This window comes from Gemmiger sp. (genome assembly GCF_036306485.1).
Classification (GTDB): domain Bacteria; phylum Bacillota; class Clostridia; order Oscillospirales; family Ruminococcaceae; genus Gemmiger.
This window is the reverse complement of the sequence record NZ_JAXJZK010000013.1, coordinates 1-41,460: the sequence shown is the minus strand read 5'-3', so window position 1 is coordinate 41,460 and position 41,460 is coordinate 1. Positions and strand designations below refer to the sequence as shown.

Genomic DNA, 41,460 nt, shown 5'->3' with positions numbered 1-41,460 from the left:
CCCTGCATGCCCTCGTAGTCCATGTAGACCTCTTTATCGACGGCCTTGGCGCCGCCCTGGATGGCGTCCAGCCAGTACCAGGCATCCGAACCGGGGTCATAGATTTCCTTGCCGCGGCCCGTCGTGCCCTGCTTGACGCCGTTTTCATACCAGAACTGTTTGCCGTCCTCGGTTCTCCAGCCGGTGTAGGTGTCCTGCGTGGCCTCTTCGGCGAGCACAAAATCGCTGAAGCTGGTCAGCGAGAAGCGGATCATCTCGACGCCGTCCACCGTGACAAAGGTGGGCCAGATGACTTCCACCGTGCCGTCGCCGTGATAGTGCAGCACCCGCAGCGCCTTCCGGAAGGAGTCCTCCGGCACGGGCATCGTGATGACGACCGGCACATCGAGCTCTCCGCTCTGTGCGACGCCGTCCAGCTTCATGCTGACCTGCAGCACGCTGCGCAGCATCGGATTCAGTACGCGGTCCGGCTTCTCGGGACGGTCGATGCGCAGCGTCACGTTCTTCTGGTCGGGCGCGGCATTCAGACCGGCGCCCATGATGCTGACCCCGTCAAGGTCCACATTGCTGATCTCGGTGGAGACCTTGATTCCCTTTTCCTGATTGTAGAGATCCTCGGTCTTCTGGATGAGGCCGAAGGTCTCCTCGCTGGCCTGCATGCCCACGCGGAGCGTCTGCACCGGCTGCTCAGTCAGCGCCTTCTTGGCGTCATCCACCGTGGCGGTGCCCTGCTCGATGGCCGTCAGCTGCTCCTTCACGCTGTTGTTGATGTTGGTCATCAGCGCGGTCACGTCCACCGGGTCGCTCATGGCGGATTCGTCGCCGTTGGCCACCTTCAGGATGTCCGGGCTGCAGGTGGTGACGGTAAAGGCATACAGTCCCGCACGGTCCATATACTGGCTCATGTCGCTGTTCCGGGTGACGACCGAGTCGGAAATCTCGAAGTAGTGATAGGTGGTGGCGCTGCGGCTCTGCCATTCGTCGGACTCAGAGCTGCGCCAGTACAGTTCCACCGTGTAGCCGATGATGTCCGCCGGCAGCGTATAGACCGCCTTGGCCGGATTTTCGGCATCCCAGTGCAGGTCGGTGGCCAGACCGGTCTGGACATCCGGACGCTGGTAGACAAACGGCTCACTGGTCGCCACGGCGCTGTTGCTGTAGGTGCGGCCGTCGCCGATGGCCCAGACCTCAAAGACGTAGGTTCCGCTCTCATTGATTTTGCCGGAGGTATTCATCCGGGAATAGCCGTACTCGTTGGGTCCCAGGCCGCTCCATTCCCCGCTGGCAAACTTCTGGCCGTCACGGTAGATCGTGTAGCCGTAGACGCCTTCGCATTCGGGAACGCTGCGGAAATTGAGGGTGCCGTTCAGAAGGTGATCCGGATTGCCGTCGTTGTTCCAGGACAGCTCGGTCGGCGTTGCGAGCGGGATCAGCTCGGAGGACGCCTCATAGAGCGGCGCCTCGGCGACTTCGGCGGTGTCCACCTCTACCGTCGTCGTGCCGTCAGGGAGCGTCTCGACCGATTCGGCTGCCGTCGGGACCGCCCAGAGCAGACAGGCCAGGGCACCTGTCAGCAAGGCGGTCAACACCTGTTGTTTTTTCATCATGCTTCCTCCTTTTCCGGGTAAAGATTTCCTTCTCATTGTAACACAGGCGTTCCGCGCTTGATAGCGACAGTTTTTACAAAAACACAACGGAATTCTTGGATGGTTTCCCGGATACCGGCCAAAAAAATGCCCGGAAAGGCTGCGGCCTTTCCGGGCGTTTTGCATGGTTCAGGGGTCAAAGCGTCATCCGCGGCAGCCGGTCTCCTCCCAGTTGCCGAAATCTTCTGCTTTGGCGATGGTGGTAGGGTCCACGGTGCCGTCCTCATTGCGCTTGGCCGGCTCGGTGACATCCCGCACCGGGTTGGCGTTGGGGGTCTCGTCATCGGGGGTGGCGATGGGAATGTTCACGGTGCCCACCGGCTCCTCGGGGGCCGGCTGTGCGGCGGGCTGTTCGGGGGCGCTGTCGGACGGCGTCTCCTCGTCGGATGCGGGCTCGTCGGCGGGTTCCTCCCCGGCAACGTCACCTTCCACCAGGTCCTCCTCTTCCTTCGCGCTCAGATATTTCCCCAGCACATAGGCGCCGACGCCGACCGCGGCGCCGATCACAATGGGCAAAAGATGCAGTTTGGCCATAAGACAAAGCTCCTTTCAGACCGTCCGCAGCGGGACGTGATAATTTAGTGTCAGTATACCACCCGGCCCGGTGCAAAACAAGTGGAAATTATGAATTTTCCGCCGGGCGGCCGCCTTACATCTTGTGGTCGGCAAAGATCGGGTCATCCTGCCACAGCACCGCATGGCCCGCCGCCCGCGAGGCGTTGAGGTCCAGGATGCGCTGGTTGCCCGACCCGCGGAACCGCAGGCTGATGTCGTACTCGTCCTTGAGGAAGGCGCCGTCCACCAGCACGTCGATCAGGCTGAGCATCTCGTCGGTGACCTCACACCGGGCATGGCTGGGCTGCAGCAGCTCGGTTTCGTAGACGTTGCCGGTATAGCACCAGATGGTCTTGTTGGGATAGAGCACCCGCACATCGTGCAGGAAGGGCACCAGCGCCCGCTGGTTCTCCGGCTCGAAGGGTTCCCCGCCCAGCAGCGAAAGCCCGTTGACGTACTCCGGGGCCAGGCTGCCCAGGATCTGGTTGCGCACCGCCTTGTCAAAGGGCTGGCCGTAGTCAAAATCCCAGGCCACGGCGTTGAAGCAGTCGGGGCAGTGCCGCCGGCAGCCCGAGACAAACAGGCTCGTGCGGACGCCTTCCCCGTTGGCGATATCACAGTATTTGATCGTTGCGTAATTCACAGTCGTATTCTTCCTTCCGGTTCGTTGGGGGTACCAGATGTTGTGTCCGGGCGGCAATCCGGCCCAGCATCTGCCCGTCTGGGATCAGTATACCAGCCCCGGGACCGAAAAGCAAGACGCCCCCGGCCCCATATTTCTCGTTATGACGTACTTTTGAAAATTATGCCCATTTTTGCTAAAAAAACGGGCCGAAATTCAGCACTTTGATTTTTGCGCGCATCATCGCCGGTTGTGGAACATTTAGGCATATTTTTGAGGCGCACCACAATATATTGAGGTGCAGGGCCTTGACTTTCCCCGGCGGATGCGATAAGATAATCATACTTTCTCCTGCGGCCCCGGCGCCGTGGGGAAGATGCACCGGCAAGCCCCCCGCGGGCTTTTTTCACTGTTATGGGTCAATGAAGGAGAATCACCATGAAGATCATCAAGCGCAACGGCAGCGAAGCCGTCTTTGATATTTCCAAAATTATAGCCGCCGTGTCCAAAGCCAACAATGTTGTGGCTGCCAACCTGCGCTTGTCCAAAGAACAGATCCTGAGCGTTGCGGATCAGGTTGCGCAGCAGTGCCAGAGCCGCGGCCACGCGATGAACGTCGAGGAGATCCAGGATCTGGTGGAGGATGCGATCATGGCCACCGGCGCCTACGAGGTTGCCCGCAAGTACATCACCTACCGGTATGTGCAGGGTCTCAAGCGCACCCACAATACCACCGACGACCGCATTCTCTCGCTGATTGAGTGCAACAACGAGGAAGTCAAGCAGGAGAACGCCAACAAGAACCCCACCGTCAACAGCGTGCAGCGCGACTATATGGCCGGCGAGGTCAGCAAGGACCTGACGATGCGGATGCTGCTGCCGGCGGACATCGTCAAGGCGCATGAGGAGGGCATCATTCACTTCCATGACGCCGACTATTATGCCCAGCATATGCACAACTGCGACCTGGTGAACCTGGACGACATGCTGCAGAACGGCACCGTCATCTCGGGCACCCTGATCGAGAAGCCGCATTCCTTCTCGACGGCCTGCAACATCGCAACCCAGATCATTGCGCAGGTGGCGTCCAACCAGTACGGCGGCCAGAGTATCAGCCTGACGCATCTGGCGCCCTTTGTGGACATCAGCCGCAAGAAGATCCGCCGCGACACCGAGGCCGAGATGCGCGAGCTGGGCATTGATCCCGGCGAGGAGAAGCTGTCCGCCATCGTGGAAGGCCGTCTGCGCGAGGAGATCAAGCGCGGCGTGCAGACCATCCAGTACCAGGTGGTCACGCTGATGACCACCAACGGCCAGGCGCCCTTCATCACGGTGTTCATGTACCTCAACGAGGCCGGCGACAACCAGCGCCTCAAGTCCGACCTGGCCATCATCATCGAGGAGATGCTGCGTCAGCGTTACCAGGGCGTCAAGAACGAGGCCGGCGTCTGGATCACCCCGGCGTTCCCGAAGCTGATCTATGTGCTGGAGGAGGACAACATCCGCGAAGGCACGCCCTACTTCTACCTGACCAAGCTGGCCGCCAAGTGCACCGCCAAGCGGATGGTGCCGGACTACATCAGCGAGAAGAAGATGCGGGAATACAAGCTGTCCAAGGGCGAGACCGAGGGTCACGGCGACGTGTACACCTGCATGGGCTGCCGCAGCTTCCTGACGCCCGACCGTTCGGGCAACGGCTGGGACAACGTGGCCCGCGCCAAGAACTACGAGCCGGGCAAGCCCAAGTATTACGGCCGGTTCAACCAGGGCGTCGTGACGATCAACCTGCCCGACGTGGCGCTGTCCTCGGGCGGCGACATGGATAAGTTCTGGAAGATCTTTGACGAGCGCCTTGAGCTGTGCCACCGCGCCCTGCAGTGCCGCCACAACCGTCTGAAGGGCACGCTGTCCGACGCAGCGCCCATCCTGTGGCAGTACGGCGCCCTGGCCCGCCTGGAGAAGGGCGAGCCCATCGACAAGCTGCTGTACGGCGGCTACTCGACGATCAGCCTGGGCTATGCGGGCCTGTACGAGTGCTGCAAGTATATGACCGGCAAGAGCCACACCGATCCCTCCGCCAAGCCCTTTGCGCTGAGCGTGATGCAGCATATGAACGACAAGTGCCAGGAGTGGAAGGCGGCCGAGAACATCGACTATTCGCTGTACGGCACGCCGCTGGAATCCACCACCTACAAGTTCGCCAAGTGCCTGCAGAAACGGTTCGGCATCGTGCCCGGCATCACCGACCGCAACTACATCACCAACAGCTACCATGTCCATGTGAGCGAGAAGATTGATGCCTTCACCAAGCTGAAGTTCGAGAGCGAATTCCAGCGTCTGTCCCCGGGCGGCGCCATCAGCTATGTGGAAGTGCCCAACATGCAGGACAATCTGGAAGCCGTCATCAAGGTGATGCAGTTCATCTATGACAACATCATGTATGCCGAGCTCAACACCAAGAGCGACTACTGCCAGGTGTGCGGCTACGACGGCGAGATCAAGATCGTCGAGGACGACGGCAAGCTGGTCTGGGAGTGCCCCCACTGCCACAACCGCGACCAGAGCAAGCTGAACGTTGCCCGCCGCACCTGCGGCTATATCGGCACCCAGTTCTGGAACCAGGGCCGCACGGCCGAGATCCGGGACCGCGTGCTCCATCTGTAAGTTTCTTCCTTCGGCGCGGCGTGCGCTCCGTGAAAGACCGGGCTTTTTCACGGGATGCACGCCGCGTCCTTTGTTTTGCGCACTTTTCCGGCCATACTAAAGGGTGACGGCCGGCGCTCTGTCGCCGGCGAACAACCGGAAAGGAAGCTGCAACTATGACAAATCCATCCGTCCCCGCCGCCCGCCGGCCCTTCGGCCTGCGGGACAAGGTGGGATATATGTTCGGTGATTTCGGCAACGACTTCACCTTTCTGCTCTCGTCGGGGTTCATGATGAAGTTCTACACCGACGTGATGGCGATTCCGGCCGCCGTGGTCGGACTGCTGATGATGGCCGCCCGGTTTCTGGACGCCTTCACCGATGTGACCATGGGGCAGATCGTCGACCGGTCCAGCCCCACCCCCGCCGGCAAGTTCCGGCCCTGGCTGCTGCGGATGTGCGGGCCGGTGGCCGTCGCCTCCTTTCTGATCTATCAGTCAGGGTTTGCCGGCCGGTCCTACGCATTCCGTCTGGTCTGGATGACCGTGACCTATGTGCTGTGGGGGTCGGTGTTCTACACCGCCGTCAACATTCCCTACGGGTCGATGGCCTCGGCCATCTCGCCGGAGCCCAAGGACCGGTCGGCGCTGTCGGTCTGGCGCACCATCGGTTCCACGCTGGCCTCGATGGTCATCGGCGTGGGGACCCCGATGTTCGCCTATGTGACGGTAGCGGGCCGCACCGTGCTGTCCGGGCCGCGGATGACCGTCATTGCAGGGGTCTTTTCGCTGCTGGCCGTCGTGTGTTATCTGATCTGCTACCGGCTGGTCGAGGAGCGGGTGCCGGTGCCCCGCAACAACACCCGGCTGGACATCGGGCGGATGCTGCGCAGTCTGCTCTCCAACCGGGCGCTGCTGGGCATCCTCGCTGCCGCCGTGCTGCTGCTTCTGGCCCAGCTGGGCATGCAGGGCATGGCCGCCTATGTGTTCCCGAACTTCTACGGCAGCGCCTCGGCACAGTCCCTCTCCTCCTTCACGGGGTCGCTGGCCGTGCTGCTGATCTGCGCCCCCTTTGCGGTGCGGCTGAGCGACCGGTTCGGCAAGAAGGAGCTGGCCGCGGTCTCGATGCTGGCGGGCGGGCTGGTCTATCTGCTCTGTCTGGCGGCCCACCCCGACAACGCCTATCTGTATGTGGCGTTCTACACGGCGGCCTTTGTGGGGGCGGGCTTCTTCAACGTCGTGATCTGGGCGATGATCACCGACGTGATCGACGACGCCGAGCTGCGCAACGGGGTGCGGGAGGACGGCACGATCTATGCGGTATACTCCTTTGCGCGCAAGATCGGGCAGGCGCTGTCCTCCGGCATGGTGGGCGGTCTGCTGACGATGATCGGGTACAGCGACGCCACCGCCTTTGACCCCGCCGTGACCGAGGGAATCTTCCGGCTGTCCTGTCTGGTGCCGATGATCGGGTTCCTGGCCGTGGCGGCCGTGCTGTGGCTGCTCTATCCGCTGGACCGCGACACGGTGCGCGCCAACGCGGTCGAGCTGGCACGGCGGCGGCAGCACTGACAAAACAAAAAGCGCTCTGCGGGCGGCCTGTGCCGTCGCAGGAGCGCTTTTTTAGATTTGCGGGGAATTAAACCCACATCAGCAGGATGCCGCAGCAGGCGCCGAAGGCCCACAGCAGACCGGTCATGAAGAGGTTCTGTTTCCAGCTGGGATTGACCCGCCAGAGCACCGCCAGCCCGATGCCGGCCCCGGCGCACAGCCCCGCAAAGAGGCTGCCGAAGGAGATGACCCCCTGCACATAGAGCTGGGCCAGCAGCACGCTGGCGCCGCAGTTGGGGACAAGGCCGATCAGGGCCGCCACCAGGGGCTGGAACAGGCCCAGGCTGCCCAGGAAGTTGGCCGCGGCGGTGTCGCCCACCAGGCCGAAGATCAGCCCGATGGCAAAGCTGAACAGCAGGATGAAGAGGAAGATTTCCAGCGTATGGCGCAGGGCCGCCAGGAAGATGCCGCTGTGTTCCTCGTGTTCCTCGTGGCAGTCCACCTCATCGGCGTGGCCCGCATAGCCGCCGTACAGGCTGGCGGGCAGAATCCGGCGCAGCGGCACATCCAGCACAAAGCCGGCCGCCATGCCGAACACCACCTTGAGGACCAGCAGGGCGATCAGACTGCCCCAGAGTTCCGGTTCGGCGGCCAGCAGCGGGATGGCCTCGTCGGAGGTTGCCACAAAGACGGCCAGCAGTGTGCCGGGCGTGATGACCCGGCTGGCATAGAAGTTGGCCGCCACGGCGGAGAATCCGCACTGCGGTACGCAGCCCAGCAGGGCGCCGGGCACAAAGCCCCAGCGGCCGCCGCCGGCCAGGGCATTCTCGATGCGCTGGCCATGGTGGCGCTCCAGCCACTCGATCAGCAGGTATGCCAGATACAGAAAGGGCAGCATTTTGGCCCCGTCGATCAGAGCGTCCAGCAAAGAATCCAAGATCAGTTCCATAAATCTCCTTATTTGGGTGTTTCAAAGGTCTTGAGCAGCCGGACGGCTTCCCGGACCTTCTCGGCCGGGATGCGGGTGCGGAACCGTTCCATGCTGCGCGGGGAAAACGGGACGTGGTCGGTGAAGGTTTCAAAGCCCAGGAAATATTGCAGATAGGGGCTTTCCCGCACCAGGGCAATGGTCTGCCGGTCGGTGGCATGGTAGGCGGCCCGGATGATCAGGCTGCCGTAGGCCATCCGCGCCGGGATGGCGGCCTTGCCCCCCGCCGCGAACAGCGTGCTGTACTCCTGTTCAAAGGCATCCCAGTCAATCGCCTCCGCCAGGCGGACCCAGCGGTTCTGCTCCGCCAGCTCGCCGTGGTAGGGCGGCAGATAGTCATAGATGCTCATCTGAAGATGATTGGCGCGGTACATAACGCAACGTCCTTTGCTTGTATTGTAGGGATACGGCCCGACGGCGCGCTCAGTAGCGCTGCAGCATCGGGAAGATCATCGCCATGACGGCCCAGGCAATCTGATACAGGACCATCACGGGCAGCGGCAGGCCGGCCAGACCGCCCGCCAGCACCATGATGACGGCCAGGACACAGCTGATCAGCACCGAGGCGGACAGCACCATCGAGGCCTTGTGTTCGCCCTCGGCGGCGCCGGCGGCGGCTTCGAGGCCGCCGACAAAGCTCGCGAAGCTGCCCAGGTGGAGCATATTGCCCTCGCTCTCGGGCAGCCAGGCCACAGCGGGGTTGAGGGCCTCGCGCTCCTTGCCGGACAGCACCTTGACGGTACCGGCCGACAGGTTGTACGCGGTCTGGAGCAGCGTTTCATCGCAGTTGAAGTCGTCGCAGTCCACGATCAGCGAGATGTTGGCTTTCTGCAGGGTATCGAGCACGGCGGCGGTGTCGGGGTCGCTCTGGTAGGCCACCTGGAACATGCCGCGCAGCTCGCCCGAGACTGCCAGATAGATCATCCGGCGCTGGTTGACGGTGTGGCGGCGCTCGTATTCCATGCTGGGCACCTTGACCTCATACCGTTCCATGAGGCGGCGGGAGCCGAACAGGACACGCTTGTCCTCAATCCAGCCGAGGTAGCCCATGCCGTAGATGGTTTCAAAGTTGGTGACCTTCTTGAGAAGTTTGCGGTTGTTGCCGGTCATCTCGAGGAAGGCATTCTTGAGGGGGCTGTTGGAGAGATCCAGCAGCGAGGCGGAATCCACAATGGCGCTCTCGATCTCGCCCTTGGGGATGGCGCGGATGCCGCCCAGCGTGATGCAGCCCTTGGGGAAGAGGTCCTGCGCCGTGACCTGAAGCACATTGATCTGGCCCAGGATGCGGATATCCTTCCAGCCGGGCACCACGGCGCCGATCTGGGCCGCGCTGCGCTGCATGAGCCACATGGGCAGCGCCGAGATCAGGGTGCCGGCCAGCGGCGTGCCGAAGCAGAGCACCGACGCCAGCACCGTGAAGGCCATGCCGGGGCTCTTCTGGTAGAACAGGGTGAACACGAAGGCGGCCAGGGCGCAGAGCGCCAGCATCCGCGCAAACTGCTGCTGATTCTTGTCAGAGGTGCGGCGGGAATCACTGCCCGCAAGGAATCCCTTGAGCAGGCGGGTGGGACGGCTGACCAGCACGTTGGGGCGCGGTTCGGCCAGGCCCGCCGTGACGGTGTGCAGCACCGAGATGTCCTTGATGCGGTGGGCCACGGCGTGGTCCACGCCGGCGCTGACCAGGCGGAAGTTCTCCCGCACGGTGCGGGCATCCAGCGCCTTGCCGGCCGCGTTGCCGCAGAGCAGCAGGGCCGCCGGGCCGGCCAGCAGGCAGAGCCGGTTGGCGCTGTACCACTCCGGCTTGAACAGAAAGACCAGGCACTGCAGCACGGCCCCCAGGGCCGCCAGCGTCGGCATGCTGTCCGCCGCCGAGCCGCGGCGGTGTCCCAGGAAGCCCAGGACGCCGTTGAGCAGCGTCTGCCAGGAGGCGGCGCAGGCGGCAATGAGCAGGATCAGCGTTGTGATGAGCAACGGCGCGGGGTCCGCCGCGGGGTCCAGGGCCGCAGGCATCGGCGGGGTGCCGCTGACCGCGGAGGTGCCCAGCCAGACCAGCACCAGGGCCGCCGCGCCGCAGACAATCGCCGTGATGGTCTGGAACAGGACCCGCTGTTCGAGTTCCTGCCGCACGGCGGGGGCGTCGTCGGCGCTCTCGTACTCGCGGCGGCGGGGCGCCTCGGACTTCTCATCAAAGGGGGCCTCGGCGTCGGCGTTCTTCTCGTCGGCGGGACGGCCGGTCAGACGGGTGCGGCGGCGGGCCTTCTCGGCCTTCTCCTGCTTCTCCACCGCGTCGTTCTCGGCCTGGATGTCGCTGAGATACTGCGCCGCGTTCTGGAACCGCTCCGGCTTGGCGGAGGGTTCAGCCTTGCGGGGGGCCGTGCCGCCGGCTGCGGCGGGGCGCGGTCCGTTGATGGACTGGGCAATCTCCCACACAAACTCGGCGGTGTTGGGCTTTTCCTCCACCGGGGTGTCCAGGAGGGCATCAAAGTTTTCTTCCTCCTCGGGCTCGTCCTCGGCCGGGGATGCGGCGGGGGCGGGCTGCGGGGCGGCGGACGCCTGGGCCGCGCCGGAGGCGATCTCGGTCAGGCGGACCTGGCCGGTCATCGTCTGGACGACCTCGGGGGCCAGGTTTTCAAACGTATCTTCCGGCACCGGGGCGGCGGACCGGCGCTCCGGCTGTTCGGCCGGCTCGCGGACCGGTTCCGGCTCGGGCATCGGTTCGGGGGGCAGCTGCGCGTTGGAGGTCATGACCGGCTCGCCCACCGGCTCGGTGGGGCGGGGCTGGGGTTCGGCCTCCGTGACAGTGCGGCCGCGGCGATGTTTGCGGGGCAGGAATTCCACGGTATCCCGCTTTTTGCGGTAGATGGTGGAGGTCTGCTGCCGGGATTCGGTGCGGGCGGGCTCGGCGGGCGCCGTGTCCTGCCGGGGCATGGACAGCGTGCCGTCCGACAGCCGGATGCCCGCCTGGGTGGCGCTGGGCAGCGAGAACTCGAGGCTCTCCTGCGCCGTGCCGCTGTCGGGATAGGTCTCGGCCTCGGTGGGCAGCGCCTCGGTCGGCGCCTCGGCCTGCGGTTCCTCGGGTTCCGGCTGCGGGGCCTCCCGGCGGGCCGTTCCGCCGAACAGCCGGGCCAGCAGGCCGGGCTTCCTGGGAGCGGCGTGCTCCGGTTCGGGTTCGGGCTCCCGGCCGGCGTCCTGCGTGTCGGCATCGCCGAGCAGGCTGATCGGCACAAAGGCGCCGGTGTCCGCCGCACTGCCCAGACCGAACCGCTTCTTTTTCTTGCTGGGGTCCACCAGGCGGCCCTTCTCGTCCGGCAGGACGGCGGCACTTTCGCCGAAAAAGTCCTGGAACTGCTGCTTGCCGCGGTTGAGGGCCCGCTGGTCGTTGCTCTCATCGGTCGGGACCATCTTTTTCAGAAAATCCTTGATGATGCCGGTGCGGGTCGTATCGCCGAGCTCACCGGTCCGGGCGGGCTGCTCGGGTTCGGGCTGTTCGGGCGCGGGCTGCTGCGGTTCCGGCTGGCTGGGCTGCGGCGCCGTGCGGGCAGGCCGGGCCTCGGGCTGCGGCTGGGGTGCGGGCTGGGGCCGGGGCGTTTCTTCAGATTGTACAGTTTCTTTGGATTCTACATTCTGTATATCCTGTACGGCCGGTCTGCGGCGGGGGGAGGGCGCAGCCGGGCGCGGAGCCCGGCCGGCCTTGGCGGCCCGCAGGCTGGGCAGGTCCCCGAGCAGATCGTCGAGGATGGTTGTGGAGAACCGGTCCGTGGTGGCCGTGATGTCGGCCGCATTGAGTTTGATCTTGGGCAGATCTTCCTTCTGGATGGGGCCCAGCGAGACCCCGCTGTGGGCGGACGCCGAACTGCGGCTGTCCAGACCCATACTTTGCAGGATCGCATCGACCTGGCGGTCGGTGACGCTGTCGCGCACGCCCTGTTCCGCCTGCTCGTGGCTGAGTTCCTCAAGAATCCGGTCCACCGAATCGTTTGTACGTTTGCTTGGCATTTTGTTCTCCCCTTTTGGGTGCGGGATGGTTCAGCCCTTGCGGCGCTGCATGATGTTGTACAGCAGGATGCCGGCCGCCACACTCACATTATAACTGTCCACGCCGGTCTCGCCGCCGGCCATATCCAGGGTCACGGCGCCGTCGCAGAGTTTGCGCACCAGCGCGCCGGGCCCGGCGCCTTCGCTGCCCAGCACGAGCGCCACCGCGCCGGACAGGTCAGTCCGTTCCAGCGGGGTGCCGCCCAGGTCGGCACAGTAGACGAAGATGTTCTGTTCCTTGAGCTGCCGGATAGCCTGGCTCAGGTTGGCCACGCGGGCCACCGGGATGCGCGCCGCCGCGCCGGCACTGGCCTTCATGACGGTGCCGGTCACACCCACACCGCCGCGCCGCGGAATCACGACGCCGTGCGCGCCGCACAGCAGCGCACTGCGCAGGATGGCGCCCAGGTTGTGCGGGTCCTCGATGCCGTCGCAGAGCACCAGAAAAGGCGGCTCGCCTTTTTCCCGGGCCGCCGCCAGCAGGTCGTCGAGGGTCGCGTACTGGATGCGCGCCGCCCAGGCGGCCACGCCCTGATGATCGGCGGTGCCGCAGAGTTTCTGCAGCTTGCCGGAGGGCACCCGCTTGATGACGGCGCCGCTCTGTTTGCCCAGCGCCGTATAGTAGCCGGCCGCCCGGGGTTCCAGGCTGTCCGCCAGGAGCAGGGTATCCACGCCGGTGCCGCTCTTGAGCAGCTCGGTCACGGCATTTTTGCCCCACACCAGCGTATCGGGGTGTTCGTTGGGTTCTTTTTGTGCGGGCGCTGCGGCCCGGTTCCTGTTATCCATGCAGACTCCTTCATTTTTTCACGAAAGGCCGTACCTTCGGCCTGTTGACACACAATGAGAATTATACAGATACAGTATAGCACAAATCCCCCCGTTTTGTCACCCTGTCCGAGGCGTCAAAAGTGCAAATTCTTTTGTCGGAAATCCGCCCGTCTTTTTCGTGGAATCGCGGTTTATACAAAACGTACTGGAAAAGTTTTCCTCCGGGGATGTTGAAAACCCTGTTGAAAGCGTTGAAAACCTTGCCGCTGAGCCGGTTTTCCACCATTTGGGGGGCAGTTTTCCACAGGCTGTGGAAAACCTTTCAACATAACGGAGCGGATAAAACGCCCTGTCAAGTGGGCAAACTACTGATTTTGGATGTAAAAAATCGGCAATTTGCCACAAAACCACCAAGAATCCCGGGCCTTCGGGGCGGTTCGGAAGTTTTCCCCACCCCCGATGTGGACAAAAGTCGAAAAGTTCATCCAAGGTTTTTTTGCGCCGCCCACCAGTCCGCAATGGCCCGCATGACGGGGGCCGCATTGGCGCCGCCGCCCCCGTATTCAATGACCACGGCGGCGGCAAATTCGGGGGATTCGGCGGGGCCGTAGCCGATCAGAACCGAGTTGGTATAGTGCCCGCCGTCCGGCAGCTGTTCGGCCAACTGGGGGCTGCCGGTCTTGCAGGCCAGCGTGACCGGCGCTTCCCGCAGCACCCGCAGCGTCGAGGCCATCTGGACCATCCCTTCCCGGATGGGGGCAAAGACCTCCGCCCCGCCGGGCGCCCGGTCCAGCACGCTGGGCTCCTGCTGCCAGAGAACCGTGCCGTCCGCGGCCTCGGTGCGCAGCGCAAAATGCAGGGCCGGGCGTTCCCCGTCCCGGGCCAGCGCGCAGGCGTAGGCGGCCAGCTGCAGCGGCGTGACCGCCGCATTTCCCTGCCCGATGGCGGCCATCAGCGTCAGGCCGGCCTGGTAGTTGTCGTCCTGCGTCGTGGTCAGCCGCCCTGCCGCGGCGGGCAGCTCGGCCCCGGCATCGGCGGCAAGGCCCAGCTGCCGGGCCGTCGCCGCAAAGGCATCCACCCCGACGCGGCGCCCCACATCATAGAAAAAGATGTTGCAGCTGCACCGCAGTGCCGTGAGCAGATCCACCGCCCCGCTGTGGTTGAGCTGCAGGCAGCCCGGCTGATAGCCCGCATAGTAGGAATAGCGGCCGGTACAGCGCACCGTCGAGGCGGGGGTGATGACGCCCGCCGCCAGCGCGGACGCCGCCACGGCGGGCTTGAAGGCCGAACCGGGGGCATAGAGGCCGGTTTCGGCCCGGTCGACGAGCGGCGCGCCGGGGTCGGCGCTGAGCGCCGCATACCGGTCCTGCCAGCCGTTGAGGTCATAGTCCGGCAGGCTGACGGCGGCCAGGATCTCGCCGGTGCGCGGGTCCGCCACGACGGCCGCCCCGGCACAGGCCTCCCGCCCTTCGCCGGCAGGCTTGCCGGTCTGCAAAGCCTCGATCTGGGATTGCAGAGCCTGCCGCACCGTGCGCTGCAGATCGGCGTCCAGCGCCAGCACCAGCGTGCCGCCGGTCCGGGGTTCCGCCTCGACCTCCTCGGTGCGGCTGCCCGTGCTGCGGTCCACCGTCACCCGCAGCGTGCCGTCCTGCCCGCGCAGCACCTCGTCATAGGCGGCTTCCAGCCCCCAGCGGCCGATCAGGGCGTCGGCGGGGAGCGATTCGTCCCGGGTGGTCTCGGTCTGCGGCCCGACGCCGCCGAGAATCTGGGGCGCCAGGCTGCCCTGCGCCCAGACCCGCTCGCCCCGCGGGGTCAGCCGCACCGCCCCGCTCTGGGGCAGGCCGGAGGCCAGCAGCGCCTGCCGCTGTTCGTCGGTAATGCCCTGCGCCAGCGGCAGTTCCCCCGACGAAACGGCAGAACAAAAGGCGGCAAGTTGTGTTTCCACATCCTTGCCGCCCCATCCGAGCTGTTCCAACGTCCGCAGCGTCTGCTGCAATTCGGTGCCCGGCGGTGCCGGAACACACAAAGAGAGGTCATAGACCGTGCCGTCCGAGGCAAGCGTCTGCCCGTCGCGGTCGGTGATGCGCCCCCGTGCCGCCGGGAGCGTGACAGTGTACCCGGTCCGGGAAGCCTGGGCCACCCGTTCGGCATAGTGATCCGCCATGACGAACTGCATCCAGAACAGCCGCACAAAGAAAAGGACAAACACCGCCAGGCAGATCGCCAGCAGGATCTTGACGCGCGGTTTACCGTTGTTTTTCTTCATGGCCTGGGTCCCTCCCGGAGTGTTCGGCGCAGCAGATCGGTCCCGGCGGGGAGCTGCGCCGCCCCCGGCCTGCCGTTATTATACACCCCCGGCAGGGAATTTGTCACGCCCCGGCAAAATACAGGCAGTCCCCCTCGTCGGCGGTATCCGCCAGGGTCAGCGTCATTGCCAGGCTGCCCGGCTCGGCCTCGGGGGCCGCGGCGGCGCATCCGACCCACCAGCCGCCGTCCGCCGTGACCACCGGCGCCCCGGCTTCACAGACGGTGCCCGCCGGCAGATCGGTCACAAGCAGCGCCGTGCCGCGGCGCGCCAGCACCCCGAGCGCCGTGCCGACCCGGCAGGCCACAGCCCCGCTGCCCTGCCCCGCCGGGTCCACCCGGCCGCTCTCGGCAAGGATTCCCGCAAAACGCCCCGACCGGTCCACCACCGCCGCCCCGGCCCGGCCCCCCGATTCCAGCGAAAAACCGCCCGGCCACCGCGCCGTGACCCACAGCGGCTGCCAGGACGCGGCCGGTTCGGGCACACAGTCCAGCAGCGTGCGCAGGGCGGCGTTCTCCTCGGTCAGGCCCGCCGTACCGGCCAGCGCCGTGCGGAGCGCCGCATTCTGCCGCTGCAGGGCCGCGACCCGGGCATCGCAGAGGCGGTCCGCCAGCCGCCGGGGCAGTCCCAGCCCCCACACCCGGGCGGCCAGCACCCCCAGCACCGCAATGCAGACCGCCGCAGCCAGCACCCGGCACAGGCCCCTGCCCCGGCGCGGACGCCCGCTTCTTGAAAAATCCAGATCCCGTCCCACTCTGCTCACCCCCGCTCCAGCTTATGCCCGCGGGGTTCCGGCTAGACTTTGCCGCGGGATTTGGTATAATAGGGATAATGTTTTTGCAACCGGAAGGAGTTCAGACCCATGCCCCAACTGTTGATTCTGGATATTGACGGCACGCTGCGCCCCCAGGGGGAGCCCCGCGTACCGCGGGAAAATGCCGATGCCGTGGCGGCCGTACAGCGCCACGGCGTACAGGTGGCCATTGCCACCGGACGCTGCCGGGCGGAGATTCCGCCCCGGATGCTGCGCGGCATCCGCCCCGATTACTGGATTTGCTCGGCCGGCGCCGAGGTGGAGGATGCCGCCGGCAATGAGCTGTACGCCTCCCGCATGACGCCGGAGGAGATGTATGCGCTGGTGGATTTCTGCGAAGATTACGAGTATGCGCTGGGATTCAGCTTCTCGGACGGCGGATACGTCTATCTGGACTATCCGGCCATGCAGGCCCGGGAGAAGGCCGCCGCGCTGGAAGGCTGTCTGGTGGACGGCGAGGACCAGGACCGGCATCTGACCGATCTGCCCTTCTCGGCCTTCGGTCTTGTGCCGCAGGAGGGCATTGCGCGCTTCCAGGAAAAATACGGCTATCTGGGACTGCGCTTCCTGCACTACGGCGCCGACGCCTGCGACATCCTGCGCGACGGGCAGGACAAGGCCGTGGGGCTGCAGGTGCTGCTGGACCGGATCGGGCTGACGGCGGCCGACTGCGTGGCCATCGGCGACGGCGAGAACGACGCCGGGATGCTGCGGGCCGCCGGGATCTCCTACTGCATGGCGAACGGCACCGCCGGGGCCCGCGCCGCCGCCAAGGCGCTCGGGCCGCAGGCCGCCCCCGACGGGGTGGCGCAGCTCTGCCGCACCCTCTGGCCGGAGGCGTTCTGAGATGCCCGCCGCCCCCTACACCCGGGTGGGGCCGGGTCTGCCGCCCCTCTTCGCGCCGGAGGGCGCCCGCGCGCTGATCCTGGGCAGTTTTCCCAGCCCCAGAAGCCGGGCCCAGGGCTTTTACTATGGCCATCCCCAGAACCGGTTCTGGCCTCTGATGGCCCGGCTGACCGGCGAGCCGGTGCCCGCCTGGGATGACCTTGCGGCCAAGCGGGCCATCCTTCTCGGGCACGGTCTGGCGCTCTGGGATGTGATCCGCAGCTGTTCGATCCGCGGCGCCTCGGATGCCTCCATCCGCGACGTCGAACCCAACGACCTGGCCGGCCTGATTGCCCGGCTGGGCGTGGAGGCGGTTTTCTGCAACGGGGCGACCAGCGGGCGGCTGTACCGCCGCTACGCCGAGCCGCTGACCGGGATGCCCGCCACGGTGCTGCCCTCCACCAGTCCGGCCAACGCCGCCTGGACGCCCGACCGGCTGCTGGATGCCTGGGGCCGGGCGCTGGGGCCGTTTGTAAATATTTCGTAAAAAGGGACCGGCGCTGTGTTCCGGCGGGCAAAATCGTTTGCAAAGCGACAGCCTTTGCATTATAATGAAGCCATATATTTTCCTGTCGGACCCAGCAAGGAGTTTGTGATGAGCAAGTGGATTGAAAAGCGTTCCCGCCCGGTGCTGCCGCTCTATCTGGCAGCGCTGGTCTGGCCGGTCGCGGCGCTGGTGCTGCCGCTGTACAAGGCCGGATGGCTGGCGGCGGCCGCGGTGCTGAGCCTGGCGGTGTATCTGGTGACGGCCCGGCTGTGCCCCACCCGGGTGCGGCGGGTGGAGATCCCGTTCGCCACGGGCAGCGAGAGCACCGACGCGATGCTCAACGGCATTGCCGCCAACCTGGATGCGCTGCAGGCGCTCAACCGCGATATTCCCGACGAGGAGCTGTCCCGTCAGCTGGACCGGATGGAGAAGGCCGGCCGGGGCATTGCGGCCGCCGTGGAGCAAAAGCCCGACAAGGCCCGCACGGTGGACCGGTTTGCCCGGTACTATCTGCCGGAGGTCGTCAAGATCATGAGCACCTATGTGCGGATGGAACAGGGCGGCATCCGGGGCGAGAACGCCGATCAGATTCTCGGCGAGGTGCGCCGCAACGCCGGCACGATGGCGACGGCGTTCGAGAACCAGCTGGATGCGCTGTACTCTGCCGAGGCGATGGATATTTCCACCGACATTGAGGTGCTGGAACAGATACTGAAGAGCCAGAACCTGGCCGAATAACCCAACAAGAAAGGAACGATTGCCGCATGGCTGAGATGGATTTTGACCTGAACGTGCCCGCCGCGCCTTCCCTGACGCTGGACGCGGACCCCGCCCCGAGTCTGACGCTGGACCCCGAGGCCGATGCCAAAGTGGTCGAGGACGCCAAGAAGGCGACGCCGGTGACGGTGGAGGACACGCCGCTGTCCCCCGAGGAGCAGAAGATGGTGGAGGATTTTGCCGCCAAGATTGATCTGAGCAACTCCCAGATGATCCTGCAGTACGGCGCCGCCAGCCAGAAAAAGCTCAGTGATTTTTCCGACACGGCGCTGTCGCGGGTGCGCACCAAGGACATGGGCGAGACCGGCAAGCTCATCACCGACCTGATCGGCGAGCTGCAGGGCTTTGACGCCACCGAGGAGAACCAGAAGGGCATTTTCGGTTTTCTGCGCAGGAAGGCGAACGACCTGGAGGACCTCAAGCTCAAGTACGACAAGGCGGATGTCAACGTCGAGCGCATCCGCGCCAAGCTGGAGGATCACCAGGTCACGCTGCTCAAGGACATCGCGATGCTGGACAAGATGTACCAGCTGAACCTGGTGTACTTCAAGGAGCTGAGCATGTATATCCTGGCGGGCCGCAAAAAGCTCGAGCAGACCCGCGCCGGCGCTCTGAAGGACGCCGAGGAGAAGGCCCGCCGCACCGGCCTGCCCGAGGATGCCCAGGCCGCCCGCGACCTGGCCGATCAGTGCGACCGGTTTGAGAAAAAGCTCTATGACCTGGAGCTGACCCGCAACATCAGCATCCAGATGGGCCCGCAGATCCGGCTGATCCAGAGCAACGACACGATGATGGCGCAGAAGATCCAGACCACCGTCGTGAACACGATTCCGCTGTGGAAAAACCAGATGGTGCTGGCCCTGGGCATGGCGCACAGCCAGCAGGCGATGCAGGCCGAGCGCGCCGTGACCGACGCCACCAACGAACTGCTGCGCAAGAACGCCGCCACCCTGAAACAGGGCACGCTGGACATTGCGCGGGAGTCCGAGCGCGGCATTGTGGATATTGAGACCCTCAAGGAGACCAACCAGCAGCTGATCAGCACGCTGGACGAGCTGAACAAGATCCGTGCCGACGGCAAGGCCAAGCGCGCCGCCGCCGAGCAGGAGCTGGGCCGGATTGAGGGCGAACTGAAGCAGAAACTTCTGGACCTCAACCAGTAACCATTGCAGGAGCCATTCATGCAGCTGGAACAGAACGAGACATTTGAAATCAAGGGCCCGCAGCTGGAGGTGTTCGGCAAGGCGGAATCCCGTCTTCCCGCCCCGGCCCGGCGGCGTCCGACGGCGCTGGCCGTGCTGGCGCTGGCGGTCGTGCTGTCGGTGTTCGGCATCAGCGGGGCCAGACTGCGCGCCGCCCGCAGCCGCGTGACGGCGGTGTATTCGGCGTCGGTCAACGAACACGGCCACGGCATCCAGGACGACCTGAACACCCAGATTGACAACGCCGCCAACCTGCTGCGGCAGTGCCAGAGCGTGCTGGGCGAGGAGGACCCCCGCTGCACGCAGACCGCTGCCCTGATTGACCAGTGGCAGACCACCCCCGCGACGCCGTCCGCCCAGTATGCACTGATCACCTCGCTGGACAGCGCCGTCGATGATCTGTACAACACGGCCCGGGCACAGGCTTCGGGCAGCGCGCTGGACCGCATTGAGGGGCTCAGTGCCGACTATGCGAGCACCCAGGCCATCCTGGAGCGGGAGATCGCCCAGGACTACACCCCGGCGGCCCGGGAATTCAACGAAACGCTGGGCGCGTTCCCGGCGAATCTGCTTGCCCCGCTGTGGGGCGTCGATGAGGCGGAGGCCTACGGGCCTGCGTCCTCCTGACGGGAAGGGAGGAACCCGCATTGCGCAACGCTTTGCAACGCACGGTGTCGCTGGCGGCGGCGGTGCTGCTGATGGCAGCGGCCGCGGTGCCGGCAGCGGCTGCCACGCCGGAGGGAATCCGTTCGGACTCCTGTGTGGCGGACAACGCCAACATTCTGAACCGCGACACCGAAACCTACATCACCAACCTGACGGTGGCCCTGCAGGAGAGCTGCGGCGCCCAGATCGGCGTGTACACCACCGACTACATCGGCAACAACACGATGGAGGGCTTTGCCTACGAGGTGTTCCAGGCCTGGGGTCTGGGAGACAGCAGCCAGGACAACGGCGTACTGCTGCTTCTGGCCACCGGCGAGGACAACTACTGGGTCACGCCCGGCGAGGGGCTGGAGACGGCCTTCTCGGGCGATACGCTGAGCAACCTGCTCTATGACGAGATGGAGAGCAGCTGGGTGGCCGGCGACTACGACACCGGCACCCGCCAGACCGTGCTGGCCCTGGCCGAGCGGATTGCCGATGTCTACGGCCTGAACATGGACCTGGCCGCCGTGGCGGAAGGCCGCGTGACGGCTGACGGCGTCGAGCAGCCCAGCCACGATGCGTCGGGTCTGGCGCAGATGCTGGTCACCGTCGTGGTCCTGACCTTTGTGGTTCTGCTGCTCCTCGCGCTGCTGACCGCGCCCCGCCATTACGGCGGGCCGGGCCGGCCCGTGGGGATGCCGCTCTTCTTCTTTTTCGGACCGCGGATTCCCCCGCGTCCCCGCCGGCCGCGGCGTCCCCCGCCCCCGCCGCCTCCGGGCGGTTTCGGCGGCTTCGGCGGCTTTGGTGGTCCCGGCGGCTTTGGCGGCGGTTCGTCCCACGGCGGCGGCTTCGGCCGCAGCGGCGGTGGGTTCCGGCCCTCGGGCGGCGGCTTCCGTTCGGGCGGCGGCTCCACCCGCGGCGGCGGTGCCGGACGGCGCTGATCCCATCCTGACAACAAAACGGCACGTTCCCATCCGGGAACGTGCCGTTTTTCTCTTGTTCAGACAAAGGGATTATAGAACCGGCCGAAGCGCAGCGTGACCGCCAGGCTGAGCAGGAAGAGCAACGCGCCGAGCGCAACGGCAATCACGTCGCTGCGGGTGAAGGGACGGCGGCAGTACCAGGTGCGGCGCCGGTTTTTGCCGAAGCCGCGCAGCTCCATCGCGTTGGAGATCGTATCGATGCGGTTGAGGCTGGTCAGGATGAGCGGCATCAGGATGCTGACCGCGTTTTTGAGCCGGGCAAAGAAGGGTTCGCTGCGGCCCAGCTCGACGCCGCGGGCCTGCTGGGCCTGACTGATGTTGTGGTAGTCGCGCTGGATGTCGGGGATATAGCGCAGCGCGATGGCCACCGAGTACCCGACCCGGTAGGAGATGCCGATGCTGTTGAGGCTGGCGGCGAACTCGCTGGGGTCGGTGGCCGAGATGAAGAGGATGGCCACCGGCAGCGCCACAAAGTATTTGAGCGAGATGTTCAGCATGTAGAACAGCTGTTCGGCCGTGATGTCGTACCGCCAGAACAGGTGGCAGAGCAGATGGCGGGTGCCGTAGAGCGTCGTGCCCTGGTTGGGGTCGAACAGGAAGATGAACAGGTTGTTGAGCAGCAGGAACACCAGCATGAAGATCAGCATGAACCGCACCTCGCGCAGGCGGATGCGGCTGAGCCGGAACGCGGCAAAGCTGACCACCATCAGGCCGAGCAGCACCCAGGTGTTGTAGGTGATCATGCTGGCAAAGGTGAACAGCAGGAAAAACGCGAGTTTGGCGGTGCCGGTCAGCCGGTGGACGACACTCTCACGCGGAAGATAATTCAGTACGGTCTTAGCAGCCATGGGCGCGCACCTCCCGGTCCTCTTCGATAAAGCGCTGCACAAACGCTTCGGGCGGCGTGATGCCGCAGCGGTTGGCCAGCGTGAACAGGCTGGTCTCCTTGAGTGCGGCCTGTTCGATCAGGCCGGGGTCGCAGAGGACCTCGGCGGCGCTGCGGTCGGCGATGAGCCGTCCGGCGCAGAACACGAGCGCCCGGGGCGTGTATTCCAGCATCAGGTGCATATCGTGGGTGATCATGACAACGGTCACGCCCTCGGCGTTGAGGCCGCGCAGGAACTCCATAATCTCGGTATAGTGGCGGAAATCCTGGCCGGCCGTCGGCTCGTCCAGCAGGATCAGCTCGGGCTGCTGCACAAGCACGCTGGCGATGGTGACCCGCTTTTTCTGGCCGAAGCTCAGCGCCGAGACCGGCCAGTTGCGGAAGGGATACAGCCCGCAGATCCGGAGGGTATCCTCCACCCGGCTGCGGATCTCCGCATCGGACAGGCCGCTGCCCTGCAGTCCCAGGGCGACCTCGTCATAGATCATCGTCTTGGAGATCATCTGGTTGGGGTTCTGCATGACATAGCCGATGTGTCTGGCGCGGCTGCGGATGGTCTGGTCCGCCAGGTCCTTGCCGTCAAAGAAGATCTGGCCGGCGTCCTGCGTCTCAAACCCGCAGATCAGCTTGGAGAGGGTGGATTTTCCGGCGCCGTTCTGGCCCACAATGCTGACCATCTCGCCGCGGCCGATCGTGAAGGAGATGTCCTGCAGCGTGTGCTGGTTTTTGTGATAGCCGAAGTTGACGCCGCGCACCTCGAGCAGCGGCCGGGGTTCGGGCTGCGGTTGCGGCGCACGGCCCGCATGGAACCATTGGCGCAGGCGGCGGGTGTCGGCCTCGTCGAGCTGCACCGTGTTGACATGGGCGGGGTGCTTGTCGGGCGTGAGCTCCACCCCGGCATAGCGCAGCGCCGTCAGGTAGAGCGGTTCCCGGATGCCGTTTTCCGCCAGCAGATGGCTGCACAGCAGCTCCTCGGGGCGCATATCGGCCAGAATCCGGCCGTCGTTGACCAGCACGATGCGGTCCACGCTGCGCCACAGGACATCCTCCAGACGGTGTTCGATGATGAGCACCGTCGTGTCGGTCTTTTTCTGGATCTCGTCGATCAGCTCGATGCTCTGTTTGCCGGCGGCGGGGTCCAGGTTGGCCAGCGGCTCGTCAAACAGCAGGATGCGGACCTTGTCCACCATGACGCCCGCCATGCTGACCCGCTGTTTCTGGCCGCCCGACAGTTCGTGCGGGGCACAGTCCAGGGTGTTGCCCATTCCCACCAGGTCGGCGACGCGCTGCGTCACCTGCTTCATCTCGGGCTGCGGCACGCAGTCATTCTCCAGCGCAAAGGCGATGTCCTCCCCCACGGTCAGACCGATGAACTGGCCGTCCGGGTCCTGCAGCACCGTGCCCACATGGGCGGACAGTTCAAACAGGCTGCTGTGCGGCGCATCGACGCCGTCCACCGTCAGGCTGCCGGTGCACTCGCCGGGGTTGGAGAAGGGATTCAGCCCGTTGATGCAGCCCGCCAGCGTGCTTTTGCCGCTGCCGGACGGTCCCGCAATGAGGACCCGCTCGCCGGGATAGATGTCCAGATCGATGCCGCGCAGCGTGGGCTGCTTCTGGGCACGGTACTGGAAGGAAAAGTTCCGAAAGGAGATGATGGGGGTTTTGGGATCTGCCATAACATTACCTCACACAACAAAAGCCTTCCCCCGGCAAAGGGGAAGGCTGCAAAACCGGGTTTATTCCTTATCCAGCGAGCCTTTCTTGGCGATCGTGCGGGTATAGGCAACGATCAGCAGGCCGCCGACCACCACAGCGGTGAGCATGTTGGCGATGGCAGCAAAGACGCCCTGGCTGAAAACCTTGTTGGCCGGCTCGGCAAACATCAGGATGTCCAGGACCGGTGCAATGCCGATCCAGGCCACCGCATGGGCCACGACGTTGGCCACCAGGAAGGTGATGAACTTGCCCTTGCCGAAGTCCCCCTCCTCAAGCTTGAGGCGGTTGGCAACCAGGCCGACGATGACGCCCACGAAGGCGGAGGCGATGACCCAGCTCCACCACACGCTGCCGCCCCAGGAGAGGTCGATGAGCGTATGGCCGATGAAGCCGATCAGGCCGCCGGCGATGGGGCCGTACATGGCAGCCAGCAGGCCCAGAACGGCGTACTGCAGGCTGATGTTGGTGTTGGGAATCGGGCTGGGGATGGCCACAAAGCGGCCCAGCACGAAGAAGAGCGCCGCGCCGATGCCGACGGCGACGACGGATTTGACACTGTTGTTTTTCATGATTCCGTGCTCCTTTTCCAAAACGATGCGTCCGTTTTCGCGTTTTTTTGCGGACACGGGTTAAGTATACCGCCCTGTCGCGGCGGTGTCAATGGGCAAAGGGGCGGAATTGCGCAGTTTCGGGCGGTGTCACAGGTGCAGGCGCTTCTGGAATTCCGCCCACAGCGTCCGGCCCTTGAAGATGACAAGGCCCAGGAAGGTCACAACGCTGATGACCATACACAGCCACCAGGTCAGCGGCGGGCGGGCCGAGCGGTGCAGGGCCAGCGCGATATAGGGCACGATGCCGATGACCATGTTGAGCAGCAGATAGACGAGGGCATTCTCGGTGAACAGGCGGTTGACAAAGGAGAAGATGAAGTTGAGCACCAGCGCCACGCAGCACAGGATCGGCACGACGTAGTCGATGCTGACATCCACGGTGCCCAGGAAGGCATCGCAGAAGACCGCCAGCAGCGAGGCCCCCACCAGGATCTGGAAGATCAGCCGGGGGGCGTTGCGGCCGCGGCGCAGCAAAGCGCGCAGCAGCAGCAGGGCCGCCGCCGCGAAGGCCAGCACCAGCAGGCTCCAGTGCAGATGGCTGCCCTCGGTGAGCAGGAAATCCACCGCGATGCAGACCGCCGCCCCCGCCAGCAGCACAAAGGCAAAGATCTGATAGAGCAGCGAGGCCCGGCGATGCCCCGATTCCACCGCCGGGTAGCGGTCCGGGGTTTCGGGGCCGGGGAGCGGCACGAGCGGACTCTGGCAGAGCGGGCAGTAGTTGGTGGAGCCGCCCACCCGGACATGGCAGTGCGGACAGCTTTTCATTCGTGATCCACCTCCGTCGCATAGAGGGTAATGTCCAGCCCGGCGTCGGCCAGGGAGCGGTAAAAATCGCGCAGCACCGCGGTGCCGCGGTAGGCCCAGGTCGTTCCCAGCACAAGGTCATCCCCGTAGGAGCAGACCGTCGTGAACATCGAGTCGCTGCTGCAGAAGGCCGAGAACCCCTCGATATAGGGGGCCAGCTCGTCCCGCACCGTGATGCGGCCCATGTTGGAGAGGGTCAGCGTGACCTTGCGGGATTCCAGATAGTTGAAGAACCCCACCACCGCGTTCTTGATGAAGAGCGGCACCGGCTTGATGCCGGGCATCCGCTCGAGTTTTTCGTAGCTGTTCATCCGGGCCTTGACGCTGTCGTCCTGCAGGGCGCGGCGGAGCTTGGCGTCAAAGCCGCGGGCCAGCGATTCCAGCGTCTCGGTGCCGTCAAAGACCCAGCCGACCCGCACCGAGTTGAAGAAGTTGCGGGAAGTCTGGGAGTCAAAATAGTTGCGCAGGTTGACCGGCAGACTGACCGACACCGCCTTGCCCCGCTCCACGGCGGGCATCTGGCGATAGACCGCGAGCATCTGGGCGGCCGCCAGGAAGCTGGTCAGGGTGACCCCCATGGCCCGGGACGCCTGCAGGACCTGCTGCACCGAGAGGTGGGCTTCCAGAAAGCGCACCTGGTCGCCGGGCAGCTTGAACCCCCGCATCCGGTAGGATTTGCGCCGGTTCACCGGGTCCTGGGTTTCGCTGCCGCCGCGGGTATAATATTTGCGGAAGCTGTCCTGCCCGGCCTCCTCGTTGCTGGCGCCGGTGTCGTCCGGCACATTGGCGAGGGTGTCGGGGTGCTGCAGCTGCAGATAGTTGCGCACCACCGACTTGAGGAAGATCAGGCCGCCGTTGCCGTCGCTGAGGGCGTGGAACATCTCGACATTGATGCGGCAGCCGTAGTAGCTGACCCGGTAGAGCAGTTCGTTCTTTTTCTCGTCCGGGCCGTAGATCGCGGCGCAGGGGGGCAGCGTTTCGGGCACGGCCCGCGGCTGCTTGGCGCTGGATTCGAGATAATGCCAGAACAGGCCCCGGTGCAAGGTGACCTGGAACTGCGGCTGTTCCCGCGCCGTCCGTGCCAGCGCGGCATCCAGCAGTGCCGGGTCCACCGGCGCCGTCAGCGTACAGCTGACCCGGAAAACCCGCGGGTCCCGCCGGGTGATGGAGGCCAGGAACACCTTGGCCACGTTGTCCACTTGGTACCACGTTTCGGGCATGGCAGGCCCTCCTTTCCAGCGGCGCCGTCAGAGCATCCGCTGTACAAAGCGTCCGACGCTGTCCATGGCCTGGGCAGCATGCGGGGTGGGCATCTGCTGGAAGACATGCCAGCATTCGGCATAGATCTCCAGCGAGGCATAGACCCCCTGGGCACGCATGGATTCATAGAGCCGCTCGGCATCGGATTTGAGGATCTCGTTGGAACCCACCTGGATCAGGGTGGGCGGCAGACCGCGCAGGTCCCCGAACAGCGGGGAGAGCCGCGGGTCCGTCCAGTCCGGCGAGTTGGGGTCAATGCCGCGGTAGGCAATGCGGCAGGAGTCAATATAGGTTTCGGTCAGCATGGGGTCCAGTTCGCGGCAGCTCTCCATCGAGGGGCCGGACATCGACAGGTCGGTCCAGGGGCTCATCAGGATCAGGGCCCGGGGCTGGTGTCTGCCCTGCTGTTTGATGGTCAGCGCCAGTTCCAGCGCCAGGTTGCCGCCCGCCGAGTCCCCCGCCACAATCACGTCGTGGGCGCCGATACCCATGAACATCAGATAATCCCAGACCCGCTGGGCATCCTCGACCGCGGCCGGGTAGGGGTGTTCGGGGGCCAGGCGGTATTCAAAGCTCAGCACATCGCAGCCGGTTGTCAGCGCCAGTTTGCTGGCCAGCACCCGGGCATAGCCCAGCTGGCCGCAGGTGTAGCCGCCGCCGTGGCAGTACAGCACCACATGGCGGCGGTCATGGCCCTGGTTCATCCGCACCCACTCGGCCGGGATGGTGCCGATGGTCAGCGGCGTCGTGTTGATGAGCCGGTTGGGGGTGACCAGCCGGCCGAACAGTTCCTGCGCGCTGCGCTGCCGTTCGAGGTCCTCCGGCTGGGTGGAGCCGGTGCTGGTGACGCTGTGCACCGCCTTGATGGCCTTCATCATGGGGGTCAGGGCATCCGCGTCGGCGCCCGGCACCCGGGACGGCGCATAGGGATGGGCGGCGCGGTATCGTTTGAGGTTCAGACGGGGTCGTTTGATGTCGGGCATGGGTACCTCCAGAACTTCAGAATCCCAGCCGGGCCCGCAGGCGCACCGCAAGGCTGCGCAGCAGCGGGGGCCGGGCGGCCGGCAGGCAGCAAAGCCGCCAGACCCTGCGGTCGGGCGGGAAGCAGCCGTGCCGTGTGTAGTATGTGTAGAGAACCGCCAGCTGCCGCGTCTTGGCGCTGCCCGGAAGGTGCAGCACGCACAGCGGGTCCAGCCGGTAGTTGGTTGAGACATAATAGAACCGGGCCCCCAGCCAGAACCGGAACACATAGCAGTTGGCGGCCCGCACCGGGCGTCCCTGCTGCTGACAGCGGTAGGCTGCGGCGGCCAGGATGGCCTCGTCCCCGTCGGGGCTGCGGACGCCGGTGGCCTGCATCCGGTCAAACACCTCGTCGCAGACTTCGAGGAAGGCCCGCAGCCGCGCCGCGCTGCCCGCCACGAACTCGCCGCCGAAATGGGTCAGCGTGCGGGGCCGGCCGTCCCGGGGCGGATAGAGGGCATTGTAGGTTTCGCTGATCCGCGCCGCCATCTCCTGGCTGGCCGGATGGGGCACCTGGTAGAGCAGCACGGCCTCGTCGGCTTCCCGCCAGATGTCCCCGAAGGGGCGCTGGGTGTAGGTGTCGGCGTCCAGCATCGCCAGATGGTCGTAGTCGGCGGTATCCAGCAGATACCGCAGCGCACAGAGCTTGTAGTAGGCCAGCGACCAGGCCAGGTCGGCTTCAAACCGATAGCGGCTGAACGGGCAGAGCAGCACCTGCACCCCGGCCTCGGCCAGCTGCCGGGCAAAGGGCTCGGGCGGGGCGGTGTTGGTCACGAGGGCCACGTCGCAGTCGGGGTTGCACCGCCGGGCGCTGGCCAGCGCTACCACAAGGCAGCGGTCATACACCCGGCGGCCCAGGTTGGCGTTGGAGCCTTCCCGGTAGCCGTCCAGCGAAGCGAACGCGGCGAAAATCAGATTCATGGCAGACCTCTTTCGGGTATCTCAGAGCAGAAGGCCGAGGGTACCGGCCACCAGCAGCACCAGTCCCAGGGCGGCTTTGCGGCTGAGCCGCTCGCCGAAGACCAGGCGGGAGAATGCCACGGTGACCAGGATGGACAGTTTGTCGATGGGCGCCGCCAGCGAGGCGTCGATGAGCTGGAGGCTGCGATTCTGGCACAGCCAGCTGCCGCCGGTGCACAGGCCGGACAGCGCAAGGAACAGCCAGCTTTTGCCGTCGATGGCCCGCAGGTCCGCCCCCAGATGCCGGCCGCCGGCCACAAAGACCATGACCCACGCCATGACCAGCACGACCGCCGTGCGGATGGCGGTGCCGAGTGTGGAGTCCACCCCCGTGATGCCGATCTTGGTCAGGATGGAGGTCAGGGCCGCAAAGAGGGCGCTGGCCACGGCGTACCACAGCCAGGCCGGCGAGGACTGGGTGCGGGGCGTCCCGGCGCGGCGGGAGATCATGAGCAGCGTGCCGGCCGCGATGAGGACGATGCAGACGAGTTTCTGGGCGTCAAGGCCCTCGCCGAGCAGCGGCACCGCCAGCAGCATCGTCATGACCGTGCTGGACTTGTCGATGGGCGCGACCTTGTTGACATCGCCGAGCTGCAGCGCCCGGAAATAGCACAGCCAGCTGCCGCCGGTGGCCAGCCCCGACAGGGTCAGGAACAGCCAGCTCCGGGCCGAGATGTCGGCCAGGGAGGTGTGCAGTCCGGTCAGGACGACCATCCCGCAGGCACAGATCAGGACCACCACGGTGCGCAGTGCCGTGGCGAGATTGGAATCCAGATGACGATAGCCCAGCTTGGCCAGGATTGCCACTGCGCCGGCAAATCCCGCTCCCGCAAAGGCCAACAGAACGCCGAGCGTCTGTTCAGGCATACCAAGGACTTCTTTCCTTATATAAATATTCTTCCCGGGGCAGACCGCAGGGCCGCCCCGCTCTCATTATACGTTGCCGGACGTGCTTTGTCTACCTGCTCACAGCCGCTGCAGGCCCAGGTCGCGCAGGATGTCGGCGCGGGTCTCCAGCGCCAGGGCCGCCACGCGGCGGATGCGCTCCGGCGTCATGTAGGGCGCCAGCCCGCTGATCGAAAAGGCGCTGTCCGCCTTGCCGCCCGGGCCCGGGATGGCCAGCGCCACGCAGCGGATGCCCAGCTCGTTCTCCTCGTCGTCAATCGCGTAGCCGCAGGCCCGCACCTCGCCCAGCTGCGCCTTGAGCGCGTCGAGGTCGGTCACCGTGCGGCCGGTCAGCTTCTGCGGGCTGCTGTGCCGCCAGATGTCCTCGACCTCCCGCTCGGTCAGCGTGGCCAGGATCGCCTTGCCCACGCCGGTGCAGTACAGCGGGCTGCGCAGCCCCACCCGGCTGGACATCCGCATCGGGCCGCTCTCGGTCTTATAAATGTAGACAATGTCCTGCGCGTCGCGGATCACGAGGTGAACCGCCTCGCCGGTGCGCTGGGCCAGCCGTTCCAGATGGATCTTGGCCACGCTCATCACGTCCATATTGTTGACAATCCCCGACGAGATCTCAAACATCTTGAGGGTCAGCCGGTATTTGCCGGTCTCGGCATCCTGCATGGCATATCCCAGCCCCACCAGACTGCCCAGCAGCCGGTGCGCCGTGCTCTTGGCCAGGCCCGCCTCGGTGGCAAGCCGCTGCAGGCTGGCACCCGACGGATGGGCCGCCAGCACCTCGATGAGCTCAAAAATCCGCGCTACGCTCTGGACACCGCCTTTTTCCCCGCTTTTTTCCATCTGCTCCGCCATGCTTTGACCTCCGCGTCCGAAAATTAACAAAATATTCACAATTTGCAGCAAACCGCGCCCCGTCCGTCGGGAATGGTCCGCGGTTCCGCATTGTGGAATTCAGTATACCAGCAAACGTTCATTTTCGCAAGGGGCATCCCGCAGGACGGAACCCCCACAATTCTGCCAAAAAAAACAGAATCTGGACTGGTAAATTTGACCGATTGACGTGACGCCGCAGAATTTGTATAATGAAATCAGTCAGCTGCGGAACGCGGTTCCACCATGAGGAATCCGTCCGCGCCCGGAACGGTAAACCCGAAGTAAACCAATTTCGATAAGGAGAATGTGTTATGAATCCTGTTCTTCAGCGTGTTTACGAAATCGGCATCATCCCCGTCATTGCCTTCAACAGCGTGGATGAGGCCATCCCTCTGTGCAAGGCCCTGATGGACGGCGGTCTGCCCGCCGCCGAAGTCACCTTCCGCACCGCCTGTGCCGAAGAGTGCATCAAGAAGATTCATGAGGAGCTGCCCGACATGCTGCTCGGTGCCGGCACCGTTCTGACCTGCGACCAGGCCGACCGTGCTCTGGCTGCCGGCGCTTCCTTCATCGTGGCGCCCGGTTACGATCCCAACGTCAACGCCCATGTCATCGCCAAGGGCGGCCTGATGATGCCCGGCACCGCTTCTGCCGGTGAGATGCAGCAGGCCATGAACCAGGGCTGCGAGGTCCTGAAGTTCTTCCCGGCCGAGGCCAACGGCGGCGTCGGCATGCTCAAGAACATCGGCGCTGCGCTGAAGTCCGCCAAGTGGATGTGCACCGGCGGCGTCAACGCCAAGAACGTCAACGATTACCTGGGCTATGACCAGATCATCGCTGTCGGCGGCACCTGGATGTGCAAGAGCGACAAGATCAAGGCCGGCGCCTGGGACGAGATCACGGCCATGTGCAAGGAGGCCGTTGACGTGATGCTGGGCCTCGAGCTGGGCCACATCGGCATCAACTGCGCCGACGACACCGAGGCCATGAAGACTGCCGAGACGCTGGGCGCCCTGCTGAGCATGGCCGTCAAGCCGGGCAACAGCAGCATCTTTGTGGGCAACAAGGAATTTGAGATCATGAAGAAGCCGGGCCGCGGCACCCATGGTCACATTGCCATCAAGTGCAACAACATTGACCGCGCCGTCTATCATCTGAGCCGCCGCGGCGTGAAGTTCGATATGGACAGCATGGTCAACAAGAACGGCAAGAACACCGCCATCTACCTGGCGGACGAGGTTGCCGGCTTCGCGATCCACCTGGTTCAGAAATAACAAGAACCTCGATGCTGTTGAAAGCAAATAACTGATAAAAGGAGTACTCTTCATGAAAGTCGTTACTTTTGGCGAACTGATGATCCGTCTGCAGCCCTACAACTACGAGCGTTTTGTCCAGGCTGACCACCTGGAGTTCACGTTCGGCGGCGGCGAGGCCAACGTTGCGGTCTCTCTGGCCAACTACGGTCTCGATGCCGTCTATGTGACCAAGCTGCCCGCCCATGCCATCGGCCAGGCCGCTGTGAACAGCCTGCGCCGCTACGGCGTTGACACCTCCAAGATCGTCCGCGGCGGCGACCGTGTGGGCATCTACTTCAACGAGAAGGGCGCTTCCCAGCGCGGCAGCGTCTGCATCTACGACCGTGCCCATTCCGCCATCCAGGAAGCTTCCACCGCCGACTTCGACTGGGATTCCATCTTCGAGGGCGTGGACTGGTTCCACTTCACCGGCATCACGCCGGCCCTGGGCCCCAATGTTGTCGACATCTGCCGTGAGGCCTGCAAGGCTGCCAAGGCGCATGGCGTCAAGATCAGCTGCGACCTGAACTACCGCGGCAAGCTGTGGACCCGTGAGGAAGCCCGCGCTGCGATGACCGATCTGTGCCAGTACGTCGACGTCTGCATCTCCAACGAGGAGGATGCCAAGGACGTGTTCGGCATCGAGGCTGAGGCCACCGACATCTACGCCGGCGAGATCAACCGCGAGGGCTACAAGAGCGTTGCCAAGCAGCTGGCCGACAAGTTCGGCTTCGAGAAGGTTGCCATCACGCTGCGTGAGTCTCACTCCGCCTTCGACAACGGCTGGAGCGCCATGCTCTACGACGTTGCCACCAACGAGTACTGCTTCAGCAAGAAGTACGACCTGCACATCATCGACCGCGTCGGCGGCGGTGACTCCTTCGGCGGCGGCCTGATCTACAGCCTGCTGACCGGCAAGAGCACCCAGGATGCCGTTGAGTTCGCCGTGGCTGCTTCCGCTCTGAAGCACTCCATCGAGGGCGACTACAACATGGTCACCGTGGCTGAGGTCGAGAAGCTGGCCGGCGGCGACGGCTCCGGCCGTATCCAGCGCTAAGCTGATTTTCTGCGATTTCCCGTATCTACGGTTTACCTTCCAAAAAAACATCCTCCGGTGGATTCCGCAGGCAGATTGCCCGGCGGGCCGCCGGACACAAAAGGCGGACGGCAAAAGCCGTCCGCCTTTTGTGTTATTCTCAGACCGTCTGCCGCCCGACCGACCAGACATGGTCCTCGCCGGCCGCACCGGCGGTGTTCTGCGCCATGACGCCCACCAGCGGATGCGGCGTATACAGTTCCTCCAGATAGGCGCACTCCTCCCCCGTCAGCCGGAGATCCACCGATCGCGCGGCGCCCTCGATGTGGTGGAATTTGGTGGCGCCCACCACCGGGGCCGTGACCTTGGTCAGCAGCCACGCCAGCGAGATCTCCGTCATCGACACGCCGCGGCGGTCGGCCAGCTCGGCCACGCGGGCGAGGATCGGGGCGTCCTGGTCGTGGGCCGCGCCGTATTTGAGCCGGGCGTAGCTGTCCTCCCGCAGGCGCCTCGAGCTCTCGCCGGGATGCTTGGACAGGCGCCCGCCGGCCAGCGCGCTGTACGGGGTCAGGGCAATCCCCTCCTCCCGGCAGCAGGGCACCATCTCGCGCTCCTCCTCGCGGAAGATCAGATTGTAGTGCCCCTGAACCGAGACAAACTCCGCAAAGCCCTCCCGCTGTGCCAGGGCGTTGGCCTTGGTCAGCTGCCAGGCAAAACAGTTGGAGATGCCGATGTACCGGGCCTTGCCCGCCTTCACGGCGTTGTTGAGGCCCTCCATGATGTCATACAGCGGGGTCCGGTAATCCCACATGTGATAGATGTAGAGGTCCACATAGTCCATCCCGAGGTTCTCAAGGCTTTTGTCCAGCATCCGGCGGATGTGCTCCTGGCCGGTGATGCCGGCCGCGATCTCCTCGTCGGTGCGGGGCAGGAACTTGGTGGCCACAACCACCTGGTCCCGGTCGGCGAAGTCCCGCAGCGCACGGCCCAGATACTGTTCGCTGGTGCCGCTTTGATAGGCAATCGCGGTGTCAAAGAAATTGACGCCCAGTTCCAGGCCGCGGCGGATGATTTCCCGGGAATGGGGTTCGTCGAGAGTCCAGGCGTGCTGGCCGCTGTGCGCATCGCCGAATCCCATGCAGCCCATGCAGATGCGGGAGACCTTCAGATCGGATTTGCCGAGCATTGTGTAATTCATTCTGGTTCACCTCAGAGTTTCAGTCCGGCTACCCATGCCTGCAGTTCCTGTTTGTCCGGGCGGCCGTTGAGCATCCGGCCATCCAGGATTCTGGCGCCGGGGGCGCTGTCCCGCAGTCCCTCCGCCGACCGGCCCAGGCCGCTGCCGCCCGAGGTCGCAAACAGGACGATGGTCTTTCCGGTGAAATCGTAGTGTTCCAGGAAGGTGTTGAGAAGGGTCGGTGCCCGATACCACCAGATCGGGAAGCCGAGGAACAGCACCGTATGGCCGGCAACCGGCGCGTCGGTGTCGGCCAGCGCCGGGCGGGAATGCGGGTCCTTCATCTCGACGCTGCTGCGCGAGCGCGGGTTTCTCCAGTCCAGGTCGGCGCTCGTATAGGGCACGGCGGGCCGGATCTCGTAGAGGTCCGCGCCGAGGGACTCCGGACGGGAACCCTCCGCGGAGGGGAGCTGCTCTTGGGCTCTGTCTTTATTGTACGGCCGGCGGTGAAAAATGTAAAATACTCATTTTGTATGTGCAAAAATTCTTTTCAGGCATTTTTGTCTTGCGCCGCAGGCGCGGACATGGTAGGATGGAACCGAGGAGGGAGCGAGATGGAGCTTCGGGTTCTGCGATATTTTCTGGCCGTGGCGCGGGAGGAAAACATCACCCGGGCGGCGGCGGTGCTGCATCTGACCCAGCCGACCCTGTCCCGGCAGCTGATGCAGCTGGAGGAGGAGCTGGGGGTCACGCTGTTTCACCGCAGCCGCTACCGCATTGTGCTGACCGACGAGGGGATGCTGCTGCGCCGCCGCGCCCAGGAACTGGTGGAGCTGGCGGACAAGACCGTCCGGGAATTTTCCGCACCGCAGACCGAGCTGGTCGGCGAAATCGCGATCGGCGCGGGGGAAACCCGGAGCATGTCCTTTCTGTCCCGGGCAATCGTCACCTTCCGGGAACGGTATCCCGGGGTGGTGTTCCGCATCTTCAGCGCGAACGCCGACGATGTGAAGGAGCGGCTGGACATGGGGCTGCTCGACATGGGACTGCTGACCGAGCCGGTGGATGTGGGCCAGTACGCCTTTTGCCGGATGGCCGAGAAGGACCGCTGGGGGGTGCTGGTGCGGGCGGATTCGCCGCTGGCCGCCCTCGGGGCCGTGACGCCGCAGGACCTGGAGGCGGTCCCGCTGCTGATCAGCGGGCGGGAAAGCGTCCAGCGGGAACTGTCCGGCTGGTTCGGGGAGCGGTGGGACAAGCTGCAGATTGCGGCCACCTTCAACCTGGTGCTGAACGCCGCCAACATGGTGCGCTGCGGCGTCGGCACGGCGCTGAGCTTTGATCTGAACATGGCGTTTGACGATCTGCGGTTCCTTCCCCTCTCCCCCAAAGTGGAAACCGGCACCGTGCTGGTCTGGAAGAAGGACCAGATGCTGACGCCGGCGGCGCAGGCCTTTCACCGGCACCTCAAAAATGTCTGACGGGCATCTCTGAGGAAAGAAAACAGGCATTCGACAGAACCGGAAAAGCGGGTTAGAATGTGGGTATCCCGGGCAGGGATGCCCGCATTTTTCATTGGGGAGGCGGCGTCATGACGATACAGGAAGCCGGCGAACGCTATCGGATTCCGATGTTTGTTCTGCGGGAGTACGAGAGCTGGGGGTTTGGCGGCGCGGACAGCCCGTGCGGCGACACCGACCTTGCGCGGCTGAGCATCCTGCTGACCCTGCACGACATCGGATTTTCTGCGGCGGAGGTGGAGGTCTATCTGCGGCTTGCGCTGCAGGGGGCGTCCACCGCCGGCCGGCGGCTTCTCCTGCTCGAGAAGAGGCGCAGCGCCGTGCTGGAGCAGATTCACGCCATGGAGCGGCAGCTGCAGCGGCTGGATTATCTGCGGCACGAACTCCGCCAGGCCGGGTTCGTTGACAAGCGGGGGCCGGGCGGTCTATAATGGCAGCAATGCGGGCTGTCTGCCCGGCTCAAAGGAGGAGTTTTGATGCATTCCACCACTTCCCGTCACAGCCATGTGCGCCAGATGGTCAGCTGTGCGCTGTTTGCGGCGCTGGCCGGCGTGTGCAGCCAGCTGGCGATCCCCACGCCGTGGGGCATCCCGGTCAATCTGGCTTTGTTCGCGGTCTACATGGCGGGCACGATGCTCGGCCCGGTCTGGGGCGGCGCTTCGCTGGGCGTCTATCTGGCGCTGGCCGCCATCGGCGTGCCCATCATGGCCGGGTTCCAGGGCGGTCCGGCGGCGCTGTTCGGCAAGACGGGCGGCTATGCCGTCGGGTATCTGCTGGGCGCCGTCGTCACCGGTCTGGTGGCGGCCCACCGGCCCCGCGGCTTTGTGCGGCTGGCCGCCGCCTGCGTGATGGGCTGTGCGGCCTGCTACGCGCTGGGCACCGTCTGGTACATGGTGCTGACCGGTCTGGGGCTCGTGCAGAGTCTGGCCGTCTGCGTGGTGCCCTATCTGCCCGGCGATGTGCTCAAGATCCTGCTGGCCAGTCTGCTGACGATGCAGCTGGACCGCCGCGGGTTCTGACCTGCCTTGCGCCGCCGCGGGCGGCGTGCTATAATAGCAGCAAAAAGGGGGCTGTGCCATGAAATGGATCGCCGTCGATTACGGGGAACACCGCACCGGGCTGGCGGTCTGTGACGCCACCGAGCTGCTGGTGACCCCGATGACACCGCAGATCGAAGAGAGAAGTCTGAACAAGGTGGCCGACCGGGCCGCCGAGGCCATGCGCGCCCAGGGTGCCGGCGGCGTGGTGGTGGGGCTGCCCCGCAACATGGACGGCACCGAAGGGTCCCGCTGCGTCAAGAGCCGCCGGTTTGCCGCTCGGCTGGCCCAGGTCTGCGGCACCGCCGTGGTCCTGTGGGACGAGCGGCGCACGACGGTCTCGGCCGCCGGGATTCTGTCCGGCAACGGCGTCTACGGCGCCGACCGCAAGGCGCGCATCGACTCGGTGTCGGCCGCCGTCATCCTGGAAGGGTTCCTGGACTGGCGCCGCGCCCATCCCGACGAGGAGCCGCCCGACCTTGTCCGCCCCGAACAACCGTAAGGAGGAAACTGTATGCCTGCCGAGAGCCTGTCCCGCATTCCCACCCATGCCGCCATCATCGTGGACGGCAACCGCCGCTGGGCCAAAAAGCGCGGCCTGCCGGTGAGTTTTGGCCACAAGGCCGGCTTTGACCGGCTCAAGGAGATCACCCGCTATGCCGTGGGCGACTGCGGCGTGAAGGTGCTGAGCCTCTATGTCTTTTCCACCGAGAACTTCACCCGCGATGCCCGCGAGGTAGGGTATCTGATGGACCTCTTTGCCAACAACTTCAAGAGCATTGCCGAGGAGATGAACGAGCGGGACTGCCAGGTTCTGTTCAGCGGCCGGCGCGAGGGGCTGCAGCCCCGGGTGCTGTCGGCGATGGATTACATGATGGACCTGACCCGCAACAACCGCACCGGCATTGTGAATTTCTGCCTGAACTACGGGTCCCACGCCGAGCTGACCGACGCCATGCGTGCGATGGCCGGCGAGGTCAAGGCCGGGACGCTGCAGCCCGAGGAGATTGACGAGTCGGTTGTGGAGCGGCATCTGTACCGGCAGCTGCCGCCCGTCGACCTGATGATCCGCACCAGCGGCGAGCAGCGGCTGTCCAACTTCCTGCTGTGGCAGTGTGCCTATGCCGAGTTCTACTTCACGCCGGTGCTCTTCCCCGACTTCACCAAGAGCTGCTTTGATGAGGCGCTGGCCGAGTACGCCCGCCGGGATCGCCGGATGGGCGGCAACACCAAAAAATAACCCCCTGCCTGCTGTACCAAAATACCCGCGGAATGCCGACGCATTCCGCGGGTATTTTTTGCTTTCCGGTGCATATACTGAGATTGCAGCGCTCTCAGGATTCCGGCGTGGGTTCGGGCGTGGCCTGCGTGGACGCTTCGGGCGTCAGCCAGGCGGCGCTCTCCTCCGTCGAGGGGCCGGGATAGTTGTCGATGGTGACCTTGTAGATCGTGATGGGGTCCTCGGGGGTGGAACTCTCGGTGCCGTCCTCGTTGCGGACCGTCGGGACGGCCGCCATCGCGTCGGCGACCTCCATGCCCTCGTAGATCTGGCCGAAGACCGTGTCGGTGTTGTCGAGATAGGGCAGTCCGCCGGCCGCCGCATAGGCCGAAACCTGTTCGTCGGTATAGCCGTTGTCCCGCAGCTGCTGCTGCATCTCCTTGCCGACACTGTCCGGCAGGGCCGTGACGAAATAGAACTGGCTGTTGCCGCCCTGCACGTCGCCGCCCGTCGCGAAAGCCGCACAGAGCGCCCCCGCATAGTGGCGCAGCGAGGAGGAGGCCTCGAGCGGATAGGGGTTGTTGGACCAGATCGTGGCGCCGCCCGTGCCGGTGCCGCCGGCGTCGCCGCCCTGCACCACAAAGCCTTCCTCGACCCGCCAGATCACGGTATTGTCATAGTAGCCGCCGCGGGCCAGCCCCACAAAATTCTGCACCGCCATCGGCGCGGCATCGGGGTAGAGCACGGCGCGGATCTCCCCCAGGGAGGTGGAAAAAATCGCGATGAAATCGCCGTCCGCGGGGGCGGTGAACTGCCGCTCGGTGCTGTCCACCGTGCTGCGCGAGACCGTCGAGCCCGCCCCGCCGCATCCGCAGAGAAGCAGTGCCAGCATCCACACCGGCACCATCATGCGTAGAATTCTGTTCATGGGCAGCCCGCCTCCTTTTGTCCCAGGTGTAGAATATTATACCACAGAATTGGTCAAATGAATAGCTTGACGTTTCACGAAAAAAACAGTACACTATAAGCAGACCAAACGAAACAAGACAGGAGAACTACCATGGCAGACGAACTGAACCCCGAAATGATGCAGGAAGCCGCACCCGATCTTCTGACCCTGGAGGACGAGGACGGCAAGGAATGCACCTTTGAAGTGATTGACGCCACCGAGGTCAACGGTACCCGTTATCTGGCCGTGATCCCGTATCAGGAGGACCCCGAGAGCCTGGATGAGGAAGCCGAGCTGATCCTGATGCGCATCGGTACCGATGACGCCGGGGAATATATGGATATTGTGGACGACGACGAGGAGCTTCTGACCGTTGGAAAGGTCTTTGAGGAACGCCTGAAGGCCATGTACGACATCGACGACGACGAGATCGACGGACCGGTGTCCTGACAAATTGCCGTAACCTGCGCGGTTCGACTTGTTGCAGCTTTATATAATCCTACTAATCAATATTCGGGAGCCCGGATTTGTCTCCCACCGGATCGCAGACCTCCCGCCCCGCGTATACGCGGCAAGCGGAAGAAGGGAGCGTGATCGTGGGAGCAGGGCACCCACCTGCCATATACCGGTAGGTTTTGATTGGCTGCAGACGGCCGTGCGGGTGATTTGTGTTTTTTGAAAGGGAGGGAAAACCTCCCTTTTTCCGTATCTGTACGGTTTTTCCGCACGCGGACCAGGAAGGGAGGTGCCTCTGTGTCCAACCGCATTGCACCGGGAGGGCGGGTGCCTTTTTTCCGGTATGACACCCCGTACAGCGCACAGAACAGCTTCCGGGAGCTGCTGGCCGCCCAGTCGCCGCTGGTGCTGGTCTTTATGAGCAACTTCGGGCACCCGGTCACCCGCACCTTTGCGTCCCGCTATGCGCGGACCCGCGGCGAGCTGACGGGCGGCGGGTTTGCGCTGGTTGTGCGGTCCCGGGCGGACAAGCTGGCCCCCAGCATCGGGCCGGATACCCTGCCCTACCCGCTGCTCTGCGACGCGCAGGGCGTGCTGTACGACCTGCTGGACATTCCGACCCGCAGCGGCCCGCTGACCAGCTACAGCCTGGAGGCCTGGCAGATCATGCGGGAGGCCAAGAAGCACGGCTACCGCCCGCCCAAGGACGGCAAGCAGCAGCTGCCGCTGACCCTGGTGCTGGCCGTGGACGGCACCGTGCTGTTCAGCCATTACGGCGCCAGCCTGACCGACGTGCCCGCCGACTGCGGCGCGATGCAGGAGCTGCTGGAAAACCTGGATCTGGCATCGCCACCCGGCCAGCGGGACGACGATGTGACGATCTACGCCGATCCCGGCAGCACGCCGGCGATCCCGGGGCTGGAACGCCCGGTACATGAATACGCGGGGCCGGATCTGGACAAGACCGGCGTGATCGGGCTGTTTGACGACGCCTACCGCAACGAATGACAAAACCCGCCCCCGGAACCGTCTGGTTCCGGGGGCGGGTTTGTTTTGTCAGGGATTACTGCATGACGGCACCGAGGTTGGCCGAGGCCACCATCCGGGCGTAGCGGGCCAGCCAGCCGGTCTTGATGTTGGGTTCGGGCTGGCGGTAAGCCGCACGGCGGCGGGCCAGCTCCTCCTCCGACACGGCGAGGTGGATGGACGCTTCGGGGATGTTGATCTCGATGGTATCGCCCTCCTCGATCAGGCCGATCGGCCCGCCCGAGGCGGCTTCGGGGCTGACGTGGCCGATGGCCGCGCCGCGCGACGCGCCGGAGAACCGGCCGTCGGTGATCAGTGCCACCGTGGTGTCCAGCTTCATGCCGGCCAGCGCACTGGTGGGGTTGAGCATCTCCCGCATACCGGGGCCGCCCTTGGGGCCTTCGTACCGGATGACCACGACATCGCCGGGATGGATGCGGCCGTTATAGATCGCATCAATGGCGGTCTCCTCGCTGTCAAAGACCCGGGCCGGGCCGGCGTGGACCTGCATTTCGGGCGCGACGGCGCTGCGCTTGACGACGCAGCCGTCCGGCGCGATGTTGCCCCAGAGGATCTGCAGGCCGCCGTTGGGGCTGTAGGGATTGTCGATCGGGCGGATGGCCTTCTCGTTGAGGATGTGCGCGCCGGCGATGTTCTCGCCCAGCGTCTTGCCGGTCACAGTCGGCACGTCGAGGTCCAGCAGCCCCGCCTTGGCCAGCTCGGCCTGGACGGCCGGGATGCCGCCCGCGGCGTAGAGGTCCGGCATGTGGGTCGGACCGGCCGGGGCCAGGTGGCAGAGGTTGGGGGTGCGGGCGCTGATCTCGTTGAAGAGCTTGAGGTCGATGGGCACGCCGGCCTCATAGGCGATGGCCAGCAGGTGCAGCACCGTGTTGGTGGAGCAGCCGAGCGCCATGTCGCAGGTCAGGGCGTTGCGGATGGAGCGCTCGTTGATGATACGCCGGGCCGTGACGTTGTTCCTGACCAGGTCCATGATGGCCATGCCGGACTGCTTGCCCAGCTGCAGACGGCGGGAATAGACCGCCGGGATGGTGCCGTTGCCGGGCAGCGCGATGCCGATGGCCTCGCACAGGCAGTTCATCGAGTTGGCCGTGTACATGCCGGAGCAGGAGCCGCAGGACGGGCAGCAGTTGCAGGTGCAGTCCTCGAGCTGGGCGTCGTCGATCATGCCGGCCTTGTAGGCGCCGACGGCCTCGAACATCTTGGACAGGCTGACCTCCTCGCCGCCGTAGCTGCCGGCGAGCATCGGGCCGCCCGAGCAGACGATGGCGGGCACATCCATCCGGACCGCCGCCATGACCATGCCGGGCACGATCTTGTCGCAGTTGGGCACCAGAACCAGGCCGTCCAGCTGGTGGGCCATGAACATCGTCTCGACGCTGTCGCAGATCAGCTCACGGCTGGCCAGCGAATACTTCATGCCGATGTGGCCCATCGCAATGCCGTCGCAGACACCGATGGACGGAATCAGCACCGGCGTGCCGCCCGCCATCCGGACGCCCGCCATGACGGCATCGGCCAGCTTGTCCAGGTTCATATGGCCGGGCACGATCTCGCTGTACGCCGAAACGACGCCGATCAGCGGACGGTCCAGCTCCTCGGGCGTGTAGCCCAGCGCATAGAACAGGCTGCGGTTGGGCGCGCGCTCCGGCCCTTTTTTGACATTATCACTGCGCATAGTCACTTCTCCTCCGCGGGTTGGGTTGTCTTACTTTTTGAGCCAGCTCATCATGCCGCGCAGTTCCTTGCCGACCTTCTCGATGAGGTGCTCGGACTGCATACGGCGCTG

General features: G+C 64.9%; 39 protein-coding genes and 1 other RNA gene. 18 read left to right on the top strand and 22 right to left on the bottom strand.

The genetic code is table 11. The features are described 5' to 3' along the window. The 3 genes from U0L91_RS01710 to nrdG form a co-directional block, all read right to left on the bottom strand. Positions 1 to 1,604 (bottom strand): hypothetical protein (locus tag U0L91_RS01710; protein ID WP_330044344.1); only part of this gene is annotated, 1,604 nt, incomplete at its 3' end. Between the two features lie 186 nt (positions 1,605 to 1,790). Then, on the bottom strand, positions 1,791 to 2,180 hold the full coding sequence (locus U0L91_RS01705) for a hypothetical protein (RefSeq protein ID WP_330044342.1): 390 nt from the start codon (positions 2,178 to 2,180) through the stop codon (positions 1,791 to 1,793). A gap of 115 nt (positions 2,181 to 2,295) precedes the next feature. Next, positions 2,296 to 2,844, bottom strand: coding sequence for an anaerobic ribonucleoside-triphosphate reductase activating protein (gene nrdG, locus U0L91_RS01700; protein ID WP_330044340.1), 549 nt, complete (start codon positions 2,842 to 2,844; stop codon positions 2,296 to 2,298). A 417-nt stretch (positions 2,845 to 3,261) separates the two neighbouring features. Here nrdG and nrdD point away from each other — a divergent pair, with 417 nt between their 5' ends. Then, positions 3,262 to 5,487: an anaerobic ribonucleoside-triphosphate reductase gene (nrdD, locus tag U0L91_RS01695; RefSeq protein ID WP_330044338.1), complete on the top strand. Its 2,226-nt coding sequence runs from the start codon at positions 3,262 to 3,264 to the stop codon at positions 5,485 to 5,487. Positions 5,488 to 5,642: 155 nt separating this feature from the next. Beyond that, positions 5,643 to 7,037: an MFS transporter gene (locus tag U0L91_RS01690; protein ID WP_330044337.1), complete on the top strand. Its 1,395-nt coding sequence runs from the start codon at positions 5,643 to 5,645 to the stop codon at positions 7,035 to 7,037. Between the two features lie 67 nt (positions 7,038 to 7,104). Here the strand turns inward: U0L91_RS01690 and U0L91_RS01685 are convergent, their stop codons facing one another. The 6 genes from U0L91_RS01685 to U0L91_RS01660 form a co-directional block, all read right to left on the bottom strand. Next, on the bottom strand, positions 7,105 to 7,965 hold the full coding sequence (locus U0L91_RS01685) for a putative manganese transporter (RefSeq protein ID WP_330044336.1): 861 nt from the start codon (positions 7,963 to 7,965) through the stop codon (positions 7,105 to 7,107). An 8-nt stretch (positions 7,966 to 7,973) separates the two neighbouring features. Next, positions 7,974 to 8,378, bottom strand: coding sequence for a transposase (locus U0L91_RS01680; RefSeq protein WP_330044335.1), 405 nt, complete (start codon positions 8,376 to 8,378; stop codon positions 7,974 to 7,976). 49 nt (positions 8,379 to 8,427) lie between these two features. Beyond that, positions 8,428 to 12,000 carry a hypothetical protein gene (locus U0L91_RS01675; RefSeq protein WP_330044333.1) on the bottom strand — a complete coding sequence of 1,191 codons (3,573 nt, stop codon included), beginning with the start codon at positions 11,998 to 12,000 and terminating at the stop codon, positions 8,428 to 8,430. Positions 12,001 to 12,030: 30 nt separating this feature from the next. Beyond that, entirely contained in the window at positions 12,031 to 12,825 is a 795-nt protein-coding gene (gene rlmB, locus U0L91_RS01670) for a 23S rRNA (guanosine(2251)-2'-O)-methyltransferase RlmB (protein ID WP_330044331.1), read from the bottom strand. 463 nt (positions 12,826 to 13,288) lie between these two features. Then, on the bottom strand, positions 13,289 to 15,073 hold the full coding sequence (locus tag U0L91_RS01665) for a peptidoglycan D,D-transpeptidase FtsI family protein (RefSeq protein WP_330044330.1): 1,785 nt from the start codon (positions 15,071 to 15,073) through the stop codon (positions 13,289 to 13,291). 103 nt (positions 15,074 to 15,176) lie between these two features. Next, on the bottom strand, positions 15,177 to 15,866 hold the full coding sequence (locus U0L91_RS01660) for a hypothetical protein (RefSeq protein WP_330044329.1): 690 nt from the start codon (positions 15,864 to 15,866) through the stop codon (positions 15,177 to 15,179). Positions 15,867 to 15,974: 108 nt separating this feature from the next. On the opposite strand from U0L91_RS01660, the gene U0L91_RS01655 reads away from it, so the two are divergent. From U0L91_RS01655 to U0L91_RS01630, 6 genes are all read left to right on the top strand, one after another. Next, the gene (locus tag U0L91_RS01655; RefSeq protein ID WP_330044327.1) at positions 15,975 to 16,772 is read left to right on the top strand and encodes an HAD family hydrolase; all 798 of its coding nucleotides are present in this window, start codon (positions 15,975 to 15,977) and stop codon (positions 16,770 to 16,772) included. A gap of 1 nt (position 16,773) precedes the next feature. Then, entirely contained in the window at positions 16,774 to 17,298 is a 525-nt protein-coding gene (locus tag U0L91_RS01650; RefSeq protein ID WP_330044326.1) for a DNA-deoxyinosine glycosylase, read from the top strand. A gap of 108 nt (positions 17,299 to 17,406) precedes the next feature. Further along, positions 17,407 to 18,036 carry a 5-bromo-4-chloroindolyl phosphate hydrolysis family protein gene (locus tag U0L91_RS01645; protein WP_330044324.1) on the top strand — a complete coding sequence of 210 codons (630 nt, stop codon included), beginning with the start codon at positions 17,407 to 17,409 and terminating at the stop codon, positions 18,034 to 18,036. 35 nt (positions 18,037 to 18,071) lie between these two features. Continuing rightward, a complete protein-coding gene (locus U0L91_RS01640; protein ID WP_481804512.1) occupies positions 18,072 to 19,238 on the top strand; it encodes a toxic anion resistance protein in 1,167 nt (388 codons plus the stop codon). Positions 19,239 to 19,256: 18 nt separating this feature from the next. Then, positions 19,257 to 19,904 (top strand): hypothetical protein, encoded by a 648-nt coding sequence (locus U0L91_RS01635; RefSeq protein WP_330044321.1) that lies wholly within the window; start codon positions 19,257 to 19,259, stop codon positions 19,902 to 19,904. A 20-nt stretch (positions 19,905 to 19,924) separates the two neighbouring features. Further along, positions 19,925 to 20,866: a TPM domain-containing protein gene (locus U0L91_RS01630; protein ID WP_330044319.1), complete on the top strand. Its 942-nt coding sequence runs from the start codon at positions 19,925 to 19,927 to the stop codon at positions 20,864 to 20,866. 59 nt (positions 20,867 to 20,925) lie between these two features. Here the strand turns inward: U0L91_RS01630 and U0L91_RS01625 are convergent, their stop codons facing one another. The 9 genes from U0L91_RS01625 to U0L91_RS01585 form a co-directional block, all read right to left on the bottom strand. Continuing rightward, the gene (locus U0L91_RS01625; RefSeq protein WP_330044317.1) at positions 20,926 to 21,756 is read right to left on the bottom strand and encodes an energy-coupling factor transporter transmembrane component T family protein; all 831 of its coding nucleotides are present in this window, start codon (positions 21,754 to 21,756) and stop codon (positions 20,926 to 20,928) included. Further along, positions 21,746 to 23,470 carry an ABC transporter ATP-binding protein gene (locus U0L91_RS01620; RefSeq protein ID WP_330044315.1) on the bottom strand — a complete coding sequence of 575 codons (1,725 nt, stop codon included), beginning with the start codon at positions 23,468 to 23,470 and terminating at the stop codon, positions 21,746 to 21,748. The genes U0L91_RS01625 and U0L91_RS01620 overlap by 11 nt, the downstream gene beginning before the upstream one ends. Positions 23,471 to 23,530: 60 nt before the next feature. Continuing rightward, the gene (locus tag U0L91_RS01615; RefSeq protein WP_330044314.1) at positions 23,531 to 24,079 is read right to left on the bottom strand and encodes an ECF-type riboflavin transporter substrate-binding protein; all 549 of its coding nucleotides are present in this window, start codon (positions 24,077 to 24,079) and stop codon (positions 23,531 to 23,533) included. Between the two features lie 129 nt (positions 24,080 to 24,208). Beyond that, positions 24,209 to 24,886 carry a DUF6320 domain-containing protein gene (locus U0L91_RS01610; RefSeq protein ID WP_330044313.1) on the bottom strand — a complete coding sequence of 226 codons (678 nt, stop codon included), beginning with the start codon at positions 24,884 to 24,886 and terminating at the stop codon, positions 24,209 to 24,211. Continuing rightward, positions 24,883 to 26,145 (bottom strand): condensation domain-containing protein, encoded by a 1,263-nt coding sequence (locus tag U0L91_RS01605; protein WP_330044311.1) that lies wholly within the window; start codon positions 26,143 to 26,145, stop codon positions 24,883 to 24,885. Before U0L91_RS01605 ends, U0L91_RS01610 begins: the two co-directional genes overlap by 4 nt. A gap of 27 nt (positions 26,146 to 26,172) precedes the next feature. Beyond that, a complete protein-coding gene (locus U0L91_RS01600) occupies positions 26,173 to 27,168 on the bottom strand; it encodes an alpha/beta hydrolase (RefSeq protein ID WP_330044310.1) in 996 nt (331 codons plus the stop codon). A 16-nt stretch (positions 27,169 to 27,184) separates the two neighbouring features. Continuing rightward, on the bottom strand, positions 27,185 to 28,126 hold the full coding sequence (locus U0L91_RS01595) for a hypothetical protein (protein WP_330044308.1): 942 nt from the start codon (positions 28,124 to 28,126) through the stop codon (positions 27,185 to 27,187). Between the two features lie 21 nt (positions 28,127 to 28,147). Next, positions 28,148 to 29,032, bottom strand: coding sequence for an EamA family transporter (locus U0L91_RS01590; protein ID WP_330044306.1), 885 nt, complete (start codon positions 29,030 to 29,032; stop codon positions 28,148 to 28,150). Between the two features lie 99 nt (positions 29,033 to 29,131). Further along, on the bottom strand, positions 29,132 to 29,920 hold the full coding sequence (locus tag U0L91_RS01585) for an IclR family transcriptional regulator (RefSeq protein ID WP_330044304.1): 789 nt from the start codon (positions 29,918 to 29,920) through the stop codon (positions 29,132 to 29,134). A 332-nt stretch (positions 29,921 to 30,252) separates the two neighbouring features. On the opposite strand from U0L91_RS01585, the gene eda reads away from it, so the two are divergent. Together eda and U0L91_RS01575 are read left to right on the top strand one after the other, a co-directional pair. After that, a complete protein-coding gene (gene eda / locus U0L91_RS01580) occupies positions 30,253 to 31,215 on the top strand; it encodes a bifunctional 4-hydroxy-2-oxoglutarate aldolase/2-dehydro-3-deoxy-phosphogluconate aldolase (protein ID WP_330044303.1) in 963 nt (320 codons plus the stop codon). A gap of 52 nt (positions 31,216 to 31,267) precedes the next feature. Beyond that, entirely contained in the window at positions 31,268 to 32,293 is a 1,026-nt protein-coding gene (locus U0L91_RS01575; RefSeq protein WP_330044301.1) for a sugar kinase, read from the top strand. 139 nt (positions 32,294 to 32,432) lie between these two features. On the opposite strand, the gene U0L91_RS01570 is transcribed toward U0L91_RS01575, so the two are convergent. Continuing rightward, positions 32,433 to 33,470: an aldo/keto reductase gene (locus U0L91_RS01570; protein WP_330044299.1), complete on the bottom strand. Its 1,038-nt coding sequence runs from the start codon at positions 33,468 to 33,470 to the stop codon at positions 32,433 to 32,435. 11 nt (positions 33,471 to 33,481) lie between these two features. Next, positions 33,482 to 33,964, bottom strand: a complete 483-nt coding sequence (locus tag U0L91_RS01565; protein ID WP_330044346.1) for a flavodoxin — start codon at positions 33,962 to 33,964, stop codon at positions 33,482 to 33,484. A 99-nt stretch (positions 33,965 to 34,063) separates the two neighbouring features. Between U0L91_RS01565 and U0L91_RS01560 the strand changes: the two genes are divergently transcribed. From U0L91_RS01560 to uppS, 5 genes are all read left to right on the top strand, one after another. Next, positions 34,064 to 34,927 (top strand): LysR family transcriptional regulator, encoded by an 864-nt coding sequence (locus U0L91_RS01560; RefSeq protein WP_330044297.1) that lies wholly within the window; start codon positions 34,064 to 34,066, stop codon positions 34,925 to 34,927. A gap of 110 nt (positions 34,928 to 35,037) precedes the next feature. Continuing rightward, entirely contained in the window at positions 35,038 to 35,397 is a 360-nt protein-coding gene (locus U0L91_RS01555; protein WP_330044296.1) for a MerR family transcriptional regulator, read from the top strand. Positions 35,398 to 35,442: 45 nt separating this feature from the next. Beyond that, entirely contained in the window at positions 35,443 to 35,985 is a 543-nt protein-coding gene (locus U0L91_RS01550) for a biotin transporter BioY (protein ID WP_330044294.1), read from the top strand. 58 nt (positions 35,986 to 36,043) lie between these two features. Next, positions 36,044 to 36,505 (top strand): Holliday junction resolvase RuvX, encoded by a 462-nt coding sequence (gene ruvX / locus U0L91_RS01545; protein WP_330044292.1) that lies wholly within the window; start codon positions 36,044 to 36,046, stop codon positions 36,503 to 36,505. A gap of 12 nt (positions 36,506 to 36,517) precedes the next feature. Further along, entirely contained in the window at positions 36,518 to 37,243 is a 726-nt protein-coding gene (uppS, locus tag U0L91_RS01540) for a polyprenyl diphosphate synthase (RefSeq protein ID WP_330044290.1), read from the top strand. Between the two features lie 94 nt (positions 37,244 to 37,337). Here the strand turns inward: uppS and U0L91_RS01535 are convergent, their stop codons facing one another. Next, complete coding sequence (locus U0L91_RS01535; protein WP_330044288.1) at positions 37,338 to 38,150, bottom strand: peptidylprolyl isomerase; 813 nt, start codon at positions 38,148 to 38,150, stop codon at positions 37,338 to 37,340. 132 nt (positions 38,151 to 38,282) lie between these two features. Here U0L91_RS01535 and U0L91_RS01530 point away from each other — a divergent pair, with 132 nt between their 5' ends. From U0L91_RS01530 to U0L91_RS01520, 3 genes are all read left to right on the top strand, one after another. Further along, entirely contained in the window at positions 38,283 to 38,621 is a 339-nt protein-coding gene (locus tag U0L91_RS01530) for a DUF1292 domain-containing protein (RefSeq protein ID WP_330044286.1), read from the top strand. Positions 38,622 to 38,629: 8 nt separating this feature from the next. Then, a non-coding RNA gene (gene ssrS / locus U0L91_RS01525) (6S RNA) lies at positions 38,630 to 38,839 on the top strand. An 85-nt stretch (positions 38,840 to 38,924) separates the two neighbouring features. Further along, positions 38,925 to 39,635 (top strand): thioredoxin domain-containing protein, encoded by a 711-nt coding sequence (locus U0L91_RS01520; protein WP_330044284.1) that lies wholly within the window; start codon positions 38,925 to 38,927, stop codon positions 39,633 to 39,635. A 55-nt stretch (positions 39,636 to 39,690) separates the two neighbouring features. Here U0L91_RS01520 and ilvD read toward each other — a convergent pair whose 3' ends face one another. Next, positions 39,691 to 41,349 (bottom strand): dihydroxy-acid dehydratase, encoded by a 1,659-nt coding sequence (ilvD, locus tag U0L91_RS01515; RefSeq protein WP_330044282.1) that lies wholly within the window; start codon positions 41,347 to 41,349, stop codon positions 39,691 to 39,693. Between the last annotated feature and the right edge of the window lie 111 nt (positions 41,350 to 41,460).

Bases quoted from the DNA above. Each gene is read 5' to 3' on its own strand.
- U0L91_RS01705 (WP_330044342.1), bottom strand. From the start codon at position 2,180: ATGGCCAAACTGCATCTTTTGCCCATTGTGATCGGCGCCGCGGTCGGC.
- nrdD (WP_330044338.1), top strand. From the start codon at position 3,262: ATGAAGATCATCAAGCGCAACGGCAGCGAAGCCGTCTTTGATATTTCC.
- U0L91_RS01690 (WP_330044337.1), top strand. From the start codon at position 5,643: ATGACAAATCCATCCGTCCCCGCCGCCCGCCGGCCCTTCGGCCTGCGG.
- U0L91_RS01685 (WP_330044336.1), bottom strand. From the start codon at position 7,965: ATGGAACTGATCTTGGATTCTTTGCTGGACGCTCTGATCGACGGGGCC.
- U0L91_RS01680 (WP_330044335.1), bottom strand. From the start codon at position 8,378: ATGTACCGCGCCAATCATCTTCAGATGAGCATCTATGACTATCTGCCG.
- U0L91_RS01675 (WP_330044333.1), bottom strand. From the start codon at position 12,000: ATGCCAAGCAAACGTACAAACGATTCGGTGGACCGGATTCTTGAGGAA.
- rlmB (WP_330044331.1), bottom strand. From the start codon at position 12,825: ATGGATAACAGGAACCGGGCCGCAGCGCCCGCACAAAAAGAACCCAAC.
- U0L91_RS01665 (WP_330044330.1), bottom strand. From the start codon at position 15,073: ATGAAGAAAAACAACGGTAAACCGCGCGTCAAGATCCTGCTGGCGATC.
- U0L91_RS01655 (WP_330044327.1), top strand. From the start codon at position 15,975: ATGCCCCAACTGTTGATTCTGGATATTGACGGCACGCTGCGCCCCCAG.
- U0L91_RS01650 (WP_330044326.1), top strand. From the start codon at position 16,774: ATGCCCGCCGCCCCCTACACCCGGGTGGGGCCGGGTCTGCCGCCCCTC.
- U0L91_RS01645 (WP_330044324.1), top strand. From the start codon at position 17,407: ATGAGCAAGTGGATTGAAAAGCGTTCCCGCCCGGTGCTGCCGCTCTAT.
- U0L91_RS01640 (WP_481804512.1), top strand. From the start codon at position 18,072: ATGGATTTTGACCTGAACGTGCCCGCCGCGCCTTCCCTGACGCTGGAC.
- U0L91_RS01635 (WP_330044321.1), top strand. From the start codon at position 19,257: ATGCAGCTGGAACAGAACGAGACATTTGAAATCAAGGGCCCGCAGCTG.
- U0L91_RS01625 (WP_330044317.1), bottom strand. From the start codon at position 21,756: ATGGCTGCTAAGACCGTACTGAATTATCTTCCGCGTGAGAGTGTCGTC.
- U0L91_RS01620 (WP_330044315.1), bottom strand. From the start codon at position 23,470: ATGGCAGATCCCAAAACCCCCATCATCTCCTTTCGGAACTTTTCCTTC.
- U0L91_RS01615 (WP_330044314.1), bottom strand. From the start codon at position 24,079: ATGAAAAACAACAGTGTCAAATCCGTCGTCGCCGTCGGCATCGGCGCG.
- U0L91_RS01610 (WP_330044313.1), bottom strand. From the start codon at position 24,886: ATGAAAAGCTGTCCGCACTGCCATGTCCGGGTGGGCGGCTCCACCAAC.
- U0L91_RS01605 (WP_330044311.1), bottom strand. From the start codon at position 26,145: ATGCCCGAAACGTGGTACCAAGTGGACAACGTGGCCAAGGTGTTCCTG.
- U0L91_RS01600 (WP_330044310.1), bottom strand. From the start codon at position 27,168: ATGCCCGACATCAAACGACCCCGTCTGAACCTCAAACGATACCGCGCC.
- U0L91_RS01595 (WP_330044308.1), bottom strand. From the start codon at position 28,126: ATGAATCTGATTTTCGCCGCGTTCGCTTCGCTGGACGGCTACCGGGAA.
- U0L91_RS01590 (WP_330044306.1), bottom strand. From the start codon at position 29,032: ATGCCTGAACAGACGCTCGGCGTTCTGTTGGCCTTTGCGGGAGCGGGA.
- U0L91_RS01585 (WP_330044304.1), bottom strand. From the start codon at position 29,920: ATGGCGGAGCAGATGGAAAAAAGCGGGGAAAAAGGCGGTGTCCAGAGC.
- eda (WP_330044303.1), top strand. From the start codon at position 30,253: ATGAATCCTGTTCTTCAGCGTGTTTACGAAATCGGCATCATCCCCGTC.
- U0L91_RS01575 (WP_330044301.1), top strand. From the start codon at position 31,268: ATGAAAGTCGTTACTTTTGGCGAACTGATGATCCGTCTGCAGCCCTAC.
- U0L91_RS01570 (WP_330044299.1), bottom strand. From the start codon at position 33,470: ATGAATTACACAATGCTCGGCAAATCCGATCTGAAGGTCTCCCGCATC.
- U0L91_RS01560 (WP_330044297.1), top strand. From the start codon at position 34,064: ATGGAGCTTCGGGTTCTGCGATATTTTCTGGCCGTGGCGCGGGAGGAA.
- U0L91_RS01555 (WP_330044296.1), top strand. From the start codon at position 35,038: ATGACGATACAGGAAGCCGGCGAACGCTATCGGATTCCGATGTTTGTT.
- U0L91_RS01550 (WP_330044294.1), top strand. From the start codon at position 35,443: ATGCATTCCACCACTTCCCGTCACAGCCATGTGCGCCAGATGGTCAGC.
- ruvX (WP_330044292.1), top strand. From the start codon at position 36,044: ATGAAATGGATCGCCGTCGATTACGGGGAACACCGCACCGGGCTGGCG.
- uppS (WP_330044290.1), top strand. From the start codon at position 36,518: ATGCCTGCCGAGAGCCTGTCCCGCATTCCCACCCATGCCGCCATCATC.
- U0L91_RS01535 (WP_330044288.1), bottom strand. From the start codon at position 38,150: ATGAACAGAATTCTACGCATGATGGTGCCGGTGTGGATGCTGGCACTG.
- U0L91_RS01530 (WP_330044286.1), top strand. From the start codon at position 38,283: ATGGCAGACGAACTGAACCCCGAAATGATGCAGGAAGCCGCACCCGAT.
- ilvD (WP_330044282.1), bottom strand. From the start codon at position 41,349: ATGCGCAGTGATAATGTCAAAAAAGGGCCGGAGCGCGCGCCCAACCGC.